The following is a 56,694-nucleotide window of genomic DNA, read 5'->3' as shown; positions in this document are numbered from 1 at the left end:
TGAGCGGACGGTGGCCCGCCGGGGATCGCAGCTCTTGGAATCCGGGGCCGTCGCCGTGGTGGGGGTACGCCCCAGGCCGACTGCAGTCCTCGTGGAAATGCGCTGTACCCCGGGAACAGTACGGGCGGCCGCCCAAGCACTCGCGCAGCGCGCAGACACCACCTTCGTTTACACCACCACGGGCACCGGCGATTGCGTTGCCGAAATCCTCACCGAACCAAACCGCATGGGCGATGTCCTCTCCGATGAGTTGCCCTCAACCATCGGCCTGCGCGACTCCACCAGCTACCCCGTATTGCGCTACTTCCGGACGATCCGGGGCTGGCGGCCCGAGATCCTGACCACGGACAGGGCGGAAGCGCTTCGCTCGGGTTTGACGTCCGACTCAGGCATCCTGGAGCCCCTGCAGGAACTGAACCGCCAGGACACTGAACTGGTGGACGCGTTGTGTGCGGATGGGCGAATGAGTTTCGAGGCACTCGGGCGGCGGGTCGGCGTCTCCGAGGCTACTGCCAGGCGCCGCAGCGAGTGGCTTCTGGCCAACAACCAGGTCCAACTCCGGGCGGTGGTCGAACCCGCGTCCTTTGGGTTGGCAGTAGAGGCGTTGCTTTGGATCCGGGCTTCGCCGCAACACGTTGAGCAGCTCGGCAAAGGCCTGGCGGAGCTTCCCGTGGTTCGCTACGCAGCCGCGATCGCAGGCGACTACCAACTCGTTGCGGACGTGACCGTGGGGGACATGTCCTCCCTCTACCGCTTCATCACGGGCTCGGATTGGGCGCAGTATGCTGCAGGCGTCGACGTCTCCATTTTGCTTGATGCCCGTAAGCGCGGCGGACGGCTCATGCGGCCGTCGTCGTAAGGGTTGCAGTGCCCGTTGAAGCATTCGACCCGGCCTCAAGGACAGGAGCGACGGCGGCGTACCCCGTCTGCTGCTCGAAGGCGCGGCCCCACCGGAGCAGCTGCATATCCGTGTAGTGGTTACTGGCGAGCTGGAGGCCAATGGGCAGGCCGGCGGAGCTGAACCCGGCGGGCACGCTGAGGACGGGCAAGCCTGTGGCGGATAACAGGCAGGCGGAGCGCATCCAGTCCAGGTAGGTTTCGGAGGCCGCGCCGGCTACCTCCAAGGGATACCGGAGCGTCGCATCAAAAGGCAGGACCTGGGCGCAGGGACTGGCGAAGAGATCGTAGCGCCCGAAGAACTCCTGCACGCTCTTTTCAAGGCGGGTCCGGGCCGCGGCGGTCTCGATGAGATCCCGGGCAGTCAAGGCCAAGCCCTTGTTCACATTCCAATGGACTTCCGGCTTGATGACATCCCCGGCGCGTTCCAGGATTGGACCAAGCCCTGCGGCAAAGTCCATGGCCCGCGTGTTGCCGAATACCAGGTCGGCCTCGCTGAAATCCGGTGTGGCCTCTTCCACGATCGCTCCCAGCTTCTCGAAAACTGCCAGCTGCCGCTCAAGATGATCAAGAATTTCCGGCTCCACGGGTACGCCAATCCCGAAGTCCCGTGACCAGCCAATGCGCACTCCGCGCATGTCGGTCTCCAGCCCGGACCGGAATACCTGCGGATCAAGGCCTGCCGGATGGGGAACGCGGGGGTCCTTGCCGGCGGTCACGGACATGAACAGTGCAATGTCTTCCACGCTTCGGGCCATCGGCCCGGTCCGTCCCAGCCATGCGTACGCGTTGACGTCGGAGGGCATGGGGATTACCGCCGTCGACGGCCTGAAGCCAACCACATTGCAGAAGGAAGCCGGGATGCGAAGCGAACCACCCATGTCGCTGCCGTCGCCGATGCTCTGGACGCGGGACGCGACGACGGCGGCTACTCCGCCACTGCTGCCGCCCGCGCTCAGGGTGGGCGCGTAGGGGTTGGTGGTGGTGCCGAAGAGGTCGTTGAACGTGTGCGATCCCGCCCCGAATTCAGGAACGTTGGTCTTGCCAGTGGTGACTACGCCGGCCGCCTTCAATCGCGCCACGATCAGGTCGTCGGCGTCGGGAATGAAGTCGCGCAAGGCGAGGGACCCCTGGGTGGTGCGCATCCCGGCGGTGTTGTTGGTGTCCTTGTGCGTCATGGGGAGGCCGTGGAGGGGCGGGAGTTCGGCACCGGAGGCGGTGAGCTGGTCGGCCTGGTGTGCCAGGTTCTCCGCTCCCTCCGGGTCGAGTGTGACCACGGCGTTGATGACGGGGTTCACCTGGGCGATCCGCTCCAGATGGGCTGCCAGGGCTTCGCGTGCCGAGACCTTCTTGTCGCGGATGGCGGCGGCGAGTTCGACGGCGGACAGCTCGCCAATGGTGTCAGTCATGGTGCTCCTTTGCTGGGTGTTCTCTGCCTGAAAGTGTGCCCCGTCACATCAGGGTGCGGAAGTCGGAGCTTTCAAGGAGGCCTCGTTTGACTGTTTCGGCCAATCATATGGCTGATTCCGTCAGCTATTGTGTGTGATCCGGCTCATAGCGGAAGGTGTTGCTAACCCACTGGCCGATCTGGTCGTTGGGCAAGGATTTGCCCTTAGCGCAGTACCTACCGGACAAGGACGTCGACCGCGGACTGGCGCCGGGCACCAACCGGAGGTTCCCCATGTATCAACCCCTGGCACTTCAATCCCTCGCACTCCAACCGTTCGCCGCGAACGGCTCAACCGACATCCTGTCCGCCGCGAACAACCCCGTCCTGTGGATCTGCGTTGCCGGCGTCTTCGGCGTCATCATCATCCAGTCCCTCATTTTCATGAAGGCAGCCCGCCGCGCAGCTCCCTCCGTGAACATGAGCGCACAGGACATCAAGACGTCGTTCCGCTCGGGAGCCGTTTCGGCCATCGGACCCTCACTCGCCGTTTCACTCGTGGCCATTGCCCTGTTGGGGCTCTTTGGCGCGCCGGCTGTCCTGTCCAGGATTGGCCTGATCGGATCGGCCGCCTACGACGTATCCGCAGCCGGCATCGCCGCCGGTTCAATGGGAGCAAAACTCGGCGACGCCAGTTACACGCAGAGCGTCTTCGCGGTCGCGTTCTTCGCCATGAGCATCGGCGGCGCCATGTGGATGCTTGCCACCCTGATCCTGACCCCGCTGCTCCGCAAGGGCGACGACAAGATCCGTTCCGTGAATCCGGCGGCCATGGCGATCGTCCCGGCAGCCGCCCTGATCGGCGCGTTCTCCTGCCTGGGACTCACCGAGCTGCCGAAATCCGGAATCCACGTCCTGTCCTTCGTTGTCTCGGCGGCGGTCATGGGTATTTGCCTGCTGTTGGCCAAGAAGCTCGGCAAGAGCTGGCTGCGCGAATGGGGACTGGGATTCTCAATCGTCATCGGCTTGGGCGCTGCCTACCTCGCCGTCGGTCCGGCCGTCGGTGCCTGAGCGCACGGCGCAAGCACCTGACCCCGACTCCCGCCCTGCAGCCAGACCACTGAGCACGAAAGGAACACCCCTCATGTCTTCCATTACTTCCGCTCCCGCTACCACGAATACCGCCATGGCGGACTTCAACCGCACCACGTCCCGCTGGGGACAGATCACCATGATCGGCGGATTGCTGATCTCCATCGCCGGGCCGCTGTATCTGGTCTTTGCCAGCGGCCTCGACATCGGCCCTGCCCAACTCTGGATCGCTTTCGCAGCCGTCGCCGCAACGTTCGGCATCATCTGGATCGTTGAGCCGCTCACGTACTTCCCGATCCTCGGGCCAGCCGCCATGTACCAGGCCTTCATGATCGGCAACATCTCCAACAAGCTCCTGCCGGCGGCCTTGATCGCCCAAACCAACATCGGCGCCAAGCCGGGCAGTAAGCGTGCGGAGCTTGCCGCCGTCGTCGCTATCTGCGGTGCTGCCGCAGTCCACCTGATCTCCCTCGCGATCTTCGTCGGGCTGTTGGGCAGCTGGCTGATCAGCGTCATTCCGCCGTCTGTACTTCTCGTGACCCGCCTGTATGTTCTGCCCACGGTTCTTGGTGCAGTCCTGGTGCAGGCCATCGTGTCCATGAAGCAGCCCCGCACCACGGTCTTCGCGCTCCTGGTCTCGGCGGTCGTCGTCTTCGTGGTGCTCCCCTTGGCGCCGTCGCTGGCCATGGTGTCCACCGCCATCGCCGTGCTGGGAACCATCCTGCTGGCGTGGTTCTTCCGCGGAAAGCAGGTCATGGAGGCCAAGCCGATCCACATCGAGTAGCGGCCACGCCCGAAACAACTCCCGACTGACAAACAAGGAAGACATGACCATGACCCAAACAGCTACCGCACTTCAGCTCGACAGCGAACAGACAACCAAGCTCCACTCGTTGTACCGGCGCCTTCACGCGCATCCGGAACTGTCCATGCAGGAATTCGCCACCGCCACACTGATCGAGGAGCAGTTGGACGCACTGGGCATTGAGCATTTCCGCTGCGGTGGCACAGGGGTGGCGGGAATCCTCAGGAACGGCGACGGTCCTGTGGTTGCCTTCCGTGCGGACTCCGATGGCCTGCCCATCGAGGAAGCCACCGGGCTGGATTACGCCAGCACGGACACCGGAACACTGCCGGACGGCACGTCGGTTCCGGTAATGCACGGCTGTGGCCACGACACGCACGTGGCCAGCCTGCTCGGTGCCGCCGAGGTGCTGGCAGGGAACCGGGATGCCTGGTCCGGCACCCTGGTTTTGATTTTCCAACCGGGGGAGGAGACCGCGGCAGGCGCACTTGCGATGCTCGACGACGGGCTGTGGGACAAGGCTCCCCGGCCGGAAGTGGTCTTCGGGCAGCATGTCATGCCGCGCCCTGTGCGAACGGTCGCCATTTCAAGCGGTCCCGTGGCGGCCATGGCCGATTCGCTTCGCGTCACGGTTCACGGCCAGCAGTCGCATGGCTCCCAGCCGCAGGATGCCATCGATCCAATCGTTATGGCCGCGCACATGGTCACCCGGCTCCAGGGGATTGTGTCCCGCGAGCTGGACCCGCGGAAGTCCGCCGTCGTAACGGTCGGTACCTTTCACGCCGGGCTCAAGGAGAACATCATCCCGGCGTCGGCGGAGTTCACTTTGAACATCCGGACGTTCGACGAGGACGTCCGCGGACAAGTCTTGTCCGCTGTCCGTCGCATCATCGAGGCCGAGGCTGTCGCATCCGGCGCGCCGAAGCCTGAGATCGAGGAGATGTACCGCTTCCCGCAATGCTTCAACGATCCCGATGCGGTTCCTGCCGTGATCGAGGCACTGCGCGCTCAGCTGGGGACTGAGTCGGTGGAAATCACCCCTCCGATGATGGGCAGCGAAGACTTCGGGCACCTGGGAACGGCGATCGGAGTGCCGTCCGTGTTCTGGATGTTCGGCGGAATTCCTGCAGCCGGGCACGAGGGCCCCGGTCCCATCCCCGTGAACCACTCGCCGTTCTTCGCCCCCGAGCTGGAAGGCTCCTTGGCCGGAGGCGTCTCGGCCGCCGTCGCCGTGCTGATGTCCCGGCTGGGCAACTGAGAATTTCAAGGACATTCCCATGACTTCAGCTCTGACAGATTCTTTGACCCAACCACAAAGCGCCACAGACGCACCGCCGTCGGTAAGCCCAAACCTGCAATCAGCCCAAGGCCCGCTCGCCGGCAGGCTCGTGGTGGACCTCAGCCGGGCACTTGCCGGTCCGCACGCCGCCATGATGATGGGCGATCTAGGGGCGCGGGTCATCAAGATTGAAAACCCGGGTACGGGAGACGATACGCGCGGGTGGGGTCCGCCGTTCGTGGGTCCGGAGGACGATCCGCAAGCTACGTACTTCCTGTCCTGCAACCGCAACAAGGAATCCCTCACGCTGGACCTCAAGAGCGAGGACGGCCGGACCGTCCTCCGTCAACTGTTGGAGCGCGCCGACGTCGTGGTGGAAAACTTCCGGCCAGGGGTTCTGGAACGGCTCGGCTTCAGCACCGACGCCATGCACCGCATCAACCCGCGCTTGGTGATCCTCTCCATCACAGGTTTCGGCCATGACGGTCCTGAATCGCACCGCAGCGGCTATGACCAGATCCTGCAGGGCGAAGCCGGGCTCATGTCCCTCACCGGCTCCGGGCCCAATGATCCACAGCGGGTGGGTGTGCCGATCGCCGATCTCCTGTCCGGGATGTACGGTGCGTATGGCGTGGTGGCTGCTTTGCTGGAACGGGAACATACGGGCCGCGGGCAAGTGGTGCGGACGTCGCTGCTTGCGTCCCTTGTGGGTGTCCACGCCTTCCAGGGCACCAAGGTCACCGTTGCCGGTGAAGCCCCGGAAGCGCAGGGAAACCATCACCCGTCCATTGCGCCGTACGGGCTCTTCCGCTGCCGGGGTGGCAGTGTCCAGATCAGCGTCGGGAGCGAGAAGCTGTGGGCGGCGTTTGCTGCCGCCTTTGGAATCGACCCCTACGCTCCTGGCCTGGCCACGAACGCGGACCGGGTCCGAAACCGCTCCCATGTCATCGACGTTGTGGAGGCTGCCTTCGCCGATTACGACGCCGAGCCACTCCTCGCCAAGCTCAGCGACGCAGGCATTCCGGCCGGGAAAGTCCGGACACTCAAGGAAGTCTACGAGTGGCCGCAGCTTGCCTCGCAAGGACTGCTGGTGGGCGTCGAACACCCCGTTCTGGGGCCCGTCACTTTGCCGGGGCCTCCATTGCGCTTCTTCGACAACGCCGACGGCGCTGAGTCCACACGCCGTGCCCACACCGCGCCGCCGCTGCTCAACCAGCACGGCGACGGTATCCGCGAATGGCTCGCCGCCAGGGAGGTGGGCTGAATGGCGACAACTGCCACCCGCCGTCGGCTTGGAGTCCGGGAGTTGCTGGAGGAAACGCTCGACGCCGGGACTTTCGTTTCGTGGGATCGTCCGGTTCGTGGCGCGCAGGGTTCCTCGGGTTCGGCTGATGCTGTGTCCGCTGACTACGCTGCCGACCTTGAAGCGGCGCACGAGAAGTCCGGCAGTGATGAGTCCGTCCTCACGGGCGAAGGCCGGATACGCAACCACCGCGTGGTGGTTGTCGCATCTGACTTTGCCTTCCTGGCCGGCTCGATCGGGCGAGACGCGGCGCAAAGGCTCGTAGCCGCCGTCGAACGTGCAACGGATCTGGGCCTCCCGCTCGTGGCCATGCCGGCGTCGGGCGGGACCCGCATGCAAGAGGGAACCAGTGCGTTCCTGGCCATGGTGGAGATTGTGGCGGCGGTCCAGGCGCATCGTTCGGCCGGGCTGCCCTATTTGGTGTATCTGCGGCATCCCACCACCGGGGGCGTCATGGCCTCGTGGGGTTCGTTGGGGCACGTCACCGCGGCTGAGCCGGGTGCGCTCCTGGGCTTTCTCGGCCCGCGCGTGTACGAGGCCCTGCATGGCGAGCAGTTCTCTTCAGGAGTGCAGACCGCCGAGAACCTGTTCGATCACGGCCTGGTGGACGCCGTGGTTCCCGCTGAAGGACTGCGCGATTACTTTGGGCGTGTTCTGGACCTGTTGCGTCCTAACGTTGCCGTGACCCCGATGGCTGCCTCCCTGCTCAGCGCGGACGCCCCAGCCACGTCCCGGGATGCTGGGGCTGCAGTGACCTCGGACGTAGGCGCGTGGGAGTCCGTGCTGCGCTCAAGGGATCCGCTCAGGCCGTCTCCGGGTGAGCTTCTCCGGGAGACCGCGGACGATGTGGTGCTGCTGCGCGGTGCGGGCGATGGCGCCAAGGACCACGGAATGCTCGTGGCGCTCGCCAGCTTTGGCGGGACCTCCTGTGTGGTGGTGGGACATCACCGCACCAGCTCCGACGCAGCTGCTGCTGACAGGCCAGTAGCGATGGGTCCCGCCTCCTTGAGGGACGCGCGGCGTGGCATGCGGCTCGCCCAGGAACTGAACCTGCCGCTGGTCACGATCATCGACACTGCAGGTGCCGCACTGTCGAAGGAAGCCGAAGAGGGTGGGCTGGCCACCGAAATTGCCCGGTCCCTCTATGACCTGTTGGGCCTCGGAACGCCAACGTTATCGGTCATGATGGGCCAAGGTACCGGAGGAGGGGCACTGGCACTGCTGCCCGCCGACCGGACCATCGCTGCCCGGAACGCCTGGCTCGCACCGCTGCCGCCGGAGGGTGCCAGCGCCATCGTGCACCGGACCGTTTCGCACGCACAGGCACTCGCGGAGAGCCAGGGCATCACGGCTGCCGCGCTCGCAGCCAGCGGAGTGGTAGACGTGGTGGTGGAGGAGAATCCCGATGCCGCGGAAGAACCCGTTGATTTCTGCCGCCGCATAGGTGACGTGATCGCCGTCGAGCTCCAAGGCCTTGCCCGGCGGGGTGCCCCCGGGCTCCAGCAGCGACGGGCAAAGTATCGCGCGCTGGTGTCGTAGCGGCCGGAGCCCTGCCCGTTCCTCGGCCAGCGGGCAGGGCTTCAGCCTATCCTTGCGGGGCAGTCAGCAAGCCGGCCGGTTGAGCACGTCGCTGGACACGCGTTGTTTGAGCAGGGAACCTCCGGGACCCTTGAGTAGCTTCCGGTCCTTCACCATGATTGTTCCGCGGAGCACGGTCATGCTCGGCCACGCCGCAACTTTGTAGCCCTCCCAGGGTGTGTAGTCTGCCTCGTGAAGATCCGAGGCCGTAATTTGGCGTTCCGCACTGGTATCAAGGACTGCCAGGTCAGCGTCGCTGCCAATCGAGATAACGCCCTTCTGTGGATAGAGGCCAAGGATCTTCGCCGCATTCGCAGACGTTATATCGACGAAACGCGTCAGGTCCAGGCCACGCTTTGCGACGCCCTCGGTGTAGGCCACGGCCATCCGCATTTCCACCCCGGCATGGCCTCCGGTGGCGTCGAATATGGTCTTGCCACGCGTTTTGACGTCCAGATCGGTGCACACTCCATCCGTGGCCAGGGTGCTGAGCGAGCCATTGAGCAGCGATTCCCACATCGAGTCACGGTCATCCTCGGACTTCAGAGACGGGTACGTGTGATAAATCGCGCCGTTCTTCTGCCGGTAGTCGTCCGCTGTGAAATAGGCGTAGTGGGGAAGGATCTCTCCGTATACAGCCTGGCCACGTCCGCGGGCCTCGCGAATGGCGTCCACGCCTTCGCGCGCACTAACGTGCATCAGGTAGATGGGTGCACCTACGTGCTGGGCAAGCGTAATCGCCCGCTGAAATGAAAGTTTCTCGGACAGGTTGTTGTGTGCGTGATGCATGTACTCGATGCCGGTTTTGCCCTCCCGCTGCAACTTCTTGTAGGAGTACATGACGATGTCGTCGTCTTCGGCGTGCACAGCGAGCATCGCGCCGGCGGCAGCCGTTTGCTCCATCAGCCCCCACATGTTGCCCAAGTCAGTTTTCTGTTTCGGCCGCGTCGGCGTCGTATTCGTCATCCACACCTTGTAACTGCCGTGGCCGCCTGCCACTGCGTCAGGAATCTGCTCCAAAACTTCGAAGGGAATTTCGGGTTCCTTGAACGTCCCATGCAGCGCGTAATCGGTGTAGGTAGAGCCGGCCCACTCGGCTGACTTCCGCGCGAACGATTCGGACAGTTCGTCACCGGGCTTCCAATGTGCGAAATCAACAAGCGTGGTGGTCCCGCCGTAAATGGCTCCCTCGCTGACGCGGTCCGGTCCGAAGCACATGATGCCGCTCTCGGCAGCGGTTGGAAGGACGGAATTCGTGTGGACGTGTGGGTCCACGCCGCCGGGCACCACGAGCTGACCCTTAAGGTCTACCGTCTCCCGGGCTTCGTCGGGTGCGCCCGCGCCCGGTGCCCGAAGCGAGACGATCTTGCCATCGGAAATACCAATATCCAGCTTGCTGGCTCCGGAGGGCGTGACGACCAACCCATTGGTCAGGAGGAGATCAAACATGGGGGACCTGCGCATTCGTAGTGTCGGGAGTTTCCAAGGAGAAGGGTTCAGTACTGAAATAGCGCGAGGCCAGCGTGACCTTGGCCGAGACACGGGCGTTGACCAGTTGTGAAACGGACACGTCCGCGGCCGCGCTCAGCAGCATCGCGGTCTTTTCCCGCGACCATTGCCTGTCGCTTTGGAGCAGTTCCAGCATGTCGTCCAAGGCGAGCCTTGCCGCCTCATCCAGGGTGTCGCCGTCGCCGATTGTTATGACCGAACCGCCGCTGAGGACCACTGGCCGCTGGATGCCGTCTGCAACTCGAACTGTGGACCCAGGAACAACCGTGCAGGAGAGCCGCACGCTGCCTTCGACCTCGACCGCGGTCAGCGAGCACTCGCCATCCCCCTGCGCCGCGTGCAGGTCGCCGGCGTACAGCATCGCCTCGGCTACTTGGACAGGGATCACGACGGCGGAACCTGCAGTTACGTCCTTGCAATCCATATTGCCGCCATGGATTCCTACGGTGCTGGAGTTCGGGCCGGCACCCACAGATGCCACTCCGATCTTCCCCACCATGGGACGCACAGGAATGGTTGTGTCCTCATCGAACACAACATGGCCATTGGCGATCTCCACTACATGGCCTGCCCGTCCTAGGCCGTCGGTGAACCCGCCGCGTCCTGGCAGCGTCACCATCGCACCGCGATCGTGGATCCTGATTTCGTGGATGTCTATTCGCAAAATATCGCCGGGGTTCACTCCGCGAACGGCAACCGGACCAGTGACAGGGATGGACAGTTTCTCGTACTCCCCGGTCTCCTCGAAGAGGCCACCAGTGAGCAGGCTGCGCGCATCCAGCCAGAAATGCTCGCCCTGATCGACGGTAAGTTCTGGTTTGGCTGCGGACTCGAAGGATAGTGAGGCGTTGCCAAATCCGACGCGCGGCACTTCCTGCAGCGTCTGCGTTTCGTTCATGCGTGCCTCCATTCAGGACGGGTAGACGGGTATTGCCCAGTTCTGGTCTTGGGCGACCTGCCCGATCACGGCCCTACGGTAGAGGTCCTGGAGGCTGCGGGTGAGGTCTCCGGCTGTTCCGTCGCCGATAGTTGTGCGGTCAACCGAGGCAACGTGGTTTACTTCTGCGGCACTGCCGCAGACAAACACTTCGTCAGCTGAGTACAGCTCGGTGCGGTCGATGGGCCGGACGTCGACGTCGAGCCCCAGTTCCGTCCGGGCGAGGTGCAGGACACTGTCCCGGGTGATTCCTTCAAGAATGCTGTCGGTGACGGGGGGAGTGCAGAGCCTCCCTTGGCGGACCATGAAGACGTTGTAACCGGCGCCTTCAGCCACATGTCCGCTTTCGGTAAGAAGCAGCGCGGCGTCATAGCCGTTTCGTTTGGCTTCCAACAGGGCCAGCCTCCCGTTCTGGTAATTGGCAATTGACTTGACCCTGGGCGGCATGGACCGATCGGAGAGGCGGGCCCAACTGCTGATTTGCACATCCAGGCCAGTTGCGCCGAAGTAGTTGCCCATGGGAATGGCTGCCATGAAGACAGTAGAGGGACCCGTGTCTTCCGGCTTGCCATCCTTGGAATCGACGAATACCTGCGCCCGCATATGGAGGTTGCCCCGCAGGTCGTTGGCGCGAATGAGTCCGAGCAGCTGGTCGCCGAGCTGGTCGATGTCCTGTGGGCCCTCGATTTCCACGACCCGCATGGAATCGATCAGTCGCTTCATATGGTCGGCCACCCGGAACGCGTACAGTTGCTGCTCGTCCTCGCTCCAGTACGCGCGGAAGCCCTCAAAGACCCCGACGCCGTACTTCAGTGATGTGCTCAGCACATGAAGGCGGGCATCGGCATAGTCCACCAGCTCACCGTCGTGGAGGAGGTACTTTACTGGCTGGCCGGGAGCTGGCTGCCTGGTGCCAACTGCGGCTGCTGCTTCTTGAAAGTCGTCCATGGTAGGTTCCGTTCCTCATTTATCTGTGCTGGCGGGCATGACAGCCAGCAGCTTCATCTCAAGCGGCACTTGCTCACTATATTGAAGTCACTTCTCGGTGATGTCAATGGTTCCGACTGTCTTGTGGCCGCTTCCAGGGGCACAAGTGGCCACGGAGGGGCAAGCGTGGCAGAATCCGCACTGCAGTTCCTATAAGTGCGCCAATCCGGCGATTTTCCCAAAAAGGAGTGCAATTCGTCACACTTGGCGCTACAGTCAAATTCAATAAAGTGATGAGACTTTGATATGAGGCGCTCGCCCGTCAAGGTCCGAACAGGAGCTGAACATGTACCAGCCATCGGTCCGTAGCCAGGACGATCTTCAATACATTGTGAGTGGGCTCAACGCGAGCACACCTAACAACTCCCTCTCAAACTCCCGCGGACTTCGTGAGGAGGCTCCATGAGCATTCAAGGGCTTCCGCGTACATCGCCCGGCCTCCGCGTCACGGGGTGGGCCCGCCGCGGCCAGAGCCTCCTGATGAACCGGTCGAGCACCATCATGGTCGCAATCGCGGTGACCATCATTGTGGGATTGCCGCTTATGGCCATGGTGGCTCCACTGCCGCACGACCCATTGCGTCCGGATACGGACGCAATCGGTATTGCACCCAACGGGACCCATTGGTTTGGCACTGATGGAAATGGGATGGACATTTTCTCCCGCACCATCGAGGCTGCGAAGCTGGACCTTCCAGTTGCCCTCGCCGCCACGGCACTGTCGCTGGTAGTTGGCGTTCCTTTGGGCCTGTTCGCAACGAGCGGCAAGCTCGGCGATGCCATCATGCGCGTCATTGACGCATTTGCAGCCCTTCCGATCATTGTGATCGCGGTGGTCTCCATCAAGCTGATGGGTGGTGGGGCGACGGACGTGGTCCTTGCGATCGCTATCGTGGCTGCGCCCAGGTTTGTGCGACTTTCCCGCGCTGCGGCGCTGGCACTTCGGTCCGCGCGATATGTGGAGGCTGCCGCAGCGATTGGTTGTTCTCCGATCCGCATCGCCTTCAACCACATCTTCCGCAACGCATATGGCGTGGTCCTGGTGCAGGCAACGCTCACCGCTGCCAACGCGCTCGGAACCATTGCTGCATTGAATTTCCTGGGTGTAGGCGTGAAGCCGCCTACACCCACGTGGGGGGCAATGATCAACGATGGCGTCAGCATGCTGATTCGCGGGGAATGGTGGGCTGCTGCCTTTCCCACGCTTGCCATGCTCCTGGCGATTGGTTCCCTGAACGTGATCGCCGGGGGAATCGAAACCAAGATCGAGCGAGTGGAAAGGGCGCGATGATGACAGGACTTCACGTACAGGACCTCGTCACCGAGTTCCACTCCCGCGGCGGAATAACGCGGGCCCTGCACGGTATCTCCTTCGATGTCGGCGCCAACGAAGTCGTGGGCATCGTGGGTGAGTCGGGATCAGGGAAGTCCACTGTTGTGCGCTCGGTGATCAAGCTGCTGATGCCTCCCGGACGTGTCATGGAAGGTACTGCCGAATTCCACGGCCAGGATCTGATCCGTTTGCCGGAGCGGCAGATTCGCCATATCCGTGGCAGAGAGATCGGCTTCGTGGCGCAGAACCCCTTCAGCGCGTTGAATCCGGTGGTCCGCATCGAGAAGCAGTTCGCAAACATCGCCAAAGCCCACGGGCTGAGGGCGGACGCCGAATTACGTGGCCGGGCGCTCGACTTATTGGCCTCCTCCGGTGTCAACGAACCCGAACGGGTAATGCGTGGCTATGCGCACGAACTCAGCGGCGGTATGGCTCAGCGCGTCGTCATCGCCATGGCGCTGTACCTCAACCCACGTCTGGTTATTGCGGATGAACCGACCACGGCCCTGGACCTCACCGTGCAGCGCCAGGTACTGGACACGCTCACCCGGTTGACGAAAGGGAGTGGACGGTCAATGTTGATCGTCACGCATGACCTTGGAGTGGTGGCCAATTACTGCGATCGCGTCCTGGTGATGTACCGCGGCCGGATTGTTGAACATGGTCCCGTGTCTGAGGTTTTTGTCCATCCGAAGGATCCCTACACCGTGTCCTTGCTTGACTCAGTGGTGCAGCCGAAGGCCGCTGCGCCCGGCAAAGCAGAGCCGGAGGCCGGGAGGCCCGCCAGCGCGCAGCCGAAAACTTCCGACACAACGAATCCCACCGTTCTCTCTCCATCCAGGAGTGCCTAACCATGCCCATCATCGAACTGAAGGATGTCAGGAAAACGTTCCGAAGCCCCCAAGGGCAACTCGTCACTGCGGTGGACGGAGTCTCATTGGCCGTCGAACGGGGCGAAACCTTGGGAATCATTGGCGAGAGCGGCTCCGGCAAGTCCACACTGGGCCGCCTGATTCTCAGGCTCATTGAAGCCGATTCGGGCACGATCCTCCTGGAGGGCGAGGACATCCGGGACTTGTCGAAAGCGCAGCTAAGAAAACGACGCCGGCGCTGGCAGATTGTGTTCCAGGAGCCTTTCGCGTCCCTGAACCCGCGTTTGACGATCCGCCAAATCGTCGAAGAGCCGCTGATCGTTGCGAAGACATATGGCTCCCGGGCCGAACGTCTGCGCCGTGTCACGGACACGCTCGAAGAGGTGGGGTTGTCGCAGGATTTCCTCGGCAGGCGTCCCGCCAACCTCAGTGGTGGGCAACAGCAACGGGTGGGCATTGCCCGCTGCCTCGTGACTGACCCGACGCTGGTGGTCCTGGATGAACCGACGTCCTCGCTGGACCTGACCATCCGGGCATCCATCCTGCGCATGTTGGCCAAGCTCCAGGTGGCAAGGGGCCTGACCTATGTCTTCGTTTCCCACGACATTGATACAGTCCGTCACTTTTGTACCAGCGTGGCTGTCATGCACCGCGGACGGTTCGTTGAAACAGGTTCCACGGATGACGTTCTTTCCAATCCCCAGGAGCCCTACACGCAGGCCCTGATGTCCGCGGCAATGCCTCCCATTCCCTACAACCCAGGAGCCAAGGAGGCCATGGCATGATCCGGTACATCCTCTCCCGTATTGTTATTGCCCTTTTACTCCTGTTGGGACTCATTACCCTGAGCTTTGGATTGGTTTCCCTGCTCCCCGGTAACCCGGCCGTGGCGCTATTGGGTGAGTACGCTACTGAAACCGATATTGCCCGGATCAATAGCCAGCTCGGTTTGGACAAGCCTTTTTGGGACCGCTACTTCGATTACATTGGCCGGACGTTGAGCGGAGATCTGGGAAATTCCTTCTTCACCGGAAGCTCGGTTTCCAGCGAGATCTGGACGCGGTTGCCCAACACGCTTGTCTATCTGGTGCCTGGGCTGGTGCTGGCCCTGCTCATTGGAATGGGAATGGGTACCCTTGCGGCCTACCGATATGGGCGCGTGGCAGACAAGGCATTCACTGCAGGGGTCTCCGTCCTCATGGCCATGCCGGAGTTTGTCCTGGCGCTCCTTCTTCTCTTTATCTTCTATCAGCAACTCCATCTGGCCCCCGCACCCTTGGGCATGCTTTCCAGCTCCGATATCCCGCCACCTAAAGTCACGGGATCTTTGGCGCTGGATGCGATGCTCGCCGGGCAATGGGGGACGATGCAATCCATCCTCAGCAGGGCAGTGCTGCCGATTATCACCATGGGCTTGTTTTTTGCGGCTCCCTTTGGAAAGACCGTCAGGACCGGTCTCCTCCAAGTCCTCAACTCACCGCAGATCGAATTTGCGAGGGCCTGCGGACTGAAGCCGCTGCAGGTGTTCCGCTACGCCCTCAGCGACGTGAGGGGAGCCTTGATGACCTACATGGTGCTGTTGTTTGCCGCCGCGTTGAGCGGTGCGGCAATTGTGGAAAGTGTCTTCTCCTGGCCAGGTGTTGGTGGCTGGTCATTGGACGGGGTGCTTAAGGGCGACGTACCCGTCATACAGGGGTTTGTGCTGATCATGGGTGCTACCAGCCTCCTTGGTTACGTGCTGTTGGACACCCTGATTACGCTGCTGGATCCCAGGACACGCAACAACGTAAAAAGTGGCGTTAGGCGTCCCTCGAAACCGGCCCCTGCTGCAGAGCCGGTCGTAGAGCCTGCCGTGCAGCAGGGTTAGGCGCCCAAAGAAAATCCTTGACAAACCATCCAGATTCAATAGATTGAAGATATGTTCACTTCATTGCATGCAGACAAGTTGACGGTCCTTGGCGGGAACATCCCGCTCGACGGCCGCGTGAGCTGGGTTCCGCAAGGTGCAACAGGCTTCCAGCCGTCGAACGCCTACCTCCTGGCCGAAGGAACCTCCAGCCTTTTGGTTGATTCAGGTTTGGCTGTCCACGGCGAAGAGATCCTTGACGACCTGGCGGAGCTCATTGGTGAAGGCGGGGGAGTATCCATCTTCTTCACCCGAAGCGAGATGGACTGTGTGTCCAACCTCGAACGGATCGCCGGGCGGTTCGACATCGAGCGGCTCTTCACTGGCGGGGTGATCAACCCCTTCGATGCCTTCGATGACCTGAGCAGGATGGCACTGCGCGGGAGGCGCCACCAGATCGACGCGCACAGAACCGAAGAAGGTGACTCCCTGGCCAGGGCTGCCGAGATCCAGATAGCACCCGGCCGCGTGCTCCAGGTGGAATCGCCCCTCCTGCGCCTCCTTCCCACCTTCTGGGGTTGGGACCAGGAAACGGGCACGCTGTTCACCTCGGATACCTTCACGCACGGCGTTATGGACCGGCCCGACGGCCAGCGCATTATCGACTCCACAGTGGAGGACACCACCACGGTGGAACAGGTGGCCGGGCACCTGTATGCGAAGTACGAGTGGATCCCGCGCTCCACGTGCGAGCCCCTGAGGGAGTGGCTCCAGGACAAGTTCGACACCTTGGATCCAGAGATCATCGCACCCTCCCGCGGCTGCGTTCTCAAGGGACGCGACGTGGTTCGCCGGCACCTCGATTTCATGCTCGACGCGCTAACCCCGCAGTTGGTTTAGGAGAGAATAATGGAAGAACAACTCGTAGAGACTATGAGTAGCGACCTCCCACGCAGCGTCGCGAAGGGCGTCACGTGGATGAGTTCCTGCCTCCCGTTCCACCTGGCCGACCGCGTGATCCACGGCCATAACTCCACCTACCTGGTCCAGGGCGAACACTCGTCCATCCTGGTCGATACCGGTAACCCGTCCAGTTGGCCAATCATTTCAAGCACTCTGGATGAGCTGCTGGATGGACGGGAGCTGACCTACGTCTTCCCCACGCACCCTGAGCTTCCGCACACCGGAAACCTGCCAAGGCTCGTGGAGAAGTATCCGAACATCCAGGTGGTGGGTGACATTCGCGACTACCACTTGTTTTACCCGCAGATCGTTCCGAATCTCCACGCAAAGGTGCCCGGGGACAAGGTGGATCTTGGTGGGCAGGAGTTTGTGGTGGTGGAAGCCCTCATCCGGGACTTGCCCAACACCCAATGGGGATTCGCGCCTGGAGCCGGCGTCCTCTTCACCGCCGACGGTTTCTGTTACATGCACCGCCCCGAACTCGACGACGAAGACCCGGTACACCTCCCGGGCGAATGCGGTTTGACCACCGGCGAACTGCAGGTTCCCATCGCCGTCGAGAATGCGGCCTTCTTCACCGGAAGTGCCCTTTATTGGGCACGCTTCGCAAATGACGCAGACGCAGTATATGACCGCGTCCTTCACCTTATTGATGAACTCGGCGTCACATCCGTGGCCCCAACCCACGGCAATTTCATTAGCAACATCCGCGATGTGGAGCCCATCATCCGGGCCGGCCACAAGCGGGCATACCGCTACGAGACTGCACAGCCGTAGCTTCCCCCCAATAAACGGAGCCACCTTCATGAAAAGTCTGCGTTTGCTCACCGGAGGCGCTGCAATAGCCCTCACCACAAGCCTTGTTGCCTGCGGGGGTCCAGCCCCGCAAACTGCAGCTACCAAATCCATTGAAAACGTTGTTGTTGCTGTGGGCGCCCTGCCTGACAGCCTGACGCCCGCACCGTGGGGCGGCAGCGCCTCCCACGTGGTGCTGAGTGGACTCGGCTCGCAACTCCTTGAATACAAGGTTGGAACAAGCGACGGAAAGTCTTGCCCCGCGCCGTCCACAGAGGTATCTGGCAGGCTGGCCGAAAGCGCCAAACCAAGCCCCGACGGAACGGGCGTGATAGTCACCCTTCGCAAGCTCACCAGTCAGTTTGGAAACACACTGTCGGCCGAGGATGTCCGATGGAGCTTCGACATCGGCATGAAGCGTCAGCCGGTTATGAAGGGGACGCTGAAGAGCAGCGGCTTCAACGTTGACAATCTGGTCAAGGTGATCGACGAGCGCACCTTCCAGTTGAACACCACCGGACTTACCTCTTACACAGAAGAATCATTGCAAAACAACCTCTTCTACATCCACGACAGCACCGAGGCAAAGAAGCATGCCACGGCGGATGACCCCACCGCCAACGCCTGGCTTTCCAAGAACCTCGCCGACTACAGCGGCTGGAAGCTGGAAGAGTTTACTCCCGGAGCTTCCCTGACGGTGACGGCCGATCCTCAGTGGGAGGGCACTCGCGGAACGGTTAAGCGCGTGTCCGTCAAGGCTGTCCAGAGCACCGCTACCCGCAGCCAGTTGGTGGAAACCGGCGAAGTGCAGGTAGCCAATGGGTTTGAATACGACCAGTACAAGTCACTGGAGAAGTCTCCCGGCGTGACTGTCCTGAACTGCCCCAGCCAGACCCGAGACACCATGATGATCAACACGAAGACCGGTCCGCTTGCCGACCCCAAGGTTCGGCACGCAGTCTCCATGGCCATCGACCGCGAGGCGCTGATCAAGGGTGCGTACGCCGGATTTGGTGAACCCGCAGGTTCAATCTTCCCCAATGTCGGGGACTCCCCGATCTACAAGTTCAACAAGGACGAGGCCAGGAAGCTGCTCACCGAAGCCGGATATGGCAATGGTTTCCCGATGACCCTTAGTTACAGCGTTACGCGTCCTGGACCCGTAGCCGCAAAGTCTGCGGTCCTGATCCAGTCCATGCTCAAGGAAGTCGGCATCGACGTCCAATTGCAGAATGTGGCCAGCTCCACCGACTTCTCGACGGCGCTCATCGATGGCCGGTACCAGGCGGTGCTGTACTCGGAGCCGATCGTCATTGCCGATCCCGCCTTCTACAGCTACGCGTTCTACGGCACGGCCGCTCCCAGCAACAGCACCGGGTGGTCCAACCCGGAGTTCGATAAGGCACGCAGCGAACTCGCGGCCACTCCGGACCAGGAAACGGAAAAGCGCGATGGCCTCCTGAAGAAGATGGCCGGGCTGGTGGACGAGGGCGCAGCCATTCTGTCGCTCGTTGAAACCAGGGGAGTGCTGGTCACCAGGGACGGTCTCACGGGTGCGGTTCCACTGACCAACGGCCAAATCTACTTCAATTCCCTGGGCCGCTAGGCCGCCGGTAGCTACGAGTGATGCCGGCCGGTCGCCGTCGAAACCCGGCCGGCATCACCCTACAGAAGGAAGACTTCGATGATTGAAATCTGCGGAAAGCAGGTCCGCGACACCCTGCAGGAGTTACTGGATCCGGCCACTACGGCCCTTGTGGTTATCGATATGCAGGAAGGAGCCGTCTACGCCGGCGGCGCCATCGGCGATTCCGGCCACGACCTGAGCATGATGCCTGCCGTGGCCAAGAACTGCGGCAGGGCAATTGAGTCTGCGCGGAAGAATGGCGTGCCGATCTTCCACATCCGGGTCGAAAACCTTCCCGACGGCGCCAGCTCGCCCGCCGCTTGGCTGCGGGCTTTGTACACGGCTGCCAACGGGCGGCCGATCGATCTTGGGAGGCTCAGCCTCAAGGGCGATCCGGCCACGGAATTCTGCGCCGAGTGCATGCCTGAAGAAGGCGAAGTCGTCATCACCAAGCGCCGCCCCAGCGCATTCGTGGGCACGGAATTGGCGCTCCTGCTACGGAGCCAGGGCATCGAATCAGTCGCTTTGGTAGGCGTCTCTACAGGCGGTTGCGTCGAGGCCACGCTGCGGGACGCGGTTCATAACGACTTCTATGCAGTCCTGATCGAGGACGCCGTGGGCGCCTACGACACCGTGATCCACGACGCTGCGCTGACTGTCATGAGGGCCCGCCACGATGTCTGCACGCTGGACCAAGCCATTGAGGTGTGGGATTCGGCCCGCGCCAGCTCCTGATTCGACCGACGGAACCACGGAGAGGAGAAGCCGTTGAATCCACGTACAGCCCAACGGGCGGCGGTCACCGGCGCCCACAGCCTCATCGGAGACCGCATTTATCGTTTGGGAGCAAATATCGTCCTGGATGAAAACGTCAGCTGGTGCCCGCCCGGCACCCGAACCACCCAGGCTGTCAATTGCTACCTCATTAAGGGAGACAACGGCTCGGTGCTGGTGGATACGGGTATCCGGCTTCATGAGGCAGACATCATCCGGCAGCTGGACTCTCTCCTGGAACAAGGGGAACCACTGGTTGTGGTGCTGACACGAACGGAAATGGAATGTTGCCTGAACCTTCCGGCCATCGAAGCACGGTTCAATGTCGAATCGGTCTGGTACACCGGGGGAATTACGGTGCCGAGGATGGCTGCATCACCGCAGCGCATCATGGTCAATCCTGGAACCTCCCGTGAAGTGGAGGTTATGGACGGCCTGACGTTGGAGTTCGTATCGCCGTTGATGCGGCTGCTGCCAACACTTTGGATCTTCGATCCAGTCTCCAAGGTGCTCCTGACCTCGGACGCATTCACGCATCGCTCCCCAGACAGCTCCGTGGGGAGCTCCCCGGCGGCGGGACTGCATAAGTTCCAGTGGTTTGCCCAGGCGGATACGAGGGACATTGGGCGGGACGTTGAAGAAGTAATCCTTCGGCGGCAGGTTGAGGCGATCGGACCCGGGTACGGCGAACCCATCGTTGGCGCTAGCGAATCTGCCGCCGAGGCCGCCATCCTGGCCGAGGCGATCAGGAAGGTAGGTAGCCAGTGAGTGTCGAGGTTTCGGGCGGGGAGTCCACCAAGGGTCGCGTCATCGCAGAGGGTGTGCATTGGCTGGGCGGTTGCCTGTCCGCCAGCGCCGAGGGACAGGAAGTCCACTACCACGTCTCGTCTTATCTGGTGATGGGCTCCGAAGCATCCATCCTGGTGGACACGGGAGATCCCGCGCACAGGGATACGGTCCTGGCCGAACTGGAGAATGCCCTTGGAAGCAGATCGCTGGACTACGTCTTCCCGACGCATCCGGAAATCCCGCATGCTGGTAATCTTCCCGTTCTGTTGGAGCGTTATCCCTCGGCTGTCGTAGTTGGGGACGTTCGTGATTATGCACTCCATTTCCCCGAGTATGCAGACCGTCTGACGGCCAGGCGTGCTGGGGAGTCGATTGATCTGGGGGACAGGGAGTTCCATTTCCTTCCGGCTTACATCCGCGACCTGGAGAACACTCTCTGGGGCTACGACTCCGGTGCGGGGATCATGTTTGTTTCCGATGGCTTTTCCTATATCCACGACATACCGGGACCGGATGAGGACGACGAACCCGTGCATCTGCCAGGGCAGTGCCGCTTGCTCTCATCTGAGATGCCGGAACCGCCGTCCGTGGAGCAGGCGGCGTATGGCACGGGCCGTGCGCTGTACTGGACCAAATTCGTTGATGTCGGCAGAGCGTTCCGAAGCATCGAGGAATCCTTGGAAAACTACCCAGCCACCTTGATAGGGCCCGCCCACGGAAACGTCATTGATGACGTTCAGGGCATGCTCAAGACATCGCTGGCGGCCCACCGCAAGGTTTACGAAGGACGGCGGCTCTAAATGAACTCCCGTCACCATGAACAGCAAGGAGAGAGTCAATGCGGGACCTGATTGGATATGGGGAGAATCCCCCGATTGTCACTTGGCCTCACGGTGCCAAGGTTGCCGTCTCCTTGGTGCTGAACTACGAGGAAGGCGCTGAAAGTTCCATCGAAGCAGGAGATGAGCGGGACGAGGACGTTTCCATCTTTGGCGGATGGTCCTCTGACCCCTCGCGGCGCAGCCTTATGAAGGAGTCCTTCTTCGAATACGGCAGCCGCGTCGGCATTTGGCGATACCTGGGCATGTTCAGGGAGTACAACGTTCCAGCAACCGTTATGGCCTGTGGAGCTGCCCTTGAACGGAATCCGGACGCGGCCGTTGCTATTGTCCGGGATGGTCATGAGATCTGCGCCCACGGCTACAAGTGGCGCGGAACGGTGGGAATGGAGCCGGATGAAGAACGGCAGGAAATCCGGAAGTCCTTGGCCGCCGTCGAGGCCGTGTCCGGAGTGCGGCCGGTGGGTTGGTATGTCCGTGAGGGCATCACCGAGAACACCCGGACCATCCTGGCCGAGGAAGGCGTTCTTTACGATTCCAATTCCTACGCAGACGATCTTCCCTACTATGTGAAGGCCGGCACGCACAATCACTTGGTGGTGCCATACTCGGGTGACACGAACGATGCCCGCTTCTGGGGCAACGGGAGCCTGGGCACCGCGGAGGATTTCTTCAACGTGTTGAGGGACTCTCTGGACTGCCTGCTGATTGAAGGCGAAACCGTGCCCAAGATGATGTCAGTCGGGCTGCATTTGAGGATTGGCGGGCGGCCCAGCGTTGCCCACGGAGTGCGCCGTTTTCTTGAGTACGCCTTTGCCAAAGAGGGAGTCTGGTTCGCCACCCGTGAGGAGATTGCGCGGTGGTGGATGGAGCACCCGCCCGTGGAGGTAAACGCCAGACCGGCCGAGGCTGCTTTCGAGGGGGCGGCGTGATGGGAACGGGTGACGGGCAAACAGCCACAGTCAACATCGATCGGCTGGTGCACAACGTCCATGAGCAAGGCTTTACTGCCTTGGACAAGGTAGGACTCAACGGTCAGCGCGACCAAGGCCTGGTCAGCACACTCATCTCCCGGGACCTCAGCGGTTCAGATGATTTGTGCGTCAGCTGGGGCCGGATCCTTCCCGGCCAGCACCACCTGTGCCACCATCACCCGGACGCATCAGAGTTCTATGTTGTCGTCAGCGGGACCCCGATTGTCCATCTTGGCGACCTCACCTACCGGGCAAAACCGGGCGATGGCATCTACATCCCCCGCGGGACTACCCACGGACTCACCAACGACGGTTCGGAAAATGTGGATCTCGTAGTTGGTGTGAGCAAGCCTGCTGACTGGCAATTCGTCCCGGATGAGTGAAGTCTCCAGCGGACGGCAAGGCCAGATCCATTCGTCATCATCACTTTCAGGAGGACCACACGTGAACCAGGAACAGCCTCCGGTCCTGAAACGCAGCGTTGGCATCATCACCGCCGACCCCACCCCTACTTTGCTGGCACTCCTCGCGCACGCCGGGGTGGACTTCCTTGTCCTGGACGCTGAACAGACGGGGATTTCCGTCCGGCAATGCCGTGATGCAGTGCAACGGCTGGCTGGCTCCGGGGTGCACGTGGCAGTGCGGGTACCGGACTTGGAACCGAACACACTGGTGGCCTTCGCGAACACCGGGGTAGACGAGATAGTCCTTCCGCAGCTGCGCACGGTGGACCAACTCGAACGGGCTTACGAGGCTACGAGGTACGCCCCCGTGGGTTCACGTCCCCACCAAGTCACGCCCGCTTCGTCCTTTGGGTTGGACTATTCCTTCTCTCCCTTGTTGACCGTGTTGTTCGAGACGGCAGAAGCTGTGGAACGGGTCAAGGAGTTCGTTGACAGTGACGCTTTTGCCGGAGGGTGGGTGGGCCCGACTGACCTGGGCACGGATCTGCGTCGACATGGGGAAGAGCGCCCCGAAGCCTTGCAGGAAGCCATCCAGCATGTGGTCGACATTGTTGCAGGGGCTGGCTACAGCATTGGAGTTCCTGCGCCCGCAATGGCCGCAGCGGCGACTGTTTTCAGCCGTGGCGCTGACCGTTGTGCCGTCTATTGGGAGAAAGAGGTTGCTTCCATGCTTACCGGTTACGCCGGGTTGCGGGCGGCGTGAGCAACCTTGCCAAGGACGCATCCGCCGTCGAAACCGTTGCCTTCAAAAAGGCATCCAAGCGAAATCATCTTCGATATACTGACGCAAAACCGAGGACTAATGAAGGAGTCGTCGTGGACGGTACAGACACAGCACAAGGCGAAGTAACCGAGTCCCTGGAACGCGACTTCTGGATTGCCCATCTCGGGGCCATGATCAAACAGCAGCGCCTCGGCCGTTTCACGGTGGAGGAGCTTGCTGAACGCGCAGGCGTCAGCGCGGGACTCATTAGCCAGATCGAGCGCGGAATCGGTAATCCTTCCTTTGCGACGCTGCTTCGTTTGGCAAACTCGCTGGACCTTCCGTTGGCAAGCATGTTCATGGACCCGAATGAGGGCCAGGACCACATGCTGGTACGCCGGGCCGATCGGCGACGCATCGAAATTCCTTCCCAGGGCATCATCATGGAGCTGATCGTTCCGGATTCGGAGCGCAAGCTCGGCGTCATCAGCATGACCATTCCAGCCAACTTCGAGGGCGCACACGTTCCGCACTCCCACGAGGGCGAGGAATGTGTCATCCTGCAGGCCGGCACTCTGGTGGCGACCATCGGTGGCCAGGATTTCGTGCTGGAAGCCGGCGACAGCCTGACGTACGACGCTTCCTTGCCACATTGGTGGAGCAACCAAACGAATTCGGCCGCAGTCATGCTCGCGATCTCGACGCCGCCCTCTCTCGGCAAAGCGCACTAAACGTGGGCACTCCCGGCCCGAAGACCAGGCTTGGCATCCTGGTGCCGTCGAGCAATTCGAATGCGGAAACCCTCACAGCATCGATCCTTGCGGAACAGCCCGATCTTGGAGTGCACTACAGCCGCTTCCGTCTGCCTCCCCGGCTTGATGATCCAGTTGACCTGGGAGTCCTCGGAGAGGCTCCTTCCCTGTTGAATGACGCCGAGCTGCAAGCCATCGCCTTCCACGGTACATCCGGTTCCTGGACGGGCATCGCAGGCGATCAGGGACTTTGTGCCGGACTTGAGTCCGTGTGCGGCGCGCCCGCAACCACCGCATCCGTGGCCGTCGTCGAGGCCCTTGCAGTCTTGAAGGCGACGCGCGTCGGCCTCGTTTTTCCAGGGCCCGACTCTATTGCAGCCCTGATTCAGGAGGAGTACGCGGCCCACGGCATTGACGTCACGGGTATTTCGGTTCCGGAGGTGGTGATGACCAACCCGGAAATAGCCCGACTGGACAAGTCCGGAGTCGTGGGCCTGATGAGGCCGGCCTTCACTGCGGACATGGATGCCGTGGTGTGCATCGGAACCAACCTTCGCTCGGGATACTTCGTCGCCGGCCTTGAGCAGGAGTTCGGCATTCCCGTAGTCGACAGTGCCATCGCGACTCTTTGGCACCTGCTCCGCATTGCCGGGGTGGCCCGGCCGATCCCGGGATGGGGAGCGCTCCTGGCTTTGGAGTAGAAGCGGCTGGCCCTGAATGGAAGTGGCCCGAGGGCAGCTTCCCGGAGGCCCTATGACGTGCCCTGCAACGCCGGTGACCCGCCGCCGTCGTGTGTTCAGCGGTCGTCTGCTCCGCCCGCCGTAACGTCCAGCCAGGCATTGACGATGTCCATGCGTGTCGCGAACCAGGCATCCTTCTGGCGTGCGTGGGAGATGAATCGCTCGAGCGCCACTGCGTACGCCGGCCGTCCAATGAGCCGGGGGTGTAGTCCGACGCTCATCACGGAGGGGCCGCCGCGGGGATCTTCGAGCAGCATGTCCAATGCGGCGGTGAGGTGGTTGCCGAACGCTGTCGCGGTGGGGAATTGCTTGAACAGCCCGGAATCGTTGGTATCACCCGCGTACGGCAGGACTGGAAGGCGCGGATTTCCTTGGCCACTGCCCCAATGCGGCAGGTCGTCATTGAAACTGTTCGATTCGTACGCGAACCCGTTGGTAGCGAGAGCCTGTCGGGTCCCCGGTTTGAGTCCATCCCGCGAGTACCAACTCGTGGGGACGTGGCCTGTACTCTCCATAATCGCGTCCCTGGACGCGACAATCAGGCGCTGCTCCACGTCGTCGTCGAGGTCTGTGTGCGTGTCCCACTGGTACCCGTGATCTGCGATCTCATGACCGTCGCGAACCAACGCTGCAGCAATTGGAGGGTTGAGCTGCAACGCTGCGGCACAGCAGAAGGCGGTCGCTTGGACTCCGTGTTTCCGCAGGATCCTCAGCAAGCGCCAGATGCCGGCCCTGGAGCCGTATTCGAAGGCCGATTCCAGGTCGATGTTGCGCACTGCTGCTGGCTGGGCGGGAATCCAGTGTGCCGCCAGGTCGTCCGCCTTGTCGCCGCGGGCGATGCTGCGCTCAGCGCCCTCTTCCACATTGATCACGAGGGAAACTGCCACCCTGGCATTGCCCGGCCAGCGGAACTCTGGCGGCGTTTCGCCATATCCGACGAAATCCCGCTGCTTGGGTGGCTGTGCCATTGGCTTCTCCATCTCGGGGGTTCCTGCGCCGCAGCGTTACGGCTATAGTGAAGCAAACTTCGATATGATGAAACTAGCCGAGAGGGGCCTGAATGTCTACGCTCATCCGTGGAGGCACCGTTATTACGGCGTCCGGCGACACAGTCATCGACGGCGGCGCGGTAGTCATCCGCGATGGCCGCATCGCGGATGTGCTCCACCGATGGGATGCAGATCAGCCGTTTAACGGCGAAGTCATCGAGGCATCCGGGTGCGTGGTCATGCCAGGCCTGATTAATATCCACACCCACGGAGTGACCCCGGGCCCGCTGTTCCCGAGTGCGGCACCGGCGCTGCCTGCCGAGCGATGGATGGCGAATCTGGACAGGCACCTTCTGGCGGGAACCACCACAGTGCTCAGCCTCTGTGGTTTCGCATCCATGGACGATGTCCGCGAAGCAGACAAAAGGCACGCCGTACACGTCCGTGGTGCAACGACGCATTTACCGCATTGCTTGCGGGCCGCAGCTTTGGCGGATGGCCAGGGTCTCACAACCGAAGCGGGCGAACTCACCATTGAGCGGATGCTCGACGACGGCGCTGTCGCCATCGGTGAGTTGGGCGGCGGTCAAACGTTGGGCGGGGGAGGGCAGGACCTTGTTTATATCCCCGCGGCTATCCAAAAATCCTCCGGCATTCGAGTCACCATTGATCAAGCCCGCCGCATCAAGGAAGCAGTCCTGGGCAGGTTTATCGATACCCGCGCATTTGATCCGGCAGCCCTTGCTGCGGCGGCGCAGGACGCAGGCCTGGCGGACGCCTTCACAGCTACCCAGCTGGCGAAGCTCGTCAGGGACACCGTGATGCCGTCATTTGTCCCGGCCATTGAAGGAATCAGGGAGGGCGTCCGTGCAGCGTCGAAGTTTGGCGTGCCAGCCATCGTGCACAGCGCATCCGCGACCTCCAGCGTCTTAAGGGAACTGATGCCCGAGCTTGCTGGAACGGGAGCCACGGTCATTGCCGCGCACGCCAACCACCCGTCCCACACGCCAGCCGAGGCCTACGAACTGGCTGTCCTGGGCAGAAAAATGGGTTGGCCGGCTGAGGCTTCAGTGTTTGATCTCCTGCACCGCCGGCGAACGGTGACTACGCGCGAGCACTGGGACTTGCTGCTTCAGGAAACCGGCCTGATCTCAGTCATCGGGACCGACTATGGACACGACGGGGACCATGACGAGCTAATCTCTGCCGTCCAGGATATTGCGGCGCACGGACACCGATCCCTGGCGGGTGCCGTCGCCATGGCAACCTCTGCCGTGGCTGATCTGGTCCCGGGCATCGCACCCGGAAGCGGGCGGCTCGAGGCTGGGCGAGTCGGGGATGTAGTGGTCGCCAACGCCGAGGATTTCAGGGATGTACGTTTTGTTCTGGCAGACGGCGTCTGCGTGGTTCGCGATGGACGGCTCACCCCGGAGGCGCACCGATGAGTCAAGCATCCAACAAGGCGCTGCCGTTGAGCAGTCACCAACTGGCAATCGTCCGTGAGCTGGTTGGAGCTTCGATTGCCCAGCAGGACCTTCCCGCGCTGGAGAGTGCCTACCGCGACTTCCGGACTGGGATGGATTCCCTGAAGGCTGCCTTTGAACAGCAAATCCTTTTGGAAAAGGAGACCGACGCAAAACGGGAGGTGAATCCTTGACGGAAGCGTGGGAACTGGGCATCGCGGAAGCAGCTGTACTCATCCGGCGTCGCCACTTGTCCGCTGTTGAACTGCTCGACGCTGTTCTGGATCGTGCCCGGGCCACAGAGGAGTATGCCCAGGCCTGGGCGCATATCGACGAACGCGGCGCACGTGAAGCGGCCCGCATCGCCGATGACCTGGCCATCGGGGGCCAATTCGCAGGCAGCCTTCACGGGATCCCCATCGGAATGAAGGACGTCATCGACGTCCAGGGGATGCCGACGGAGGCCGGCTCCGAAAGCCTCCGTGGGAATATCGCGCCGGACGACGCCGGAGTGGTACGCCGGCTCCGTGAAAGCGGTGCCGTGATCCTCGGGAAGCTTCAAACACACGAGTTCGCCTTCGGACAAGGAACTCCACCGTCGCGAAACCCTTGGGGCCCTGACCGGTACGCAGGAGGCTCATCCGTTGGATCGGGCGTTGCCGTTGCTGTGGGCTCAATTCCCGGGGCGCTGGGCACTGATACCGGTGGCTCCGTCCGGAACCCGGCCGCCATCAACGGGCTGGTGGGGCTCAAGCCAAGCTACGGCGTCGCTTCTTCCACTGGCGTCCTTCACATAAGCCACACCATGGATCACGTGGGACCTATTGCCCGGAGCGTCGAAGACTGCGCGGCACTTCTGGACGGCATGGTGGAGCCACAGGGCATGGCGCTGCTTGGCGGGCCAGTCTCAGCCCAAATCCGTGACCCCCTTGTTCAGGTCAGGCTTGGGGTCGATCGCAGAATGTGGTCGGAATGGGGAGTTACCGCGGAAGTCACGGAGGCTGTGGAAGGAGCGCTGCGTGTATTCAGGGACCTTGGATTCGATGTCGTGGAACTTCCGATTCCCGAGCTTGACCTTGCCCTGCATGCCAGCGTCGCAATCTCCCTTTCCGAAGCTGCCCAGCATCATCGCGTCCGGCTGGGCAGCGCGGCGGAACGATACGTGCCCGCCACCCGCATCATGATCGAAACAGGTGCGCTGGCTTCCGATGAGGATCTTCACCTGGCGTGGCAGGTAAGGGAGCACCTCCGCTGGTTGTTGCCGCGCGCCATGGCACAGGCTGGAGTGCATGGACTCGTGTCACCTACGCTGCCGACGATCGCCCCCTTGGCTAAGACGATGTCCTCTGAACTGACTGGTTCCCCCGGAGAGGACTCCCTTTCGGCTGCCCTTCGCATGCTCTCAGCTGCGAATCTGACCGGCATGCCTGGGGTGAGTATTCCCTGTGGCTTCTCAAACGGGCAGCCCGTTGGTCTGCACATCATGGGACCGGAACACGCCGATGCCAGGGTCCTCGCGATCGCCCAAGCCTATGAGCGCGCCACGCAATGGAAGGGGTTCGTGCCGGTCCATATGCTGCCACAAACTGTTGGGTAGGCATCTGCGCGTCAGGGAGTGCTTGGCCGATGACACCCAAATTCCCCACGGACCCTGAAACGGGCTGAGGACGCCTGGATTCCCGGGACGTCAGCCCATGGGAGTGGCGCGCACGAATATGGGTGTCGCCAGCGAAAACGCTAACCCTCGAAATGGCGAACCACACTGGCGTATAACGGCAAAAACACGAGAACCCCTGGAAATCCTTTGATTTCCAGGGGTTCTCTACCGAGCTTCCTATCAGAATCGAACTGATGACCTTTTCATTACGAGTGAAACGCTCTACCGACTGAGCTAAGGAAGCACCGCGTCCATCACCGGTTTCCCGGGCGATCACGCAAGACATAACTGTAATAGAGGCACCGCGCCCGGGTCAAAACGAGGGCGGTGGAGGCCGTTGCGGGGATGTTCACTTGCACGTCGGGCCGGGTTCAGGCGGCCTTTTCCCGGCCACCGGAGGCTGGGAAATCAACGGTGGCGGTTATATCCAGCCACGCAAAACCAGCCGAAGGAGCCGCGCAATGACCGGGGACGCAATGACCAGGGATACCAGCCACACCCACACGCGGCTGCGGCTGGCTGTGGTGGACATGGTGGGAACCACCATTACCGACAATGGGCGCACGGAGCGGGCGTTGTCCCGGGCGTTGGCGGAGCATGGCGTAGAACCAGGCAGCACCCGCTTCGAGAGCATGCTCGGTTACGCACGTGACACCATGGGCTTCTCGAAAATGGCCGTCTTTGGGGACCTTTTTGGTGACCCTGGTGTAGCAGAGAGCGCGAACAAGGCCTTCGAGAGGGCTTATGACGAGTTGATTGAGGACGGTGGAATCCGCGCTATTCCCGGTGCGGAGGATGCCATTGTCTGGATGCGGGAGTCCGGCATGCAGGTGTGCCTTGCCACAGGCTTTGGCCGTCACACGCAGAACATGGTCCTGGAATCACTGGGCTGGATGGGTTTGGCGGACCTCAGTTTGTGTCCGGCAGATGCCGGACGGGGCCGCCCCTTCCCTGACATGATCCTGACGGCGTTGCTGGCTTTGGACCTGGACGATGTTCGTGAGGTGGCCGTCATCGGAGACACCAGCTCAGACATGCTCTCGGGCGTTCGCTCAGGTGCTTCGCTGATTGCCGGAGTCCTCACAGGCTTCCACTCTGAGGCGACGCTGCGCGCAGCGGGCGCCACCGTCGTCGTGGACTCCATCAAGCAGCTCCCGCTCCTGCTGGAGAAGCGGGAGGCCAGGCGCGTCTAGCCCCTTAGGTCACGGTAGGCCTAGCACTGGAGCCCGTCCCGCGGCAGCTTTCCGTCAACGAAGTAATCGTCGACGGCGGTGCTGACGCATGAGTTCGAGCGACCGTAGGCTGTGTGCCCTTCGCCTTCCCACGTGACCAGAGATGCATTTTCAAGCTGTTTACGTAGCGACTGCGCCCACTCCAGGGGGGTGGCCGGGTCTCCCGTGGTGCCGATAACGACGATGGGGGCGGAGCCGGTGTAGTCCACGGGAGCAGGCGTGCGGGTGTTCTTGTAGGGCCAGTCCTTGCAGGTGACCCCGCCGTAGGCAAAGAATGCGCCGAAGGTCGGAGATTCCTGCTTGAGGCGGGTTTCCTCCGCCCTCATGCCAGCGGTATCAGTGACCATTGGGTAGTCGAGGCAGTTGATGGCCTGGAACGCGAATGCCGAGTTTGAACTGTACGTACCATTGGCTTCGCGGTCGGCCCCGAGATCGGCGATGCGCATCATCTGGGATACGTCGCCGGAGAACGCGCTGTCCAGGGCCTGGGTCAATGCCGGCCAGCTTTGGTTGTCATAGAGCGGGAGGAAGAGCCCGTTGACAAACTCGGTCCCAGTCACCAGCCTTCCGTCCTTGGCTGTTTGCGGGTTCTGGTCCACTGCGTTGATGAGATCCCTGATTTCCTGGATTCCATTATCAACGGAGCCGCTGAGGGGGCATTCCTTTTGACGAAGGCAGTCGTCCACGTAGGTGCGGAGGGCCTTTTCAAAGGCTCTTGCCTGCCCCGCAGTCAGTTCCTCGTTGCTGATGGACGGGTCCACGGCACCGTCAAGGACGAGGTGCCCGACGTTCTCCGGGAACAGCGAGGCGTAGGTGGAACCCAGGAAAGTACCGTAGGAATAGCCCAGGTAATTGAGCTTGGCATCGTTGACGACGGCGCGCAGGACGTCCAGGTCCTTGGCAGCACTGACGGTATCAATGTGTTCCAGCACTGGGCCGGTCTTCTCGACGCACTTCTCAGCCAAGGACTTGTTGAAGGCCAGTGCCGCCGCCAGGCCCTGGTCCGTTTCCTTCCTGAATACTTTCTCGCGCGCGGCGTCCCGTTCGGCATCCGACATGCAGGTGACGGGAGCGGACCGCTTGACGCCCCGGGGGTCGAAGCCCACCACGTCGAAGTTGGCCCGGAGCTTCTCGGTGAAGTGCGTGTTTCCCGCATCCTTGACGAAGTCGACACCGGAGCCGCCCGGACCTCCCGGATTGACCAGGATGGAACCCTTCTTGGTGCCCGTGCTGGGCAATTTGATGGCGGACAGCGTGATTTCGGCGGAGTCCGGATTGCCGTAGTCCAAGGGAACCTTCACTTCAGCGCACTGGAACCCATCCTCACATGAGCTCCATTTCACGGACTGCGAATAATACTTTTCGAGTCCCTTAGGCGCCGAGGCCGCAATGGACGGGTCAACAGTGCTGGTGCTCGGCTTCGCAGTAGGTGTTGGCAGGAAAGGCAACGAGCAGGCACTGAGCACCAGCAAAGAGGCAAGGGCCAAGCAGAGGGCCGCGAAACCCCGCAGCCTGGCGCCCCCGCCCGCAGCAGGCTGGACAGACCGGTCCCTTGAACGGGCACCGGCGGGCCGGCGAAGTGCGGACTTCATGCATTCTCCTATTGCTGGATGAGGCTCGTCGCCATGGACTCGACCGCCAACAGCGGCGCAACATTGGTGGTGGTAATGCGGACACGGGCCTTGTTGATCGCGTCCATCCGGGCGAGGGTGGCTTCCGGGGTTGAGCGGGCGGCGTATTCTTCAAGATCGCTCTTGAGCTCAACGTTGACCAGCTCCACTGCGTTCCCCAATTGGATGATCAGGACGTCCCGGTAGAAGGACAACAGATCGGTCAGCGTGCGGTCCAGGGAGTCCGTGATAGAGCGCTTGGCACGGCGTTTTTGGTCGTCCTCAAGCTGCCTCACCTGACTCCGCATTGAGGGTGGCAGCGTGCCCGACTCTGGTGCGCCGAGGCTTGCCAGGAGCGCAATTTTCTCGGCCGCGTCGCGTTCATCATTGGAGCTGTTGGCTTCATCGGTGGCGATCTTGACGAGTTTCTCCGCCATCATCACCGCTGCCGTAACCCCACGGAGCCCCAGGGGGATGCGAACCGTTTCGAGACGGCGTTCGCGGGCGTCCGAGTCCCGGGCGAGGCGGCGGGCAATCCCGATGTGGCTTTGCGCGGCACGGGCAGCCCGGTCCGCGAGTTCAGGATCTATGCCGTCGCGCCTTACCAGCAATGCCGCGACGTCGGACGCTGGCGGAAGTCGCAGGCTGACGGGACGGCACCGCGAACGGATCGTAACCAGTACGTCTGCCGGCGATGGGGCGCACAGCATCCAGATGGTACGCGGAGTTGGTTCCTCGATGGCCTTCAACAGAACGTTGGTGGTTCGTTCCGCCATACGGTCCGCGTCCTCAACGATGATGATCCGCCATCGGCCCGTGGCGGGCCGGTCACCGGCCTTTGAGACAAGTTCGCGGGCTTCGTCAATGGTGATGGTGACTTTTTCGGTTCGCACGAACGTGACATCCGAATGGGTCTCGCCCAGGATCGTGTGGCACGCGGCGCACTCGCCGCAGCCACGCAAAGTGACGTCGTCCTGCTCGCAGTTCAGCGCGGCAGCGAAGGCCTTGGCAGCATTGGAACGGCCCGATCCCGGAGGGCCCGTGAACAGCCAGGCATGGGTGAGGCCGGTTTCGCCCTGCGCTGCCTGCTTGAGCTGGGCAACGACCGGCGCCTGGCCTTGGAGGTCGTCCCAAACGCTCACAGGTGGTTCCCGGAAACACGCTCGCCCAGCCCGCGCTCAGCCAGCAAGGATTCCACCCGTTCGAGGATCTGCGCGGCCAGCGTCGAAATGTCTGATTTGGCAGGTAACACCAGATAATCCGAGGGAGCAGCAGCGGCGAGATCAAGGAAGGCGTGGCGGATGGTGGAATGGAACGCGTCAGGCTCCGATTCCAAACGGTCCTCAGCAGCCGCACCGGCGGTGCGGCGTTCGCGGCCGTCGGAGGGCTCGACGTCGAGCAGTACAGTCAGGTCCGGATGCAGGCCTTCCGTGGCCCATTCGTTGAGGGACAAAACACCCTCTGCCCCGAGCCCGCGGCCAACACCTTGATAGGCAACGGACGAGTCAATGTAGCGGTCCGTGATGACCACACGACCGGCTGCAAGCGCCGGACGGATCACCTGGCTGGCGTGCGCTGCCCGGGCCGCCGCGAACATCAGGGCCTCTGTGCGGGCATCGATGGTGCCGTGGCCATGGTCCAGCACAAGGGAGCGCAGCTTTTCTCCGATGGGCGTGCCGCCGGGTTCGCGCGTGCGCACCACGGACAGGCCCCGCGATTCGAGGGCATCGCAGAGCCGGGCAGCCTGGGTGGACTTGCCCGCTCCATCTCCGCCCTCGAAAGCAATAAAAAGGCCGGGGCTCTGAATACTCACCTGTCTAGCCTACCGATCAGGGGCAAACCGTAACGGCTTTCATCCACAGGCTCGCCCACGACTACCCTGAAACCATGAGCCTTTCCGATCAGCGCGCAGCCGATTTGTCCCCGGAAACCGTTGTGGTGGCTGCGGGCCGCCCCGAGCGCAAACACGATGAACCGGTGAATCCGCCCATCGTCCTGTCCTCCACATACTTTGGAACCGGTTCTCTTGGCGACGGCGATCGCGGCTATGGCCGCTACGCCAACCCCACCTGGGACCCGTTCGAGGACGCCCTGGGCAAGCTGGAAGGCGCAAAGCTGCCCGGCTTGCTCTACGCATCCGGGCTCGCTGCAGTCAGCTCGGCTCTCTCCTTGGTACCAGCCGATGGAGTTGTAGTCATGCCATCGCACAGCTACTCAGGTTCCTTGGTGATGGCGACTGAACTCGCGGAGAAGGGCTTCCTGGAGCTCCGTCTCGTGGACATTGCGGACACGGACGCCGTGAAGGCGTTGATCAGCCCGGAAGAGGGCAAAGCCGCGGACCTGCTCTGGCTGGAAAGCCCCACCAACCCCATGCTTGGCATTGCCGACGTCCGGGCGCTCACCGACGCCGCCCACGCTGTGGGCGCGATCGTGGTCACGGACAACACTTTCTCCACGCCCTTGGTGCAGCAGCCGCTGAGCCTGGGCTCCGACGTCGTGCTTCACTCGGTGACCAAATACCTGGCCGGCCATTCCGACATCGTCCTGGGCGCCTTGGTGACCTCCAACCCGGAACTGCGGGCCACGCTCCTGCACCACCGCATCATCCACGGCGGCATCGCCGGACCGTTCGAAGCGTGGCTGGCGCTGCGCGGACTGCGCACCCTCGCGCTGCGGATCGAGCGTTCGCAGGCCTCCGCGGCCGTGCTCGCCGAGCGCCTCAGCACCCATCCGAGGGTGGAGTCCATCCGTTATCCGGGCCTCCCCACCGATCCGGGGCATGAGCGTGCCAAGGACCAGATGAAGGGTTTCGGTTCCATCCTGTGCATCCAGATCGCCGGTGACGAGTCCCGCAGCGGCGCTGACGCTGCCGACGAACTGGTCCGCGCGCTCCAGCTCTGGCTCCCGGCGACATCTTTGGGCGGGGTTGAGTCGCTGATCGAACGTCGACGCCGGCACACGGCTGAGCCGGTCAGTGTCCCCGAGAACCTGGTCCGTTTAAGCGTGGGAATCGAGAACGTGGAAGACCTCTGGTCCGACCTCGAGCAAGCACTGAAGTCGCTGGACAGTTAGGCTAAGGGGCGTGGACGGAAAATTCTTGATCGCGATTGTCACCAACGCGGTCTACTTCATCCTTGGCTTGGTGGCCGTTGTCCTTGAGCTGTGGGCGTTTGTGGATTGTTTGCGCCACCGGCCGACGCTCTTCGTGGCCGCCTCCAAGCGCACCAAGACGTTCTGGTTGGCCCTCACCGGCGTTGCTTTTGCCATCGGCGCGTTGACCCTCTTGAGCGGTGGAAGCGGTCTCGGCCTGTTCGGCATTGCCGCAGTAACCGCATCCTGCGTCTACCTTGCTGACGTCCGTCCAGCAGTCCGCGAAGCAGGCAGCGGCGGCAACCGCAACGTCGGTCCCTACGGACCCTGGTAAACAACGCTACTTCGGCGCAACCGCGTCCCACGCCACCGTAACTTCACCCAGACGCCACCGCGACGGGCCATCCTGAAGCGGCCACCCGGCGTCGCGTAGTAAGCGGCACATTCCCGTCCAGCGCTGCCGGTTGCCGAACGATGCCAGTGGCGCGACCTCCAGCCATGCCTTGTCCATGGCCCGCAGGAACGTATGGATGGGTTCGCCCGGCACGTTCCGGTGAATAAGGGCTTTAGGCAGCCGCTCGGCCATTTCCGACGGCAGCTCAAAACTGCCGAACCGCACCGAGAAACCAAGGCTCAAGGGGCGGTCACGGTCCAAGGCCACCCACGTGACACACCGGCCGATCTCGTCGCAGGTGCCATCGATGAACAGGCCGCCCGGAGCCAGACGGGACTGGACCATCCTCCATATCCCGGCCACGTCCGCCTCCTCATACTGACGGAGCACATTGAAGGCCCGCACAAGTATGGGGTCGCCGGGAACCGGCACTTCGAAACCACCCACGTGGAAGCTGAGCCCGGGGCGTTCCAGCGCCTTCGCAGTCCGCACCCGCTCAGGCTCAATTTCGATCCCGCAGACGCGAACATCCGAACGGACAGCCTGCAGCCGTTCAAACAGTTCGACGGCGGTGGCCGGCGAGGCGCCATAGCCCAGGTCCACAACCAAGGGGTCGACGGCGGCGCGGAGCCGCCACGCCTGCGGACCGGCGAGCCACCGATCCAAGCGGCGCATACGGTTCGGATTGGTGGTGCCGCGGGTGACGTTGCCAACAGGCTTCCCACTTCGACTTCGGGAAGTACTGACCCGTTCCGCTTTTTGCACCACGAACCCACTTTATCCTGCAACGCGGGGTCACTTACGGCCCATGCGGAGCGGCTTTATGGGCCGTAAATGACCCCGCGTTGAGAAACGTAACGCCCGGCAAGGCACAGGACCCCTCGGCTAGGATGAAAACCATGACTTACAAGCTGATTCTGCTGCGCCACGGCCACAGCGACTGGAACGCCAAGAACCTGTTCACCGGTTGGGTGGACGTAGACCTGAACGACCAAGGCCGCGCCGAAGCAGTGCGCGGTGGGGAACTCCTGGTTGAGAACGATATCCTCCCGGACATCCTGTACACCTCGCTCTTGAAGCGGGCCATCAACACCGCCAACATTGCCCTGGACAAGGCCGACCGCGGCTGGATCCCGGTCAAGCGCGATTGGCGCCTCAACGAGCGCCACTACGGCGCGCTGCAGGGCAAGGACAAGGCCCAGACCCTCGCCGAGTTCGGCGAAGAGCAGTTCATGGAATGGCGCCGCAGCTACGACACCCCGCCGCCGCCCCTGTCGGACGACAGCGAATTCTCGCAGGCACACGACGTCCGCTACAAGGACCTCGGTGACGCCCTCCCGCGGACCGAATGCCTCAAGGACGTCCTGGTCCGCCTCCTCCCGTACTGGGAATCGGACATCAAGGAAGACCTCAAGGCCGGTAAGACCGTACTGGTTACCGCGCACGGCAACTCCCTGCGCGCGCTGGTCAAGCACCTGGACGGCATCAGCGATGAGGCCATCGCAGGACTGAACATTCCCACGGGCATCCCGCTGGTCTATGAACTGGACGAGGACTTCCAGCCCATCAACCCGGGTGGCACGTACCTGGACCCCGAGGCGGCAGCAGATGCGATCCTGGCTGTAGCGAACCAGGGTAAGAAGTAGGCTCTACGCTACTGCCGCGGCGGCTGCCCGGTCGTTCCTCCCTTGGACGCAGCCTGCCCGCGGCCCCAGCTACGTAGTTTGTTAACGACGGCGGCCGGTCACCCCAGGTGACCGGCCGCCGTTGCTGTTATGCAGGGAGTCGCTGTTTATGCAGGGACGGGCTTAGAAGCCCTCAGGCTGCCATTCGCCCGTGACGAGGTACGTAACCTTGCGGGCAACGGAAACGCCGTGGTCCGCGAAGCGCTCGAAGTAGCGGCTGGCCAGGGCCACATCCACCGTCGTGGAAGCAGTTTCGTTCCAACCAGGGGAAGCAATCGCCTTGAAGACGCTCAGGTGGAGGTCGTCCACGGCAATGTTGATCTTGAGGATGTCACGGGCCACCTCAAGGTTGCGGGTCTCGAGGAGTTCGGTGACCTTGGCCGTGATGTCGATGTCGTGCTGGGCCATCGCCTTGAAGGTCTGGGTCAGAGACGTCGGGATGACGGTAGAGGGGTAGCGCAGGCGGGCGAGTTGCGCCACGTGGCGGGCGAGGTCGCCCATGCGCTCCAGCGACGCACTCATACGGAGCGAACCAACAATCATGCGCAGGTCGCTGGCGACGGGACCTTGCAGGGCGAGGATGTCGATGGCACGTTCGTCGAGGCTGTTCTGCAGGAAGTCGATGCGCGCGTCTGCCGCGATGACGTCCTGGGCAAGATCGACGTCGGCGCCTTCGAAGGCCGTGGTGGCCTTCGTGATTGCTTCGTGAACCAGTTTGGAAATCTCGACGAGGTCGTCACCGACCTGGGTGAGCTCCTCCTGAAAAACCTTGCGCACTAAGGCGTCCTTTCCTTGGAAATCCTGTCCCATGGTGGGGTACGGATTTCAAAAACCATTGGCAGTCCAACCACTAACTGTGTCAGGAGCCAGTGAACGGTTGCGCACCTTTAGATGAACGTTAGTTGAACCGCCCCCGTTTGGCACCGGATCAACACTTTGGCGTGATTCCAGAGCATAAGCTGGACATGTGGATCCGTTGCTTATAGGTGTCGTTGCAGGCCTGGTTGGCCTGTCGCTGGGCGTCTTTGGCATGCTCGCTTTCAGGATCAGCGAGCGGCAACGCAGGATCGTGGACCTCGATGTTACCGAACCCCTGCTTCCGGAAGGTGCAGCGGAAGTGCTTGCCGTCGTCGGGCGCGCGTTTGTGGTGGTCGATGCGATCGATGGCGTGGTCCGCGCGAGTCCGGCAGCGTACGCTTACGGCCTGGTTCGCGGCCACACGGTGGTTCATAAGCAGCTCCTGGACATGACCGCAAAGGTCCGCCGCGACGGCGTGATTCTGGAGCAACAATACGAACTTCCCCGGGGGCCCCTCGGCAAGGGCACCATCGTGGTCCAGGTGCGGGCAGCCATGCTCGGGTGGGAGTACATCCTGCTGCTCGCCGACGACCGAACCGAGATCACCCGCACCGAGGAGATCCGCAACGACTTCGTGGCCAACGTTTCCCACGAACTCAAGACGCCGGTGGGCGCTATTTCGCTCCTGGCCGAGGCATTGGAAGCCTCGCCTGACGACGAAGAAGCCGTGCGCCGCTTCGCCAAACGCATGCATAAGGAATCCGGACGCCTCGCGGCGCTGGTCCAGGACATCATTGAGCTTTCCCGGCTCCAGGGCGCAAATGTTGCCCAGCAAGGCCACACGGTGGACATCAACACTGTGATTACCGAGGCAGTGGACCGCTCGCAGCTCCCGGCCGAGAGTAAGAACATCCAGATTGTTGTAGGTGGCCATTCAGACTCCCTGGTGTTCGGTGACAGGGACCTGCTGGTCACCGCCCTGCGCAACCTGATCGACAACGCCATCCGCTACTCGCCGGAGAACACCCGCGTAGGCGTCGGAGTCCGGACGCGGGAGGGCGTCGTTGCTATTTCAGTCACGGACCAGGGCGAGGGCTTGACCCCCGAGGACCAGGAACGGGTCTTCGAACGCTTCTACCGGGTGGACGCTGCCCGCTCCCGGCATACCGGTGGCACCGGCCTGGGCCTCAGCATCGTCAAGCACGTTGTGTCCAACCATGGTGGCGAAGTCACAGTGTGGTCCCAGCCTGGTCAAGGTTCAACGTTCACCATCCGGTTGCCCGAGATGGAAGGCCAGAACGACGACGCCGGCCTCCCGGCGTCCGCTGCCACCGCGGCTCCGTCTCCTGAACTTCCGGCGGCGGGTGCCGCCGTCGCACCCCACCACACGACTCAGCAACCGCATCACGCGAATTAACCCGCACCATGCGAATTAACCGCATCACGCGAATCGACCCGTCACGCTAATCAACAAGGGGGCGCCAGCGGCGCCCAAGAGCAAGGAGCCAGCGCTTGAGCAGGATTTTGATAGTGGAGGACGAAGAGTCCTTCAGCGACCCCCTGTCCTACCTTTTGGGCAAAGAGGGTTTCGACGTCGAGGTAGTGGACAACGGCACCGACGCCTTGGTGGAATTCGACCGGAACGGTGCCGACCTCGTCCTGCTGGATCTCCAACTGCCCGGAACACCGGGGACGGAAGTGTGCCGTCAACTGCGCCAACGTTCCAGTGTGCCGGTCATCATGTTGACCGCCAAGGACTCGGAGATCGACAAAGTTGTGGGCTTGGAGTTGGGTGCGGACGATTACGTCACCAAGCCATACTCCTCCCGCGAACTCGTGGCGCGCGTGCGCGCAGTGCTCCGCAGGCAGGGTGAGCCTGAAGAGCTGATCACCTCCACCGTGCAGGCCGGGCCCGTCCGGATGGATATCGAACGCCACGTGGTGAGCGTCAACGGCGAGCAGGTGTCACTGCCGTTGAAGGAATTTGAACTCCTAGAAATGCTGCTGCGCAATTCCGGACGTGTGCTCACCCGGGGCCAGCTCATTGACCGCGTGTGGGGTTCAGATTACGTGGGTGATACCAAGACGCTTGATGTTCACGTAAAGCGACTGCGTAGCAAGATTGAGCCTGATCCGTCCGCTCCAAGGTACTTGGTGACGGTGCGTGGACTGGGCTACAAGTTCGAGCCGTAAAGCTTCAAGCAGCTGACCGTCGGCCAGCAGACAACGACAAAGGAAGGGTTCCGCCGCAGCGGAACCCTTCCTTTATTGTCTTTGCTTGCAGCGCGCGGCCTGCTAGTGGCCGGCAGCTGCAGATTCGGTGTGCGTCGGCGTCGGCGTTGCCGTGGAAGTGGAAGACGGAGTTGCCGAGGCACTGGAGGAGGGCAGGTACTCCTTGTACTCCGGCAGCGTGCCGTCAACCACGGGAACGTTGATCGTTGCGGAGTCCGACCCGCTGCGAATGGTTACCGGGCTCAGTCCGCCGGGCCTGGTGCCTGCGGTGCTAAGGACCGCGGCGTCGGCTTCGTCGTTCAGGTACGTCTCCGAGTTGGCCTTGACCGGGATTTCCGTCTGGGCGCCATTGGCACCACTGATGGTCAGGGTGGCATCCGAGCTGGACTTGTTGAACACGGCGCCGATTACGCGGCCCGGCTGGTTCTCGCCTGAAGCGACGATCAGCATGTTGCGCAGCTCAAGCTGGCCGAGATCTGCTTTGACCCCGTCCGATGCTGAGTACTGGTGGGAAGTCTGCTGGGCGTTGACGAAGCCACAGCCGGTTACGGACAGAAGACCGACGCCGATTGCAGCCGCCGCAATTGCCAGCTTGCCGCGCTGGACAGGGTTCATCGCAGTAATGCGCACGACACCTACTCCTCAAGAGTCATTGGAACACTTTTCAGCCATAGCCTATCGGCAAAGCGGCCGAAATAAGGATTCGAGAAGGCATTGTGGCGAACGCGACCGGGAAGATCCGACGCGCTCCTTGCTTCCGTGAAGCATCTTTCCGGGCTCGCGTCAAGGGGTATCGCGAGCCCGTTTGGGGCCTATTTCCCTTTATTGGCGCGGCTGGACAGCCCGTCGGGTGCCAGTCGTATGCCTTAATCGTGATAGACTAGTCTGCGGGAAAGGGGAAAGTCCACATGGTTTTTGAGGTCGGCGAGACAGTAGTTTACCCTCACCACGGTGCAGCAAAAATTGAGGAAATCAAGATGCGCACCATCAAGGGCGAAGAGAAGATGTATCTCAAGCTCAAGGTGGCTCAGGGTGATCTGACCATTGAAGTTCCAGCAGAGAACGTTGACCTTGTTGGGGTCCGGGACGTAGTGGGCAAAGAAGGCTTGGAGCACGTATTTGACGTTCTCCGCGCCGAGTTCACTGAAGAGCCTACCAACTGGTCACGTCGTTACAAGGCAAACCTGGAGAAGCTTGCTTCGGGCGATGTCATCAAGGTGGCGGAGGTCGTTCGCGATCTTTGGCGTCGTGATCACGATCGCGGCCTTTCCGCAGGTGAGAAGCGCATGCTGGCCAAGGCGCGGCAGATTCTGATTTCAGAACTGGCCCTGGCTGAGAAGACAGACGAAGAGAAGGCAGCAAGCGTTCTCGACGAAGTCTTGGCTTCCTAAGAATTGATGCCCGGTGGTGCGCAAGCGCCGCCGGGTTTCTTTTTGCCACAAAGTACCGAGAGCTACTTGATGATCAAGTATCTTCAAGTATTTTCCCAGTAACCTTGGGCGCATGAGTATTCCTTCCAAGCGCGCTGTTACGGCGGTAATCGTGGTGGCTGCCGGCTCGGGCGAGCGCCTCGGCTACGGCATGCCCAAAGCCAAAGTTCCGCTGGGCGGCGAAACCATCCTGATGCACGCCCTTCGTGGCGTCGTCGCTGCCGACGTCGCACGCCAGATCTGCGTCGCGGTGCCCAAGGGGGATGCGGAACTCCGGCAACTGATCGCCGCGTTCACGGTTGAGCTGGTAGACGGTGGCCCTGAGGTGACAGTTGTCGACGGCGGCTCCACCCGTGCCGATTCCGTCCGCGCCGCTTTGGCTGCTTTGGAAGAGGGGACAGAAGCCGTCCTGGTCCATGACGCAGCCCGCGCATTGACCCCCGAGCGCGTATTCCAGCGCGTGGCCGATGCTTTGGCCTCTGGCGCCAAGGCCGTCATTCCAGCCATGCCTGTGGTGGACACCATCAAGACCGTCGCTGAGACCAACGGCCCGGACTCCTCCATTGCTCCGGAAGTTGTCACTGGAACAGCGCCCCGTGAACAGCTCAGGGCAGTGCAGACGCCCCAGGGTTTCGACCTCGCTACGTTGCGCCGCGCGCACGACGCCGCCGGGCTCTTCGATGACAAACAGGCCGCCGCAGTCACAGATGACGCCATGCTTGTTGAGCTTCTGGGCGTTCCGGTCCACGCCGTCCGCGGGGCCAGCCAGTCGCTGAAGATCACCACGCCCCTGGATCTCATCATTGCCGAGGGCCTCCTCGAGGGTCCCCTTGGAATGCGCTGGGTGGAAGGCTGATGGCCGGCCAGCAAGCTGCGGGCCTTGCCGGCACCGTGGTACTTCCCCGAACCGGAATCGGCGTCGACGTGCACGCATTCGCGCCGCAGGACGATCCCCAGCCGCTCTGGTTGGGTGGCCTCTTTTGGGAAGGCGAGCAGGGGCTCTCCGGACATTCCGACGGCGATTGCGTCGCCCACGCGGCTGCCGACGCCCTGTTTTCCGCCTGTGGAATAGGTGACCTCGGCACCCACTTCGGAACGGACCGGCCCGAGTTCGCCGGCGCCTCCGGGGTCAAGCTGCTCGGTGAGGCTGCACGGATAGTCAGGGCCGCAGGTTTCGAGATCGGCAATGTCGCCGTGCAGTTCGTAGCCAACCGCCCCAAGTTCGGCCCCCGCCGGGAAGAATCCCAAAAGGTCCTGAGCGAAGCTGCAAACGCGCCCGTCAGCGTCACAGCCACCACCAGCGATGGCTTGGGATTTACTGGCCGCGGCGAGGGAATTTCTGCGGTTGCCACCGCCCTCGTTTACCCCGTCAACGGAGCAATCCAGCCGGGTTCCACTGAAGGTGGGCTGAATGCTTAAGGTGCGTTCCGGCGTCGTGCGTTACGCCGTGCTGTTGTCCGCGGCCGTGACTTCTGCGCTCCTGCTCGGGGGCTGTGCAGGGACACAGAAGATGGATGTGAAGGCCAGTTGCGAGTTCCTCAACAACGACACCTTCAAGCCCGATGGCAACCGACAGCAGCAGTCCAAGCAGATCGCTGCCCATTATCACGAGATCGCAGACAAGCTGGCTCCGGAAATTGGCGATCCCATCAAGGAGATGGCCGCCATCATGGACAAAGCCGCGGCGTCGTCGCTCGGGGCGGCAACGCAGGAACAGCAACAGCAGCTGACCGTGCACTTCAACAAAATCGGCGAGTACTGCAAGTAGGCAAGTCATGGCGCGTCATCGGCTAATCTGGAGCGGTGACCCTGCGCTTCTATGACACCGCCTCCGCCGAAGTCCGCGACTTCGTTCCCCTCGAAGATGGCAAGGCCAGCGTGTACTACTGCGGGGCTACCGTTCAGGGGATGCCACACGTAGGGCACGTCAGGTCCGCAATCGCGTTTGACCAACTGACGCGCTGGCTTGAATTCCGTGGGCTCCGCGTCACGGTAGTGCGCAACGTCACGGACATCGACGACAAAATCCTGGCCAAGTCCGAGCAATCCTTCGGTCCCGACTGGGCCGCCGAGCCGACTGCGCGGAAGGACGAGGAGTGGTGGGCTCTGGCTTACCGCTACGAGCAGGAATTCGAGAACGCCTACGAATCCCTCGGCGTCCAGCGCCCGACGTACGAGCCACGAGCCACCGGGCACATCCCGGAAATGCATGCGCTGATCCAGCGGCTGATCGACCGCGGCCATGCCTACCCCGCCCTGGACGACTCCGGAGACGTGTACTTCGACGTGCGCTCCTGGAGCAAATACGGCTCCCTGACGCGGCAGAACATTGATGACATGCAAGGCGCCCCCGACGCCGACCCGCGCGGCAAGAGGGATCCGCGCGACTTCGCGCTGTGGAAGGGTTACAAAGACGGCGAACCCGTCACTGCCAAATGGGAGTCCCCCTGGGGAGCCGGACGTCCAGGGTGGCACCTCGAATGCTCCGCCATGGTCACCAAATACCTGGGCACGCGCTTCGACATCCATGGTGGGGGATTGGACCTCCGATTCCCGCACCACGAAAACGAGATGGCCCAGTCCCAGGCCGCAGGCGATGAATTCGCCAATTTCTGGATGCACAACGGCATGGTCACCTACGAGGGCGAAAAGATGTCCAAGTCCATCGGCAATACGGTAAGTCCTGCCGAGATGCTTGACCTGGCCTCGCCCCGCGTGGTCCGGTACTACCTTGGCCAGGCCCACTACCGATCCGTACTGGACTATCGGCCCACATCGCTGCAGGAAGCAGCGGCCGCCGTCGAACGCATTGATGGCTTCATCGCCAAAGCCGCCGCGAAGGTGGGGCAGCAACTCAGTGAGCCGAAGAGCTACGCCGAGGATGCGCAGGCCGCGATGCCGGCCGCCTTCATCGCGGCCATGGATGATGACCTCAACGTCCCGCAGGCGCTCGGTGTCCTGCACGAGACCGTTCGGGCCGGCAACACAGCCTTGGCTGCGGGGGACCTGGGCGCCATAAAAGACGCTCTCTCCAGCGTCCACGCCATGACAAATGTCCTTGGCCTGGACGCCGTGAAACGGCCGGAGGCCGTGCAGAGCCGCGAACACGCGGCACTGGAAATTTTGGTGGAAGCGCAGCTTGAGGCCCGCGCCGCAGCCAGGGCCAACAAGGACTGGGCCGCGTCCGACGCCATCCGCGACACCCTCGCGGCCGCCGGAGTCGTCGTCGAAGATGGTGCGGAAGGCGCTACCTGGAGCCTGAAACGCGACTGACAAACCGCCGCCACCGCCGAATTGCATTGGGTCAGTAGACTGGAATGCAGACTCATTAATTTCAAGCAAGGTGGACAGAATGGCCAACCACGGTCGCCCGGGTGCAATCCGCAAGAGCAAGAAGGGCCCCTCCACGGGTACCGGAGGCCACGGTCGCAAGGCCCTCGAAGGCAAGGGGCCCACCCCCAAGGCCGAGGACCGGACCTACCACAAGGCGTACAAGAACAAGCAGCTTTCCGAGCGTTCAGCTGCCAAGCGCGGTCCCGCACGCCCGGGAACCGGCGCCCGCTCCGGCCCCAAGGGCCGCGCAACTGAAGAGCTGGTCACCGGCCGCAACTCGGTTGTGGAAGCGCTGCGCGCCGGCATCCCTGCAAAGGCCCTGCATGTTGCCATCCGCATCGAAATGGATGATCGCGTCAAAGAGTCCCTCAAGCTTGCTGCAGAGCGCGGCATCCCGCTTCTGGAAACCGGCAAGCCCGAACTGGACCGCATGACCGAGGACGCAGTCCACCAAGGTCTCGTCCTGCAGATCCCGCCGTACGAGTACGAGGACGCCTACGACCTCGCAGAGACCACCATCGCCAAGTGGAAGAAGGGGCACATCTCCAACGCCCCGATCTTCGTTGCACTCGACGGCATCACCGATCCCCGCAACCTCGGTGCGATCATCCGTTCCGTCTCCGCGTTCAGCGGCCACGGTGTCATCGTTCCCGAGCGCCGGTCCGTCGGCGTCACGGCATCGGCATGGAAGACTAGCGCCGGTGCCGCAGTCCGCGTACCCGTGGCCCGCGCGTCGAACCTAAACAACGCCCTCAAGCAGTTCAAGAACATGGGCATCTACGTCCTCGGCCTGGACGGCGACGGCGACGTCTCGCTGCCCGACCTCACCGTAGCAACCGAGCCCGTCTGTATCGTAGTCGGGTCCGAAGGCAAGGGCCTCAGCCGTCTCGTGCGCGAAAACTGCGACCAGATCGTCTCGATTCCGATCGACTCCGCCATGGAATCGCTCAACGCGTCCATGGCCGTGGGCATCTCGCTGTACGAAGTCTCGAGGCAGCGCTCCGCCGAGTAGTCCTGATGAGGGCGCCGCAAGCGCCATCCTCCGCGTGCTGCTCCTCCGTCGCTTTGACGCACGCTTCCGGATGGCCCCAGCGGCGCCCTTGGATGCTCTCTCACTTCCCGCGGGTTTTTGGCGGATCTTCTCTCACTTCCTGCCCCTTTTCGGCCAACGCTCTCTCACTTCATGCTGGTGGGGGAGCGTTTGCTGTCTTCTGGAATGACGACGACGGCGGCATCCGGCCCGGGCGGTCCGGTCCCCTTTGAAAAGGGGATGTGAGAGAAGATCGGCCCAAAACCCGTTGGATGTGAGAGAAGATCGGCCCAAAACCCGTTGGATGTGAGAGAAGATCGGCCAGAAGCCCGCAGGATGTGAGAGAAGATCAGAATTCGCGGCGGTTGGCCAGGACCGGGAGCTTTTGGCGGGCTTCTTCCACCACTGCGGGGTCGAGGTCGGCGAAGAGGAGGCCGGGCTCGCCGTCGAGCGCTTCCACGACCTGCCCAAAGGGGGACACGACGGCGGAGTACCCGACGCCCGTGGGCGCGGCACCTTTGACCTCAACCCCTTGCGTAGCAGGATCTCCCTGGCCGCAGGCAAGCACGAACGTCGTGGTGTCCACCGCCCGGGCGCGGGACAGGAGCTGCCATTGATCGGCCTTTCCCGGTCCGGCTCCCCACGATGCCGCCACGATGTTTACAACGGCTCCGCGCAACGCGTTGGCAGTGAACAGTGCGGGGAAACGGATGTCGTAGCAGGTGGCCAAACCAAAGGTGACGCCGCCGACGTCGAACGTCACTGGGTCTGTTCCCGCCTCAACCGTGTCCGACTCAGCGAAGCCGAACGCGTCGAAGAGGTGGATCTTGTCGTAGCTGGTCTCTACTCCGGGGCCTGTGACCAGGAGGGTGTTCCGCACGCGGCGCGCGCCGGAATCCGAAGCTGAGCCAGGCGTGAACATGCCAGCCACGATCACCAGCTGAAGTTCGTCAGCCAGCTCGCGCACCCGGCCCGCCCAGGGACCGTCGAGAGGTTCGGCGATGTCCAGCAGGGAGTTGCCGAACGCGCGCATCATTGCCTCGGGAAAAACGACAAGCTCCGCGCCGCCGTCCTTGGCACGGTGGGCGTACTCCTCCAGAAGCCGCAGATTGTCAGCCAGGTCCCGGCCGGTGATGACTTGAGCGAGTGCAACGCGCACGATTGAACCTCCAGTTCTGTCCAGTCCCAGTATGGCAAGGCTGCCGCCAACACACAGCCGCGGCGACACATTCGGGGGAGCGGATACGGGTGTGCTGTTGCCCGGACCAGAGCGTTCCAGCACGTGAGCGGCCCGGAACGAGGCCCGCGGCCGGTACGTGCCGGAAATTTGATGTGGTGGGCGCCGTCACACGGGCGGCCAACTCAGCACTCATCCTGTATGGAACTAAACTTGCAAGCAATGGTTATGCCTATTTTGGACCCAGCAGCCGCCCTGGATGCATCGCGCCCCAGGCCCCTCGGACTGAGCGAGCCCCAGCCCGATTTCTTTGATGCCGTCACGCAGCAGACAGACAACGTCAACGTCGCAGTGTTTGCTCCGGACCTGGAACGCGTTGAGGTCGCATACCAAGCGCCCGGTGATGGTTGGCGGGTTCACACCCTTCCCAATCTGGAGGACGGTGTGCACTTTGGCATCGTCAGCGGCATGCCGCCGGGCACGCGGTACGGATTCCGCGCTGCTCCACCCGAGGGCGGGCTGCCGATGTCGGTACCGGCACTGGATGTTGACGACGACGACGAACAGTCCCTGTTGCTGGATCCCTATGGTCGCGCCGTGGATCAGCGGGGCGAGTTCCTTACGAGCGTCCACATGGCAACGGATTTCGACTGGGGCGATGACGCGCCGCCGCGTACGCCGATGCGTACGTCCGTAATCTACGAAGCCCACGTTCGTGGCCAGACGATGCTTCACCCGGACATCCCGGAACACCTCCGCGGCACCTATGCCGGAATGGCACACCCAGTGATGATCCAGCACCTGACTGAGCTTGGAATCACTGCGGTGGAACTCCTGCCCATCCACTTCCACCTGGACGAGTCGCACCTCCAGGACCTGGGCATGACGAACTACTGGGGATACAACACCGCGGCCTTCTTTGCCCCTCACTCCGACTACGCCACAGAGGCCGCGCGGAACGCCGGTCCCCACGCTGTGCAAGACGAGCTGAAGGGCATGATCAAATTGCTCCACGCCGCCGGCATCGAGGTCATCCTGGACGTGGTCTACAACCACACCGCGGAAGCCGGACCGGACGGGCCTGCGCTGAGCTTCCGCGGCCTCGCGGAGAAGCGCTACTACCGGCACGATGCGCATGGACGGTATCTGGATACCACCGGTTGCGGCAACACCCTGGATTTCAGTGATCCCGTGGTGGTGGACCTTGCCTTGGATTCCCTGAGGTATTGGGTGAATGACTTCCACGTGGACGGCTTCCGCTTCGACCTCGCCGTGACCCTGTGCCGGGACGCGGGCAACCAATTCGACCCCAACCACCCCTTCCTGCAGGCCATTGCCGAGGATCCGGTCCTGTCGGAGGTCAAGCTCATCGCCGAGCCTTGGGACGTAGGTTACGGCGGCTGGCAGACAGGGCGGTTCCCGCCGGGGTGGTCAGATTGGAACGATCATTTCCGCGACGGCGTCCGGCGCTTCTGGCTGTCCGACCGCGCTGCCATTGAAGCCGGCGGCCAAGGCGGCTCAGTCGCGTCGCTGGCTGAGCTGATGGCGGGTTCGGCGAGCCTGTTCGCGCCGTCCGGCCGAACGCGCCTGGCCTCGGTCAATTTCATCACGGCACACGACGGCTTCACGCTCAAGGACTTGGTGAGCTACGACCGAAAGCACAACGAGGCCAACGGTGAGCAGAACCGCGACGGCCACGGAGACAACCGCAGCTACAACCATGGCTTCGAAGGCCGTAGCGAAGACGAAGAAATCGTATCTGCCCGGGCGCTCTCCGTCCGGAACCTGATGGCCACCTTGTTGTTGTCCATCGGCGTCCCCATGATCACCGCTGGTGATGAGATCGGGCGAACGCAGCACGGTAACAACAATGCGTACTGCCAGGACAATCCCACGGCCTGGCTGGACTGGAGCCGGACCCAGGAAGCCAACGCCATGTTCCAGACCACCAGGGAGCTTGTCAGGCTTCGCCGCTGGTTCCTGCGCCACCAGCCTGAGAGCTTCCCCGCCCACGCGAATGATTCCAGCCTGCAATGGTTCGACGACAAGGGAAAGCGCATGACGCCCGCGCGTTGGAATGATCCCAACGCGCGCTCCATTCAGCTCCTGATGGGTCATGAGGACAGCGAAATCCGGGGCCTGATTGTGGTGAACGGCAGCAACCAGGACGTAAAGATGGTGCTTCCCGAGATCCTGAGCGAAACCGGCATCGGCAAGCGTATGTTCGAACTCCGGTTCACAACGTCGGTGCTGCATGAACGCCGGAAGGGTGCGCTGGTGGCGTCGGGCGAGCGGGATATCCTGCAGGCCAACACCATCAACGTTTATCGCACGTAGGAGCCTCCTGCATGAAACGGATCAGCAGCAAACTGCTGGCCTTCGGAGCTCTGGTGATTGCCGTCGTCGCGCTTGTGGTCGCATTGGTGGGCGGCGGCCCGCTGACCGTCCCTCAGGAAACGTCAAGCACGCAGACCACGACGGCGGAGCCTGGCTCGGCGTCAGCGCCGTCGTCGATGGCAAACCCCTCTGCGCTGCCCAGCATCAACGCCTCGCAGCTTCCCCGGGAAGCGCAACAGACGCTTGCCCTGATTGCGAAAGGCGGGCCCTATCCCTATGACAGGGATGGCGTGAATTTCGGTAACTTCGAGGGACTCCTGCCCAAGAAGTCCAGCGGATTCTATAAGGAGTACACGGTTCCAACACCCGGTGAGCCAGATCGCGGCGCTCGCCGAATCATTGTTGGCAAGGACACGGCCAAGTACTACACCGCTGACCATTACGATTCGTTCAAGTTCATCGTCGAAGGCAAGTAGGAGCCCATGAAGATCTATTCCGCAGACACCTGGACCATCGAAGAACTTCAGGAGCAGGTGGCAGACGCCGGGCGCAGGACCATCCTCGTCCCGCCGGCGACAACAAAATCGGGCGTCCTGGAGGTCTTTGGCCAGGTCCTGGACTTCCCGGAGTACTACGGCGTGAACCTGGACGCGCTCAACGACTCCCTGCATGACTTTGCCGACGCCTTGTCCGACGACGACGGCACTCCCGTCACGATGATCTGGCAAGTCCCGGCGGCCTACCGAACGGACCGTTCCTTCGGCGTGGTCTGCGAGATCCTCCAAGACGCGGAGCGCTACGCAGGCCGTGACCTTGCGGTGATTGCGGTCTTCGAAAACTAAATTTCATGAGTCGCAACGCCTCGCCGAAGCAAACAACAAAGCCGGATGCCAGTTATCCGGAAGCGTGCGTCAAAGCGACGAAGGAGCAGCACGCGGAGGATGACTGACATCCGGCGGATGTCGTCTGGTTACGGACTAGGCGTTCGCGATCAACCCCAGTTCAGCTTTGGAAGCCAGCGCCGAGTGCTTCGGGAACACCCGGACGGTGTAGCCGAAGGACCCTGAACGGTTGATGACCAGGTCGCCGTGGAAGAGGTGGCGTCCACCTCCGAGGTTCTCCAGGGAGTCCAGTTCCGCTACGACGATGTCCTCAAGCTCATCGGATTCCTCGGCACGGCCAAACGCCACCTCCACGGAGACGTCGTCGGGGGTCAGGTCGTGGAGCGCCACGTATGCGTTGACCTGCAGGGTGTCGCCGACCTGGGGTTCTTCGGACACTCCCACCGAGTCGACGTGTTCCACTACGACCTCAGGCCAGGCGCTGCGGACCTTGGAGGTCCAGGCCGCGAGCTCCTTGGCTTCCTTGAACGATTCAGCGGTGGCCCGACGCCCGGCTACTGCCGCGGGGCAGTACAGGTTGTTGACGTAGTCGTGCAGCATGCGTTCGGCTGAGACTGCCGGGCCCAGGTTCGCCAGGGTGTGCTTGATCATGGACACCCAGTGGGTGGGCACGGTCTCGCGGCTGGATTCGGAGGGTCCTGCTGCGCCGGCGCCTTGGGCCACGGTGGTCCCGTAGAAGCGCGGTGCCACTTGGGTTTCCAGCAGCTCATAGAGTGCGGAAGCTTCAATGTCGTCGCGCTCATCTGCGGATGCGCCGTTGTTGGCCGTGGGGATCGCCCACCCGTTTTCGCCGTCGTACATTTCGTCCCACCAGCCGTCCAGGACGGAGAGGTTGAGCGAGCCGTTGATGGCTGCCTTCATCCCGGATGTGCCGCAGGCTTCAAGCGGCCGAAGCGGGTTGTTGAGCCAGACGTCGCAGCCGGGGAAGAGGGTGCGGGCCATGGCGATGTCGTAGTTCGGGAGGAACACGATCCGGTGGCGAACCTCGGGGTCGTCGGTGAACCGGACAAGGTCCTGGATCATTTTCTTGCCGGCGTCGTCAGCGGGGTGCGATTTACCTGCGATGACCAGCTGGATGGGGTGCTTGGGGTCCAGCAGGAGGGCTTTCAGGCGCGCGGGGTCGCGCAGCATCAGCGTGAGTCGCTTGTATGTGGGCACCCTTCGGGCGAAGCCGATGGTCAGAACGTCCGGATCCAGCACGCTGTCCGTCCAGCCAAGCTCGGCGTCGGCAGCACCGCGTGTCTTCCATGAGGCGCGCAGCCTGCGCCGGACGTCTTCGACGAGTTGGGTGCGCAGTTCCTTGCGGAGCCCCCAGACGTCTTCGTCGCTGACGTTGTAGGCGAGGTCCCAACGGCCCAGGGCTTCGGCTTCTGCGCCGAACTGCTGCCGTGCCAGGGAGGATATCTTTGGGTCCACCCAGGTGGGAACGTGGACGCCGTTGGTCACGGAGGTTATGGGGATTTCGGAGTGGTCGAATCCGGGCCAGAGACCGGAGAACATTTCCCGCGAAACCACGCCGTGCAGCTTGGCTACGCCGTTGGCACGCTGCGCGAGGCGCAGGCCCATGACTGCCATGTTGAAGACGGAGGGGTTGCCGCCGTCGTAGTTTTCCCGGCCGAGTTCCAGGATCCGGTCCACGGGCACTGCAGGGGCGAGCCCGGCTTCGAAGAAGTGCTTGATCTGGAGGGTCTCGAAACGGTCGATTCCTGCCGGGACGGGAGTGTGCGTGGTGAAGACGGTGGATGCACGCCCGGCTGCGAGGGCTTCGTCCCAGGTGAGGGGATCGTTGGCGTCCGACATCGCTTCCTGGATGCGTTCGATTCCCAGGAATCCTGCATGGCCTTCGTTCGTGTGGAAGACCTCCGGTGCGGGCGTACCTGTCAGTTCCTGGTAGACGCGCAGGGCTTTGACGCCGCCCATGCCCAGCAGCAGTTCCTGCTGGAGCCGGTGATCGCCGCCACCGCCGTACAGGCGGTCGGTGATGCCGCGCGCGGCTTCGTCGTTGGAGGGGACGTTTGAGTCGAGCAGCAGCAGCGGAACGCGTCCGACGTCGGCACGCCAGACATGCGCGTGAAGCTCGCGGCCATTGGGAAGCGGAAGCGAAATGTGCACCGGCTTGCCGGGGACGCCGTCCTTGGAGGGCTGGCGCAGAAGAGTCAGCGGCAGGCCGTCCGGGTCCAGTACCGGATACGTCTCCTGCTGCCAGGCGTCACGGGACAGCGACTGCTTGAAGTAGCCGGCCTGGTAAAGCAGCCCGACGCCGATCAACGGGACACCGAGGTCCGAGGCGGCTTTGAGGTGGTCACCAGCAAGGATGCCCAGGCCACCGGAGTACTGGGGCAGAACCTCGGTGATGCCGAATTCCGGCGAGAAGTAGGCGATGCAGGCCGGAGCTTCTTCACCAAGCCCCTGGTACCAGCGGGGCTCGCTGAGGTAGCGGTCCAGATCGGCCGCAGCTTCCTGTACCCGGTTAACGACTTCGCCGTTGCTGGCGAGGTCCTGCAGCTGCTCCCTGCTGATGGACCCCAGGAGGGCGATGGGGTCATGCTGCGCGGCCTCCCAGAGAGCCGGGTTAAGGCTCGCAAAAAGTTCCCTGGTGGGCCGGTGCCAGGACCAGCGCAAGTTGGTCGCCAAGCGGGCCAACGGCCGGATGGGCTCAGGGAGGACGGTACGGACTGTAAATCTTCGAATTGCCTTCACGAGCGCCACACTAACGGACTCACATGGCAGTCGGAACTGGTTTGGGTTTCTTTTAGGTAAAAGTCATCTTGCGTCGCGAAGATGGCTCGTGTGCTTAGCATTCTTGGATTTTTGTCGCTAACGTCGTGGTTGTGACGAATACCTCGCGAACCATGACCGCTTTGAAATCCAAGACGAAAACGGACATCACCGCCGGACTTCGCTTCGGCCGGTTCCCCATCACGGCTGTCCAGCCGGTGGTTGAGGGTGGCCGGTTCCCCGCGAAGGCCCTTCCGGGTGAGGATCTCGCCATCGGTGCGACCGTCTTTCGTGAAGGACATGATCAACTCGGCGTCTCCGCCGTCCTGCTTGATCCCAAGGGCAAGGAGCGCCAGCGGGTCCGCATGGCGCCGGCCAAGGATGAGCGCTGGAAAGGCCTGGACCGCTGGGAGGGTTCGCTCTCGCCGTCCGGCACGGGTGCGTGGTCTTTCGTCATTGAGGCCTGGCATGACCGCTATGGAACGTGGCACCACAACGCTGAAGTGAAAGTGGGCGCCGGCATTGACGTCGAGTTGATGCTCGCCGAGGGTGCAGCCCTTCTTTCGGAGGCAGCAGAGGACGACGCCGGTCGCACCGCTGCGGAGAAGCGCACCCTGCGTGCCGCTTCAGTCGTCCTTGCCGACACCACCAAATCTGCCGAGGAACGCCTTGGTGCCGGTTTCAGCCCCGAGGTGCTGGCCGCCGTCGGACGCGTTCCGATCCGCGAGCTGGTGACGGTTTCGGAGCCGTTCCCGCTGCAGGTGGAACGTGACCTCGCGGGTCGTGGTTCCTGGTACGAGTTCTTCCCCCGCTCCGAGGGCGCGGTTTTGGATCACGCCACAGGTATCTGGACGTCGGGCAACTTCCGCACCGCGGCCAAGCGCCTGGAGGCGGTTGCTGAGATGGGCTTTGACGTTATCTACCTGCCGCCGATCCACCCGATCGGTTTCCAGCACCGCAAGGGACGCAACAACACGCTGACGCCGGGCCCGCAGGATCCGGGCTCGCCGTGGGCCATTGGTTCCAAGGACGGTGGCCATGACGCCATCCACCCGGATTTGGGCACTTTTGAAGATTTTGACGCTTTTGTTGCCCATGCCCGCGAGCTGGGACTCGAAGTTGCACTGGACCTGGCCTTGCAGGCAGCCCCTGACCACCCTTGGGTAACGTCCCACCCGGAATGGTTCACGACGCGTGTGGATGGGTCCATTGCCTATGCCGAAAACCCGCCAAAGAAATACCAGGATATTTACCCCCTGAACTTCGATAACGATCCGGAGGGCCTATCCAAGGAAATCCTGAGGATCGTGCAGTTGTGGATCAGCCATGGCGTGAAGATTTTCCGCGTGGACAATCCGCACACAAAGCCTGTCTGGTTCTGGGAATGGTTGATTGGAAAGATCAACAAAAAGAATCCTGAGGTAGTTTTCCTGGCCGAGGCTTTCACGCGTCCACCCATGATGCACGCGTTGGGCAGGGCAGGGTTCCAGCAGTCGTACACCTACTTCACGTGGCGGAACACCAAGACCGAGCTGGAGCAGTATTTCCATGAGGTGAGCCACGAGAGCGCGGCCTTCTTCCGGCCCAACTTCTTCGTGAACACGCCTGACATCCTCACGGAGTACCTCCAGTACGGTGGTCCCGCGGCCTTCCGCATCCGGGCTGTCCTTGCCGCGACGGCAAGCCCGCTCTGGGGCGTGTATGCCGGTTACGAGCTGTACGAACACGTGGCCCGGCCCGGGGCAGAAGAGTACATCGACAACGAAAAGTACGAGTACAAGGCCAGAGACTGGGAAGGCGCTGCCGCGTCCGGCCGCACGTTGGCTCCGTACATCACCAGGTTGAACACCATCCGCAAGGACCACCTTGCCCTGGGCGACCTGCAGAACCTGACTTTGCACAGCAGCACCGATGACGCAACCATCGTCTACTCCAAGCACAAGACCTTGCCGGACGGCACCAAGGACACGTTGATCATCGTTGTTAACGTGGATCCGCACAGCGCCCGCGAAAGCACGGTTTCCCTGGACCTGGCTGCCCTGCAGCTGGATCCCGCGGACTTCAACGAGGACGGCCGGTTCCTGGTGGATGACCTGATCAGCGGGCAAAGCTGGTGGTGGGGTGAACACAACTACGTCAGGCTCGACGCACACGTGGAGCCCGCACACATCCTGAGCATCCGGAGGCAGCCTTAGTGAGTTTTTCTCCGCAAAACCCGAGCCAGTACTTCACTCCGAAGAACACCTTCGAGCTGAATGCCCCCGGTCTCCAGCATGATCCGCACTGGTACCGCAAGGCAGTCTTCTACGAAGTACTGGTGCGGGCCTTTGCGGATGCCAACGGGGATGGCTCCGGTGACTTCCACGGCTTGATCGAAAAACTGGACTACCTTCAATGGCTGGGCGTTGACTGCCTCTGGTTGCCGCCGTTCTTCCATTCCCCGTTGCGTGATGGCGGCTATGACATCGCCGACTACACCTCGGTGCTGGACGAGTTTGGCACGATCAGCGACTTTAAGCGCCTCGTGGCGGAGGCGCACGCCCGCGGCGTCAGGGTGATCATCGACCTCCCCCTGAACCACACCTCGGACCAGCACCCGTGGTTCCAGGAATCCCGGAAGGACCCCACGGGTCCCTACGGCGATTTCTACGTGTGGAGCGATACGGATGAGAAGTACCAGGACGCGCGCATCATCTTCGTGGACACGGAGGAATCCAACTGGACGTTCGATCCCATCCGGCGCCAGTTTTTCTGGCACCGCTTCTTCAGCCACCAGCCGGACCTGAACTTCGAGAACCCCAAAGTCGTCGAGGCACTCTATGACGTCATCCGGTTCTGGCTCGACCAGGGAATCGACGGTTTCCGCGCCGACGCCGTTCCTTACCTCTTTGAGGAGGAAGGCACCAACTGCGAGAACCTTCCAGCCACCCATGCCTTCCTCCAGGACCTGCGCAGGATGGTGGATGCCAACTACCCCGGACGCGTGATCATCGCCGAGGCCAACCAGCCGCCCCATGAGGTGGTGGAGTACTTCGGCACCGAGGAAGCCCCCGAATGCCACATGGCCTTCCACTTCCCGATCATGCCCCGGCTCTACTATGCCCTCCGGGACCAGAAGGCGGCTCCGATCATCCAGACCCTTCGGGAGACCCCGGAGATTCCCAAGGGTGCCCAGTGGGGGACCTTCCTGCGAAACCACGATGAACTCACCTTGGAGATGGTCAGCGCGGACGACCGCGCTGCCATGCTTGGCTGGTACGCACCGGACCCCAGGATGCGCGCCAACATCGGTATCCGGCGGAGGCTGGCTCCGCTGCTGGACAATTCCCGGGCTGAGATTGAGCTCATTAACGCTCTGTTGCTCTCCCTGCCA

General features: G+C 62.4%; 54 protein-coding genes and 1 tRNA gene (2 of these 55 running past the window's edge). 41 read left to right on the top strand and 14 right to left on the bottom strand.

All coding sequences use genetic code 11. The features are described from left to right. A protein-coding gene (locus tag AC6I97_RS20235) for an AsnC family transcriptional regulator (protein ID WP_497946414.1) crosses the window boundary here: on the top strand, positions 1 to 859 show its 3' portion. Its footprint begins 98 nt before the window's first position; 859 of the gene's 957 nt are visible here — the last part of the coding sequence; its start codon lies off the left edge, out of view; the stop codon is at positions 857 to 859. On the opposite strand, the gene AC6I97_RS20230 is transcribed toward AC6I97_RS20235, so the two are convergent. Continuing rightward, complete coding sequence (locus tag AC6I97_RS20230) at positions 840 to 2,306, bottom strand: amidase (RefSeq protein WP_497946413.1); 1,467 nt, start codon at positions 2,304 to 2,306, stop codon at positions 840 to 842. The genes AC6I97_RS20235 and AC6I97_RS20230 overlap by 20 nt on opposite strands. A gap of 272 nt (positions 2,307 to 2,578) precedes the next feature. Between AC6I97_RS20230 and AC6I97_RS20225 the strand changes: the two genes are divergently transcribed. The 5 genes from AC6I97_RS20225 (at position 2,579) to AC6I97_RS20205 (ending at position 8,302) form a co-directional block, all read left to right on the top strand. Then, on the top strand, positions 2,579 to 3,355 hold the full coding sequence (locus tag AC6I97_RS20225; RefSeq protein ID WP_497947232.1) for a DUF5058 family protein: 777 nt from the start codon (positions 2,579 to 2,581) through the stop codon (positions 3,353 to 3,355). A 73-nt stretch (positions 3,356 to 3,428) separates the two neighbouring features. Beyond that, positions 3,429 to 4,160 (top strand): hypothetical protein, encoded by a 732-nt coding sequence (locus AC6I97_RS20220; protein WP_497946412.1) that lies wholly within the window; start codon positions 3,429 to 3,431, stop codon positions 4,158 to 4,160. 49 nt (positions 4,161 to 4,209) lie between these two features. Beyond that, complete coding sequence (locus AC6I97_RS20215) at positions 4,210 to 5,439, top strand: amidohydrolase (RefSeq protein ID WP_497946411.1); 1,230 nt, start codon at positions 4,210 to 4,212, stop codon at positions 5,437 to 5,439. Between the two features lie 19 nt (positions 5,440 to 5,458). Continuing rightward, positions 5,459 to 6,724 carry a CaiB/BaiF CoA transferase family protein gene (locus AC6I97_RS20210; RefSeq protein ID WP_497946408.1) on the top strand — a complete coding sequence of 422 codons (1,266 nt, stop codon included), beginning with the start codon at positions 5,459 to 5,461 and terminating at the stop codon, positions 6,722 to 6,724. Continuing rightward, positions 6,725 to 8,302 (top strand): carboxyl transferase domain-containing protein, encoded by a 1,578-nt coding sequence (locus AC6I97_RS20205; protein WP_497946405.1) that lies wholly within the window; start codon positions 6,725 to 6,727, stop codon positions 8,300 to 8,302. Between the two features lie 63 nt (positions 8,303 to 8,365). Here AC6I97_RS20205 and AC6I97_RS20200 read toward each other — a convergent pair whose 3' ends face one another. Genes AC6I97_RS20200 through AC6I97_RS20190 form a run of 3 tightly spaced genes read right to left on the bottom strand, consistent with a single transcriptional unit; the run spans position 8,366 to position 11,735 of the window. Continuing rightward, positions 8,366 to 9,790 (bottom strand): amidohydrolase family protein, encoded by a 1,425-nt coding sequence (locus AC6I97_RS20200; protein ID WP_224166482.1) that lies wholly within the window; start codon positions 9,788 to 9,790, stop codon positions 8,366 to 8,368. After that, the gene (locus AC6I97_RS20195; RefSeq protein WP_497946403.1) at positions 9,783 to 10,748 is read right to left on the bottom strand and encodes an acetamidase/formamidase family protein; all 966 of its coding nucleotides are present in this window, start codon (positions 10,746 to 10,748) and stop codon (positions 9,783 to 9,785) included. The genes AC6I97_RS20200 and AC6I97_RS20195 overlap by 8 nt, the downstream gene beginning before the upstream one ends. A gap of 12 nt (positions 10,749 to 10,760) precedes the next feature. Continuing rightward, the gene (locus tag AC6I97_RS20190; protein WP_497946402.1) at positions 10,761 to 11,735 is read right to left on the bottom strand and encodes a branched-chain amino acid transaminase; all 975 of its coding nucleotides are present in this window, start codon (positions 11,733 to 11,735) and stop codon (positions 10,761 to 10,763) included. A gap of 441 nt (positions 11,736 to 12,176) precedes the next feature. Here AC6I97_RS20190 and AC6I97_RS20185 point away from each other — a divergent pair, with 441 nt between their 5' ends. The 15 genes from AC6I97_RS20185 to AC6I97_RS20115 all read left to right on the top strand — a co-directional run bounded on the left by AC6I97_RS20185 (position 12,177) and on the right by AC6I97_RS20115 (position 25,205). Then, positions 12,177 to 13,064, top strand: a complete 888-nt coding sequence (locus AC6I97_RS20185; RefSeq protein WP_224094439.1) for an ABC transporter permease — start codon at positions 12,177 to 12,179, stop codon at positions 13,062 to 13,064. Beyond that, positions 13,061 to 13,957 (top strand): ABC transporter ATP-binding protein, encoded by an 897-nt coding sequence (locus AC6I97_RS20180; RefSeq protein ID WP_497946400.1) that lies wholly within the window; start codon positions 13,061 to 13,063, stop codon positions 13,955 to 13,957. The genes AC6I97_RS20185 and AC6I97_RS20180 overlap by 4 nt, the downstream gene beginning before the upstream one ends. A 2-nt stretch (positions 13,958 to 13,959) precedes the next feature. Next, the gene (locus AC6I97_RS20175; protein ID WP_224094441.1) at positions 13,960 to 14,763 is read left to right on the top strand and encodes an ATP-binding cassette domain-containing protein; all 804 of its coding nucleotides are present in this window, start codon (positions 13,960 to 13,962) and stop codon (positions 14,761 to 14,763) included. Next, positions 14,760 to 15,845 carry an ABC transporter permease gene (locus tag AC6I97_RS20170; protein WP_309931005.1) on the top strand — a complete coding sequence of 362 codons (1,086 nt, stop codon included), beginning with the start codon at positions 14,760 to 14,762 and terminating at the stop codon, positions 15,843 to 15,845. Before AC6I97_RS20175 ends, AC6I97_RS20170 begins: the two co-directional genes overlap by 4 nt. Positions 15,846 to 15,896: 51 nt before the next feature. Further along, on the top strand, positions 15,897 to 16,724 hold the full coding sequence (locus tag AC6I97_RS20165) for an MBL fold metallo-hydrolase (protein WP_497946397.1): 828 nt from the start codon (positions 15,897 to 15,899) through the stop codon (positions 16,722 to 16,724). 9 nt (positions 16,725 to 16,733) lie between these two features. Next, complete coding sequence (locus tag AC6I97_RS20160) at positions 16,734 to 17,564, top strand: MBL fold metallo-hydrolase (protein WP_224094444.1); 831 nt, start codon at positions 16,734 to 16,736, stop codon at positions 17,562 to 17,564. Positions 17,565 to 17,592: 28 nt separating this feature from the next. Next, a complete protein-coding gene (locus tag AC6I97_RS20155; RefSeq protein ID WP_224166488.1) occupies positions 17,593 to 19,188 on the top strand; it encodes an ABC transporter substrate-binding protein in 1,596 nt (531 codons plus the stop codon). 78 nt (positions 19,189 to 19,266) lie between these two features. Then, complete coding sequence (locus AC6I97_RS20150) at positions 19,267 to 19,944, top strand: cysteine hydrolase family protein (RefSeq protein ID WP_224166489.1); 678 nt, start codon at positions 19,267 to 19,269, stop codon at positions 19,942 to 19,944. A 33-nt stretch (positions 19,945 to 19,977) separates the two neighbouring features. Beyond that, positions 19,978 to 20,751 carry an MBL fold metallo-hydrolase gene (locus tag AC6I97_RS20145; RefSeq protein WP_497946391.1) on the top strand — a complete coding sequence of 258 codons (774 nt, stop codon included), beginning with the start codon at positions 19,978 to 19,980 and terminating at the stop codon, positions 20,749 to 20,751. Further along, the gene (locus AC6I97_RS20140; protein ID WP_497946388.1) at positions 20,748 to 21,572 is read left to right on the top strand and encodes an MBL fold metallo-hydrolase; all 825 of its coding nucleotides are present in this window, start codon (positions 20,748 to 20,750) and stop codon (positions 21,570 to 21,572) included. The genes AC6I97_RS20145 and AC6I97_RS20140 overlap by 4 nt, the downstream gene beginning before the upstream one ends. Positions 21,573 to 21,610: 38 nt before the next feature. Beyond that, complete coding sequence (locus AC6I97_RS20135; RefSeq protein ID WP_497946386.1) at positions 21,611 to 22,543, top strand: polysaccharide deacetylase family protein; 933 nt, start codon at positions 21,611 to 21,613, stop codon at positions 22,541 to 22,543. Next, positions 22,543 to 22,968 carry a cupin domain-containing protein gene (locus AC6I97_RS20130; RefSeq protein WP_224167457.1) on the top strand — a complete coding sequence of 142 codons (426 nt, stop codon included), beginning with the start codon at positions 22,543 to 22,545 and terminating at the stop codon, positions 22,966 to 22,968. Before AC6I97_RS20135 ends, AC6I97_RS20130 begins: the two co-directional genes overlap by 1 nt. Before the next feature lie 61 nt (positions 22,969 to 23,029). Continuing rightward, positions 23,030 to 23,752, top strand: a complete 723-nt coding sequence (locus tag AC6I97_RS20125) for an aldolase/citrate lyase family protein (RefSeq protein ID WP_309931018.1) — start codon at positions 23,030 to 23,032, stop codon at positions 23,750 to 23,752. Positions 23,753 to 23,865: 113 nt separating this feature from the next. After that, on the top strand, positions 23,866 to 24,483 hold the full coding sequence (locus AC6I97_RS20120; protein WP_224094454.1) for a cupin domain-containing protein: 618 nt from the start codon (positions 23,866 to 23,868) through the stop codon (positions 24,481 to 24,483). Positions 24,484 to 24,485: 2 nt separating this feature from the next. Then, positions 24,486 to 25,205, top strand: coding sequence for a maleate cis-trans isomerase family protein (locus AC6I97_RS20115; protein WP_309931020.1), 720 nt, complete (start codon positions 24,486 to 24,488; stop codon positions 25,203 to 25,205). A 95-nt stretch (positions 25,206 to 25,300) separates the two neighbouring features. Here AC6I97_RS20115 and AC6I97_RS20110 read toward each other — a convergent pair whose 3' ends face one another. Beyond that, a complete protein-coding gene (locus AC6I97_RS20110) occupies positions 25,301 to 26,212 on the bottom strand; it encodes a polysaccharide deacetylase family protein (protein ID WP_497946382.1) in 912 nt (303 codons plus the stop codon). A 92-nt stretch (positions 26,213 to 26,304) separates the two neighbouring features. Between AC6I97_RS20110 and AC6I97_RS20105 the strand changes: the two genes are divergently transcribed. From AC6I97_RS20105 to AC6I97_RS20095, 3 genes are read left to right on the top strand one after another with little or no spacing between them, the layout of a single operon-like run. Next, entirely contained in the window at positions 26,305 to 27,678 is a 1,374-nt protein-coding gene (locus AC6I97_RS20105; protein ID WP_497946379.1) for an amidohydrolase family protein, read from the top strand. Further along, on the top strand, positions 27,675 to 27,890 hold the full coding sequence (locus AC6I97_RS20100; protein ID WP_497946376.1) for a hypothetical protein: 216 nt from the start codon (positions 27,675 to 27,677) through the stop codon (positions 27,888 to 27,890). Before AC6I97_RS20105 ends, AC6I97_RS20100 begins: the two co-directional genes overlap by 4 nt. After that, on the top strand, positions 27,887 to 29,293 hold the full coding sequence (locus AC6I97_RS20095; protein ID WP_497946372.1) for an amidase: 1,407 nt from the start codon (positions 27,887 to 27,889) through the stop codon (positions 29,291 to 29,293). Before AC6I97_RS20100 ends, AC6I97_RS20095 begins: the two co-directional genes overlap by 4 nt. A 231-nt stretch (positions 29,294 to 29,524) precedes the next feature. Here AC6I97_RS20095 and AC6I97_RS20090 read toward each other — a convergent pair. Continuing rightward, positions 29,525 to 29,597: transfer RNA gene (locus AC6I97_RS20090), tRNA-Thr, on the bottom strand. A gap of 217 nt (positions 29,598 to 29,814) precedes the next feature. Here AC6I97_RS20090 and AC6I97_RS20085 point away from each other — a divergent pair. Then, on the top strand, positions 29,815 to 30,546 hold the full coding sequence (locus AC6I97_RS20085; RefSeq protein WP_497946369.1) for an HAD family hydrolase: 732 nt from the start codon (positions 29,815 to 29,817) through the stop codon (positions 30,544 to 30,546). Between the two features lie 20 nt (positions 30,547 to 30,566). Here AC6I97_RS20085 and AC6I97_RS20080 read toward each other — a convergent pair whose 3' ends face one another. Genes AC6I97_RS20080 through tmk form a run of 3 tightly spaced genes read right to left on the bottom strand, consistent with a single transcriptional unit; the run spans position 30,567 to position 34,008 of the window. Continuing rightward, entirely contained in the window at positions 30,567 to 32,177 is a 1,611-nt protein-coding gene (locus AC6I97_RS20080; protein WP_497946366.1) for an alpha/beta hydrolase, read from the bottom strand. Positions 32,178 to 32,185: 8 nt separating this feature from the next. Further along, positions 32,186 to 33,337, bottom strand: a complete 1,152-nt coding sequence (locus AC6I97_RS20075) for a DNA polymerase III subunit delta' (RefSeq protein ID WP_497946362.1) — start codon at positions 33,335 to 33,337, stop codon at positions 32,186 to 32,188. After that, positions 33,334 to 34,008 carry a dTMP kinase gene (gene tmk, locus AC6I97_RS20070; protein WP_224094469.1) on the bottom strand — a complete coding sequence of 225 codons (675 nt, stop codon included), beginning with the start codon at positions 34,006 to 34,008 and terminating at the stop codon, positions 33,334 to 33,336. The genes AC6I97_RS20075 and tmk overlap by 4 nt, the downstream gene beginning before the upstream one ends. A gap of 74 nt (positions 34,009 to 34,082) precedes the next feature. On the opposite strand from tmk, the gene AC6I97_RS20065 reads away from it, so the two are divergent. Beyond that, on the top strand, positions 34,083 to 35,267 hold the full coding sequence (locus AC6I97_RS20065; protein WP_497946359.1) for a trans-sulfuration enzyme family protein: 1,185 nt from the start codon (positions 34,083 to 34,085) through the stop codon (positions 35,265 to 35,267). 10 nt (positions 35,268 to 35,277) lie between these two features. Next, a complete protein-coding gene (locus AC6I97_RS20060) occupies positions 35,278 to 35,619 on the top strand; it encodes a DUF2516 family protein (protein ID WP_216921243.1) in 342 nt (113 codons plus the stop codon). Between the two features lie 6 nt (positions 35,620 to 35,625). Here AC6I97_RS20060 and AC6I97_RS20055 read toward each other — a convergent pair whose 3' ends face one another. Next, complete coding sequence (locus AC6I97_RS20055; RefSeq protein ID WP_497946353.1) at positions 35,626 to 36,447, bottom strand: class I SAM-dependent methyltransferase; 822 nt, start codon at positions 36,445 to 36,447, stop codon at positions 35,626 to 35,628. 131 nt (positions 36,448 to 36,578) lie between these two features. On the opposite strand from AC6I97_RS20055, the gene AC6I97_RS20050 reads away from it, so the two are divergent. Next, on the top strand, positions 36,579 to 37,325 hold the full coding sequence (locus AC6I97_RS20050; protein ID WP_224094473.1) for a phosphoglyceromutase: 747 nt from the start codon (positions 36,579 to 36,581) through the stop codon (positions 37,323 to 37,325). A gap of 162 nt (positions 37,326 to 37,487) precedes the next feature. On the opposite strand, the gene phoU is transcribed toward AC6I97_RS20050, so the two are convergent. Further along, positions 37,488 to 38,141 carry a phosphate signaling complex protein PhoU gene (gene phoU / locus AC6I97_RS20045; protein ID WP_224094474.1) on the bottom strand — a complete coding sequence of 218 codons (654 nt, stop codon included), beginning with the start codon at positions 38,139 to 38,141 and terminating at the stop codon, positions 37,488 to 37,490. A 199-nt stretch (positions 38,142 to 38,340) separates the two neighbouring features. On the opposite strand from phoU, the gene AC6I97_RS20040 reads away from it, so the two are divergent. Next, positions 38,341 to 39,579 carry a sensor histidine kinase gene (locus tag AC6I97_RS20040; protein WP_497947226.1) on the top strand — a complete coding sequence of 413 codons (1,239 nt, stop codon included), beginning with the start codon at positions 38,341 to 38,343 and terminating at the stop codon, positions 39,577 to 39,579. A 95-nt stretch (positions 39,580 to 39,674) separates the two neighbouring features. Next, on the top strand, positions 39,675 to 40,355 hold the full coding sequence (locus AC6I97_RS20035; protein ID WP_159704610.1) for a winged helix-turn-helix domain-containing protein: 681 nt from the start codon (positions 39,675 to 39,677) through the stop codon (positions 40,353 to 40,355). Between the two features lie 102 nt (positions 40,356 to 40,457). Here AC6I97_RS20035 and AC6I97_RS20030 read toward each other — a convergent pair whose 3' ends face one another. Further along, entirely contained in the window at positions 40,458 to 41,009 is a 552-nt protein-coding gene (locus AC6I97_RS20030; protein WP_224095159.1) for a hypothetical protein, read from the bottom strand. A 293-nt stretch (positions 41,010 to 41,302) separates the two neighbouring features. Here AC6I97_RS20030 and AC6I97_RS20025 point away from each other — a divergent pair, with 293 nt between their 5' ends. The 6 genes from AC6I97_RS20025 to rlmB all read left to right on the top strand — a co-directional run bounded on the left by AC6I97_RS20025 (position 41,303) and on the right by rlmB (position 46,169). Beyond that, a complete protein-coding gene (locus AC6I97_RS20025) occupies positions 41,303 to 41,785 on the top strand; it encodes a CarD family transcriptional regulator (RefSeq protein WP_011690592.1) in 483 nt (160 codons plus the stop codon). Positions 41,786 to 41,897: 112 nt separating this feature from the next. Continuing rightward, positions 41,898 to 42,680 carry a 2-C-methyl-D-erythritol 4-phosphate cytidylyltransferase gene (gene ispD, locus AC6I97_RS20020; RefSeq protein ID WP_224094475.1) on the top strand — a complete coding sequence of 261 codons (783 nt, stop codon included), beginning with the start codon at positions 41,898 to 41,900 and terminating at the stop codon, positions 42,678 to 42,680. Next, the gene (ispF, locus tag AC6I97_RS20015; protein WP_497946345.1) at positions 42,680 to 43,243 is read left to right on the top strand and encodes a 2-C-methyl-D-erythritol 2,4-cyclodiphosphate synthase; all 564 of its coding nucleotides are present in this window, start codon (positions 42,680 to 42,682) and stop codon (positions 43,241 to 43,243) included. Before ispD ends, ispF begins: the two co-directional genes overlap by 1 nt. After that, the gene (locus AC6I97_RS20010) at positions 43,236 to 43,592 is read left to right on the top strand and encodes a hypothetical protein (protein WP_497946342.1); all 357 of its coding nucleotides are present in this window, start codon (positions 43,236 to 43,238) and stop codon (positions 43,590 to 43,592) included. Before ispF ends, AC6I97_RS20010 begins: the two co-directional genes overlap by 8 nt. A gap of 35 nt (positions 43,593 to 43,627) precedes the next feature. Beyond that, entirely contained in the window at positions 43,628 to 45,097 is a 1,470-nt protein-coding gene (gene cysS / locus AC6I97_RS20005; protein WP_497946340.1) for a cysteine--tRNA ligase, read from the top strand. Between the two features lie 79 nt (positions 45,098 to 45,176). Next, positions 45,177 to 46,169 carry a 23S rRNA (guanosine(2251)-2'-O)-methyltransferase RlmB gene (rlmB, locus tag AC6I97_RS20000; protein ID WP_416418885.1) on the top strand — a complete coding sequence of 331 codons (993 nt, stop codon included), beginning with the start codon at positions 45,177 to 45,179 and terminating at the stop codon, positions 46,167 to 46,169. 367 nt (positions 46,170 to 46,536) lie between these two features. On the opposite strand, the gene AC6I97_RS19995 is transcribed toward rlmB, so the two are convergent. After that, on the bottom strand, positions 46,537 to 47,346 hold the full coding sequence (locus AC6I97_RS19995) for a carbon-nitrogen hydrolase family protein (RefSeq protein WP_497946334.1): 810 nt from the start codon (positions 47,344 to 47,346) through the stop codon (positions 46,537 to 46,539). 240 nt (positions 47,347 to 47,586) lie between these two features. Between AC6I97_RS19995 and glgX the strand changes: the two genes are divergently transcribed. From glgX to AC6I97_RS19980, 3 genes are read left to right on the top strand one after another with little or no spacing between them, the layout of a single operon-like run. Next, positions 47,587 to 49,701 carry a glycogen debranching protein GlgX gene (gene glgX, locus AC6I97_RS19990; protein WP_497946332.1) on the top strand — a complete coding sequence of 705 codons (2,115 nt, stop codon included), beginning with the start codon at positions 47,587 to 47,589 and terminating at the stop codon, positions 49,699 to 49,701. Between the two features lie 11 nt (positions 49,702 to 49,712). Further along, entirely contained in the window at positions 49,713 to 50,177 is a 465-nt protein-coding gene (locus AC6I97_RS19985; protein ID WP_497946329.1) for a guanyl-specific ribonuclease, read from the top strand. Between the two features lie 6 nt (positions 50,178 to 50,183). Next, complete coding sequence (locus AC6I97_RS19980) at positions 50,184 to 50,543, top strand: barstar family protein (protein ID WP_224166499.1); 360 nt, start codon at positions 50,184 to 50,186, stop codon at positions 50,541 to 50,543. Between the two features lie 135 nt (positions 50,544 to 50,678). Here the strand turns inward: AC6I97_RS19980 and glgP are convergent, their stop codons facing one another. Next, positions 50,679 to 53,303, bottom strand: a complete 2,625-nt coding sequence (gene glgP, locus AC6I97_RS19975) for an alpha-glucan family phosphorylase (protein WP_309931055.1) — start codon at positions 53,301 to 53,303, stop codon at positions 50,679 to 50,681. 152 nt (positions 53,304 to 53,455) lie between these two features. On the opposite strand from glgP, the gene AC6I97_RS19970 reads away from it, so the two are divergent. Together AC6I97_RS19970 and treS are read left to right on the top strand one after the other, a co-directional pair. Next, positions 53,456 to 55,516 carry an alpha-1,4-glucan--maltose-1-phosphate maltosyltransferase gene (locus AC6I97_RS19970; protein ID WP_224166501.1) on the top strand — a complete coding sequence of 687 codons (2,061 nt, stop codon included), beginning with the start codon at positions 53,456 to 53,458 and terminating at the stop codon, positions 55,514 to 55,516. Continuing rightward, positions 55,516 to 56,694, top strand: the 5' portion of a protein-coding gene (gene treS, locus AC6I97_RS19965) for a maltose alpha-D-glucosyltransferase (RefSeq protein ID WP_224166502.1). It continues 618 nt past the right edge of the window; 1,179 of the gene's 1,797 nt are visible here — the first part of the coding sequence; its start codon is at positions 55,516 to 55,518; its stop codon lies beyond the right edge, outside the window. The genes AC6I97_RS19970 and treS overlap by 1 nt, the downstream gene beginning before the upstream one ends.

This window comes from Arthrobacter sp. TmtSoilC48 (assembly GCF_059739425.1).
Note: the sequence above shows the minus strand (reverse complement) of the source record. Positions and strands in the feature narration are given on the sequence as shown.

Bases quoted from the DNA above. Each gene is read 5' to 3' on its own strand.
- AC6I97_RS20135 (WP_497946386.1), top strand. From the start codon at position 21,611: ATGCGGGACCTGATTGGATATGGGGAGAATCCCCCGATTGTCACTTGG.
- AC6I97_RS20130 (WP_224167457.1), top strand. From the start codon at position 22,543: ATGGGAACGGGTGACGGGCAAACAGCCACAGTCAACATCGATCGGCTG.
- AC6I97_RS20225 (WP_497947232.1), top strand. From the start codon at position 2,579: ATGTATCAACCCCTGGCACTTCAATCCCTCGCACTCCAACCGTTCGCC.
- AC6I97_RS20165 (WP_497946397.1), top strand. From the start codon at position 15,897: ATGTTCACTTCATTGCATGCAGACAAGTTGACGGTCCTTGGCGGGAAC.
- AC6I97_RS20160 (WP_224094444.1), top strand. From the start codon at position 16,734: ATGGAAGAACAACTCGTAGAGACTATGAGTAGCGACCTCCCACGCAGC.
- AC6I97_RS20030 (WP_224095159.1), bottom strand. From the start codon at position 41,009: ATGAACCCTGTCCAGCGCGGCAAGCTGGCAATTGCGGCGGCTGCAATC.
- AC6I97_RS20110 (WP_497946382.1), bottom strand. From the start codon at position 26,212: ATGGCACAGCCACCCAAGCAGCGGGATTTCGTCGGATATGGCGAAACG.
- AC6I97_RS19970 (WP_224166501.1), top strand. From the start codon at position 53,456: ATGACCGCTTTGAAATCCAAGACGAAAACGGACATCACCGCCGGACTT.
- AC6I97_RS20010 (WP_497946342.1), top strand. From the start codon at position 43,236: ATGCTTAAGGTGCGTTCCGGCGTCGTGCGTTACGCCGTGCTGTTGTCC.
- AC6I97_RS20025 (WP_011690592.1), top strand. From the start codon at position 41,303: ATGGTTTTTGAGGTCGGCGAGACAGTAGTTTACCCTCACCACGGTGCA.
- AC6I97_RS20065 (WP_497946359.1), top strand. From the start codon at position 34,083: ATGAGCCTTTCCGATCAGCGCGCAGCCGATTTGTCCCCGGAAACCGTT.
- ispF (WP_497946345.1), top strand. From the start codon at position 42,680: ATGGCCGGCCAGCAAGCTGCGGGCCTTGCCGGCACCGTGGTACTTCCC.
- AC6I97_RS20220 (WP_497946412.1), top strand. From the start codon at position 3,429: ATGTCTTCCATTACTTCCGCTCCCGCTACCACGAATACCGCCATGGCG.
- AC6I97_RS19985 (WP_497946329.1), top strand. From the start codon at position 49,713: ATGAAACGGATCAGCAGCAAACTGCTGGCCTTCGGAGCTCTGGTGATT.
- AC6I97_RS20105 (WP_497946379.1), top strand. From the start codon at position 26,305: ATGTCTACGCTCATCCGTGGAGGCACCGTTATTACGGCGTCCGGCGAC.
- rlmB (WP_416418885.1), top strand. From the start codon at position 45,177: ATGGCCAACCACGGTCGCCCGGGTGCAATCCGCAAGAGCAAGAAGGGC.
- AC6I97_RS20100 (WP_497946376.1), top strand. From the start codon at position 27,675: ATGAGTCAAGCATCCAACAAGGCGCTGCCGTTGAGCAGTCACCAACTG.
- AC6I97_RS20185 (WP_224094439.1), top strand. From the start codon at position 12,177: ATGAGCATTCAAGGGCTTCCGCGTACATCGCCCGGCCTCCGCGTCACG.
- AC6I97_RS20210 (WP_497946408.1), top strand. From the start codon at position 5,459: ATGACTTCAGCTCTGACAGATTCTTTGACCCAACCACAAAGCGCCACA.
- AC6I97_RS20085 (WP_497946369.1), top strand. From the start codon at position 29,815: ATGACCGGGGACGCAATGACCAGGGATACCAGCCACACCCACACGCGG.
- AC6I97_RS20200 (WP_224166482.1), bottom strand. From the start codon at position 9,790: ATGTTTGATCTCCTCCTGACCAATGGGTTGGTCGTCACGCCCTCCGGA.
- AC6I97_RS20175 (WP_224094441.1), top strand. From the start codon at position 13,960: ATGCCCATCATCGAACTGAAGGATGTCAGGAAAACGTTCCGAAGCCCC.
- AC6I97_RS20215 (WP_497946411.1), top strand. From the start codon at position 4,210: ATGACCCAAACAGCTACCGCACTTCAGCTCGACAGCGAACAGACAACC.
- AC6I97_RS20180 (WP_497946400.1), top strand. From the start codon at position 13,061: ATGATGACAGGACTTCACGTACAGGACCTCGTCACCGAGTTCCACTCC.
- AC6I97_RS20155 (WP_224166488.1), top strand. From the start codon at position 17,593: ATGAAAAGTCTGCGTTTGCTCACCGGAGGCGCTGCAATAGCCCTCACC.
- glgX (WP_497946332.1), top strand. From the start codon at position 47,587: ATGGTTATGCCTATTTTGGACCCAGCAGCCGCCCTGGATGCATCGCGC.
- ispD (WP_224094475.1), top strand. From the start codon at position 41,898: ATGAGTATTCCTTCCAAGCGCGCTGTTACGGCGGTAATCGTGGTGGCT.
- AC6I97_RS20050 (WP_224094473.1), top strand. From the start codon at position 36,579: ATGACTTACAAGCTGATTCTGCTGCGCCACGGCCACAGCGACTGGAAC.
- AC6I97_RS20230 (WP_497946413.1), bottom strand. From the start codon at position 2,306: ATGACTGACACCATTGGCGAGCTGTCCGCCGTCGAACTCGCCGCCGCC.
- AC6I97_RS20080 (WP_497946366.1), bottom strand. From the start codon at position 32,177: ATGAAGTCCGCACTTCGCCGGCCCGCCGGTGCCCGTTCAAGGGACCGG.
- AC6I97_RS20150 (WP_224166489.1), top strand. From the start codon at position 19,267: ATGATTGAAATCTGCGGAAAGCAGGTCCGCGACACCCTGCAGGAGTTA.
- AC6I97_RS20170 (WP_309931005.1), top strand. From the start codon at position 14,760: ATGATCCGGTACATCCTCTCCCGTATTGTTATTGCCCTTTTACTCCTG.
- AC6I97_RS20190 (WP_497946402.1), bottom strand. From the start codon at position 11,735: ATGGACGACTTTCAAGAAGCAGCAGCCGCAGTTGGCACCAGGCAGCCA.
- AC6I97_RS19980 (WP_224166499.1), top strand. From the start codon at position 50,184: ATGAAGATCTATTCCGCAGACACCTGGACCATCGAAGAACTTCAGGAG.
- AC6I97_RS20195 (WP_497946403.1), bottom strand. From the start codon at position 10,748: ATGAACGAAACGCAGACGCTGCAGGAAGTGCCGCGCGTCGGATTTGGC.
- AC6I97_RS20205 (WP_497946405.1), top strand. From the start codon at position 6,725: ATGGCGACAACTGCCACCCGCCGTCGGCTTGGAGTCCGGGAGTTGCTG.